General features: G+C 56.5%; 41 protein-coding genes (2 of these 41 cut by a window edge). 17 read left to right on the top strand and 24 right to left on the bottom strand.

The features are described from left to right. From Poly21_RS16350 to Poly21_RS16315, 8 genes are all read left to right on the top strand, one after another. Window positions 1-979: the 3' portion of a DUF1501 domain-containing protein gene (locus Poly21_RS16350; RefSeq protein ID WP_146407984.1), read on the top strand. The gene continues 470 nt to the left of window position 1, outside the view; only the last 979 of its 1449 coding nucleotides appear in the window; its start codon lies beyond the left edge, outside the window; its stop codon occupies window positions 977-979. 359 nt (window positions 980-1338) lie between these two features. After that, the gene (locus tag Poly21_RS16345; protein ID WP_146407983.1) at window positions 1339-1839 is read left to right on the top strand and encodes an outer membrane protein; all 501 of its coding nucleotides are present in this window, start codon (window positions 1339-1341) and stop codon (window positions 1837-1839) included. A 194-nt stretch (window positions 1840-2033) separates the two neighbouring features. Further along, on the top strand, window positions 2034-5216 hold the full coding sequence (locus Poly21_RS16340) for a PSD1 and planctomycete cytochrome C domain-containing protein (protein WP_146407982.1): 3183 nt from the start codon (window positions 2034-2036) through the stop codon (window positions 5214-5216). Continuing rightward, window positions 5209-6633 (top strand): DUF1501 domain-containing protein, encoded by a 1425-nt coding sequence (locus tag Poly21_RS16335; RefSeq protein ID WP_146407981.1) that lies wholly within the window; start codon window positions 5209-5211, stop codon window positions 6631-6633. The genes Poly21_RS16340 and Poly21_RS16335 overlap by 8 nt, the downstream gene beginning before the upstream one ends. Beyond that, the gene (locus Poly21_RS16330) at window positions 6630-7595 is read left to right on the top strand and encodes a hypothetical protein (protein WP_302119211.1); all 966 of its coding nucleotides are present in this window, start codon (window positions 6630-6632) and stop codon (window positions 7593-7595) included. The genes Poly21_RS16335 and Poly21_RS16330 overlap by 4 nt, the downstream gene beginning before the upstream one ends. A 239-nt stretch (window positions 7596-7834) precedes the next feature. Next, window positions 7835-9049, top strand: a complete 1215-nt coding sequence (locus tag Poly21_RS16325) for a purple acid phosphatase family protein (protein WP_302119210.1) — start codon at window positions 7835-7837, stop codon at window positions 9047-9049. Between the two features lie 279 nt (window positions 9050-9328). Further along, complete coding sequence (locus tag Poly21_RS16320) at window positions 9329-10624, top strand: diaminopimelate decarboxylase (RefSeq protein ID WP_146407980.1); 1296 nt, start codon at window positions 9329-9331, stop codon at window positions 10622-10624. 51 nt (window positions 10625-10675) lie between these two features. Continuing rightward, entirely contained in the window at window positions 10676-11038 is a 363-nt protein-coding gene (locus Poly21_RS16315; protein ID WP_146407979.1) for a 2Fe-2S iron-sulfur cluster-binding protein, read from the top strand. Between the two features lie 164 nt (window positions 11039-11202). Here the strand turns inward: Poly21_RS16315 and tnpA are convergent, their stop codons facing one another. The 7 genes from tnpA to trpB form a co-directional block, all read right to left on the bottom strand. Continuing rightward, a complete protein-coding gene (gene tnpA, locus Poly21_RS16310; protein WP_146407978.1) occupies window positions 11203-11655 on the bottom strand; it encodes an IS200/IS605 family transposase in 453 nt (150 codons plus the stop codon). Between the two features lie 314 nt (window positions 11656-11969). Further along, the gene (gene purN, locus Poly21_RS16305; RefSeq protein ID WP_146407977.1) at window positions 11970-12584 is read right to left on the bottom strand and encodes a phosphoribosylglycinamide formyltransferase; all 615 of its coding nucleotides are present in this window, start codon (window positions 12582-12584) and stop codon (window positions 11970-11972) included. After that, the gene (gene ileS, locus Poly21_RS16300; RefSeq protein ID WP_146407976.1) at window positions 12584-16159 is read right to left on the bottom strand and encodes an isoleucine--tRNA ligase; all 3576 of its coding nucleotides are present in this window, start codon (window positions 16157-16159) and stop codon (window positions 12584-12586) included. Before ileS ends, purN begins: the two co-directional genes overlap by 1 nt. A gap of 285 nt (window positions 16160-16444) precedes the next feature. Next, window positions 16445-16930, bottom strand: coding sequence for a pantetheine-phosphate adenylyltransferase (gene coaD / locus Poly21_RS16295; RefSeq protein WP_146408758.1), 486 nt, complete (start codon window positions 16928-16930; stop codon window positions 16445-16447). 81 nt (window positions 16931-17011) lie between these two features. After that, a complete protein-coding gene (locus tag Poly21_RS16290) occupies window positions 17012-18133 on the bottom strand; it encodes an aminotransferase class V-fold PLP-dependent enzyme (RefSeq protein ID WP_146408757.1) in 1122 nt (373 codons plus the stop codon). 68 nt (window positions 18134-18201) lie between these two features. Beyond that, window positions 18202-19278 carry a class I SAM-dependent methyltransferase gene (locus Poly21_RS16285; protein ID WP_146407975.1) on the bottom strand — a complete coding sequence of 359 codons (1077 nt, stop codon included), beginning with the start codon at window positions 19276-19278 and terminating at the stop codon, window positions 18202-18204. Between the two features lie 2 nt (window positions 19279-19280). Continuing rightward, on the bottom strand, window positions 19281-20507 hold the full coding sequence (gene trpB / locus Poly21_RS16280; RefSeq protein ID WP_146407974.1) for a tryptophan synthase subunit beta: 1227 nt from the start codon (window positions 20505-20507) through the stop codon (window positions 19281-19283). Window positions 20508-20810: 303 nt separating this feature from the next. Between trpB and Poly21_RS16275 the strand changes: the two genes are divergently transcribed. Further along, window positions 20811-21926 (top strand): hypothetical protein, encoded by a 1116-nt coding sequence (locus Poly21_RS16275; RefSeq protein WP_146407973.1) that lies wholly within the window; start codon window positions 20811-20813, stop codon window positions 21924-21926. A gap of 275 nt (window positions 21927-22201) precedes the next feature. After that, entirely contained in the window at window positions 22202-23005 is an 804-nt protein-coding gene (locus Poly21_RS16270; protein ID WP_302119205.1) for an exodeoxyribonuclease III, read from the top strand. A 42-nt stretch (window positions 23006-23047) separates the two neighbouring features. Here the strand turns inward: Poly21_RS16270 and Poly21_RS16265 are convergent, their stop codons facing one another. The 6 genes from Poly21_RS16265 to Poly21_RS16240 all read right to left on the bottom strand — a co-directional run bounded on the left by Poly21_RS16265 (window position 23048) and on the right by Poly21_RS16240 (window position 27842). After that, window positions 23048-24574 (bottom strand): Nramp family divalent metal transporter, encoded by a 1527-nt coding sequence (locus tag Poly21_RS16265; RefSeq protein ID WP_302119203.1) that lies wholly within the window; start codon window positions 24572-24574, stop codon window positions 23048-23050. Then, the gene (locus Poly21_RS16260; protein WP_146407970.1) at window positions 24567-24995 is read right to left on the bottom strand and encodes a hypothetical protein; all 429 of its coding nucleotides are present in this window, start codon (window positions 24993-24995) and stop codon (window positions 24567-24569) included. The genes Poly21_RS16265 and Poly21_RS16260 overlap by 8 nt, the downstream gene beginning before the upstream one ends. Window positions 24996-25033: 38 nt before the next feature. Beyond that, the gene (locus Poly21_RS16255; protein WP_146407969.1) at window positions 25034-25321 is read right to left on the bottom strand and encodes a hypothetical protein; all 288 of its coding nucleotides are present in this window, start codon (window positions 25319-25321) and stop codon (window positions 25034-25036) included. A gap of 323 nt (window positions 25322-25644) precedes the next feature. Further along, window positions 25645-26133: a hypothetical protein gene (locus Poly21_RS16250; RefSeq protein ID WP_146407968.1), complete on the bottom strand. Its 489-nt coding sequence runs from the start codon at window positions 26131-26133 to the stop codon at window positions 25645-25647. Window positions 26134-26188: 55 nt separating this feature from the next. Then, the gene (gene hemP / locus Poly21_RS16245; protein ID WP_302119199.1) at window positions 26189-26482 is read right to left on the bottom strand and encodes a hemin uptake protein HemP; all 294 of its coding nucleotides are present in this window, start codon (window positions 26480-26482) and stop codon (window positions 26189-26191) included. Window positions 26483-26717: 235 nt separating this feature from the next. Beyond that, a complete protein-coding gene (locus Poly21_RS16240) occupies window positions 26718-27842 on the bottom strand; it encodes a sulfotransferase family protein (protein ID WP_146407967.1) in 1125 nt (374 codons plus the stop codon). Window positions 27843-28221: 379 nt separating this feature from the next. Here Poly21_RS16240 and Poly21_RS16235 point away from each other — a divergent pair, with 379 nt between their 5' ends. The 7 genes from Poly21_RS16235 (at window position 28222) to Poly21_RS16205 (ending at window position 41910) form a co-directional block, all read left to right on the top strand. Further along, the gene (locus tag Poly21_RS16235; RefSeq protein WP_146408755.1) at window positions 28222-28542 is read left to right on the top strand and encodes a MazG nucleotide pyrophosphohydrolase domain-containing protein; all 321 of its coding nucleotides are present in this window, start codon (window positions 28222-28224) and stop codon (window positions 28540-28542) included. A gap of 77 nt (window positions 28543-28619) precedes the next feature. Continuing rightward, window positions 28620-30935 (top strand): hypothetical protein, encoded by a 2316-nt coding sequence (locus Poly21_RS16230; RefSeq protein ID WP_302119198.1) that lies wholly within the window; start codon window positions 28620-28622, stop codon window positions 30933-30935. A gap of 89 nt (window positions 30936-31024) precedes the next feature. Beyond that, window positions 31025-31963, top strand: coding sequence for an ABC transporter ATP-binding protein (locus Poly21_RS16225; RefSeq protein ID WP_146407966.1), 939 nt, complete (start codon window positions 31025-31027; stop codon window positions 31961-31963). Window positions 31964-32603: 640 nt separating this feature from the next. Continuing rightward, window positions 32604-34508 (top strand): di-heme-cytochrome C peroxidase, encoded by a 1905-nt coding sequence (locus Poly21_RS16220; protein ID WP_146407965.1) that lies wholly within the window; start codon window positions 32604-32606, stop codon window positions 34506-34508. Window positions 34509-34546: 38 nt separating this feature from the next. Further along, window positions 34547-36643 (top strand): trypsin-like peptidase domain-containing protein, encoded by a 2097-nt coding sequence (locus Poly21_RS16215; RefSeq protein ID WP_146407964.1) that lies wholly within the window; start codon window positions 34547-34549, stop codon window positions 36641-36643. Window positions 36644-36656: 13 nt separating this feature from the next. Further along, window positions 36657-38384 (top strand): trypsin-like peptidase domain-containing protein, encoded by a 1728-nt coding sequence (locus Poly21_RS16210; protein WP_146407963.1) that lies wholly within the window; start codon window positions 36657-36659, stop codon window positions 38382-38384. Between the two features lie 271 nt (window positions 38385-38655). Then, window positions 38656-41910, top strand: a complete 3255-nt coding sequence (locus Poly21_RS16205) for a sulfatase-like hydrolase/transferase (RefSeq protein ID WP_496109473.1) — start codon at window positions 38656-38658, stop codon at window positions 41908-41910. A 5-nt stretch (window positions 41911-41915) separates the two neighbouring features. On the opposite strand, the gene Poly21_RS16200 is transcribed toward Poly21_RS16205, so the two are convergent. The 11 genes from Poly21_RS16200 to Poly21_RS16155 all read right to left on the bottom strand — a co-directional run. Then, on the bottom strand, window positions 41916-42632 hold the full coding sequence (locus Poly21_RS16200) for a GntR family transcriptional regulator (RefSeq protein WP_146407962.1): 717 nt from the start codon (window positions 42630-42632) through the stop codon (window positions 41916-41918). Window positions 42633-42759: 127 nt separating this feature from the next. Continuing rightward, entirely contained in the window at window positions 42760-45717 is a 2958-nt protein-coding gene (locus Poly21_RS16195; protein WP_146407961.1) for an exo-alpha-sialidase, read from the bottom strand. A gap of 125 nt (window positions 45718-45842) precedes the next feature. Beyond that, window positions 45843-47057: a DUF1559 domain-containing protein gene (locus tag Poly21_RS16190; RefSeq protein ID WP_146407960.1), complete on the bottom strand. Its 1215-nt coding sequence runs from the start codon at window positions 47055-47057 to the stop codon at window positions 45843-45845. Between the two features lie 83 nt (window positions 47058-47140). Further along, window positions 47141-47302: a hypothetical protein gene (locus Poly21_RS27615; protein WP_302119192.1), complete on the bottom strand. Its 162-nt coding sequence runs from the start codon at window positions 47300-47302 to the stop codon at window positions 47141-47143. Between the two features lie 358 nt (window positions 47303-47660). Next, the gene (locus Poly21_RS16185) at window positions 47661-48914 is read right to left on the bottom strand and encodes a sialidase family protein (RefSeq protein WP_146407959.1); all 1254 of its coding nucleotides are present in this window, start codon (window positions 48912-48914) and stop codon (window positions 47661-47663) included. Between the two features lie 126 nt (window positions 48915-49040). After that, window positions 49041-50417, bottom strand: a complete 1377-nt coding sequence (locus Poly21_RS16180; protein ID WP_146407958.1) for a sulfatase family protein — start codon at window positions 50415-50417, stop codon at window positions 49041-49043. 43 nt (window positions 50418-50460) lie between these two features. Further along, complete coding sequence (locus Poly21_RS16175; protein ID WP_146408752.1) at window positions 50461-51888, bottom strand: sulfatase; 1428 nt, start codon at window positions 51886-51888, stop codon at window positions 50461-50463. Window positions 51889-51892: 4 nt separating this feature from the next. After that, window positions 51893-53275 (bottom strand): arylsulfatase, encoded by a 1383-nt coding sequence (locus Poly21_RS16170; RefSeq protein ID WP_146407957.1) that lies wholly within the window; start codon window positions 53273-53275, stop codon window positions 51893-51895. After that, on the bottom strand, window positions 53272-54804 hold the full coding sequence (locus Poly21_RS16165) for a sulfatase (protein ID WP_302119190.1): 1533 nt from the start codon (window positions 54802-54804) through the stop codon (window positions 53272-53274). The genes Poly21_RS16170 and Poly21_RS16165 overlap by 4 nt, the downstream gene beginning before the upstream one ends. 14 nt (window positions 54805-54818) lie before the next feature. Next, window positions 54819-56363 (bottom strand): sulfatase-like hydrolase/transferase, encoded by a 1545-nt coding sequence (locus Poly21_RS16160; protein WP_146407956.1) that lies wholly within the window; start codon window positions 56361-56363, stop codon window positions 54819-54821. A gap of 343 nt (window positions 56364-56706) precedes the next feature. Further along, window positions 56707-57671 carry the 3' portion of an arylsulfatase gene (locus tag Poly21_RS16155; RefSeq protein WP_146407955.1) on the bottom strand. Its footprint extends 502 nt past the window's final position, so the window shows 965 of its 1467 coding nt (coding positions 503-1467); its start codon lies beyond the right edge, outside the window; the stop codon is at window positions 56707-56709.

The raw sequence follows: 57671 nt of genomic DNA, 5'->3' as shown, positions 1-57671 counted from the left end.
ACTGTTTGTGCTCACGGGATCACCACGCTCGGGCCGCCCATCGATCGGATCGTGGGTGACCTACGGGCTGGGTAGCGAGAATGACAACCTACCCGGTTTCGTAGCGTTGATCTCGAGCGGCGTACAACCTAACGGTGGCAGTAATTCGTTTGGCAGTGGGTTTCTGCCGTCGGTGTACCAGGGTGTGCAATGCCGATCCAAGGGTGATCCCGTATTGTACTCGTCCGATCCACCTGGCATCCATCGCGACCTGCGACGCAAGAGCCTCGATGCGTTGCGGGACCTCAATCAAATGCAAGCCGCTGAGATGGGCCATCCCGAAACGCTGACACGGATCGCCCAGTACGAACTGGCATTTCGCATGCAGGCGGCAGTCCCCGAGGTAATGGACATCTCGCAAGAGTCGCAACAGACACTCGACGATTACGGAGCAACCCCCGGTGGATCTAGCTTGGCTAACAATTGTTTGCTGGCGCGGCGGTTGGTGGAATCGGGCGTGCGTTTTGTCCAGTTGTTCGATTGGGGTTGGGACTTTCACGGCACCAACCCCAACGAGGGCATTACCGATGGGCTGACGCGTAAGTGCGCGACGATGGACAAACCGATCGCCGCCCTGATTCGAGATTTGAAACAACGCGGACTACTTGATGAGACCTTGATCGTATGGGCGGGTGAATTCGGCCGGACACCGTTTCGCGAAGGTCGCACGGCGGGCAGCACTGTTCTCGGCCGCGACCACTATCCCGACGCCTTTACTATTTGGATGGCAGGCGGCGGCGTGAAGGCCGGGTACGAATATGGTGCGTCGGATGAACTGGGTTTTTCCGTCGCGGAGAAACCGATGCATGTCCATGATCTCCAAGCGACGATCCTCCATCAACTCGGCCTCGACCATGAACGATTGACCTATCGCTTCCAAGGCCGCGACTATCGGCTAACCGATGTCCACGGCGAGGTTGTGAAGGAGTTACTGAGTTAAGCAGGATCCGTAGCTCGGGACCCGCGTCCCGAGCGAGCCAACCTTTCTGCGACGGGACAACGATGCCCCCGCCCATGACAACTTTGGTAATTCGTGAGAGTTGTAGCGAACATCGCGTTCCGCGCACTCCGTGTCTGCGGATAGAAAGGGTGGCGTCGAGCGAGCGACTTTTTTTCCTACAGTATCGCGCACGTGAAACTGCTTCAAAAAACGATATCTTTCTTGTATTGCCAGGACACAACACCGCAGTGGTCACGTAGTTGGCGACCCTCGGAATCTGGCCCATAGAAGGATAGCAAAATTGAGAATACAAAAACTGCTCATGCCCCTGCTGCGATTGCTCTGCGGATCATTGCTCGATTGCAGTTCGGCCAACGTCTCATGTCCAACCTGAATCAGACGGCTTCGTAGGCGGTGGATACCTCGGCAAAAACTTTCAAATTTCGCGTTGGGTGTTTGGCGTCGAAAGCGACTTCTATCTAACCGACCTTTCACGCACCCTTCCCTGTAGCAACCGAGCATACAATTGCAACAGCCACTCCGACTGGAATGCGTCGTTTCGTGGTCGTCTTGGATATGCAGTTGACCGAACCCTGTTCTTCGCCACCGCGGGATACGCGGTCACTGAATTCAAAGGCTTCACACATCAGATTAATACTGGCCAAACATATGCAGGCGAAGAAGTTCTGGATGGTTTCGCCGTCGGTGGAGGCATCGAACGCGCATTGACCAACAGCCTGCTTGTTCGTGCTGAATATCGACATGAAGAATTTAGCGACGCGCAAATCCTGTATGACGTACCCTATGGCGTAAAACCGAGGATTGACATGGCTCTCTTCGGGATTACTTGGAAATTCTGAGATGAGCATATCGGCTCCCCGTCATGGCGGGATGCACGTTTGACGAGCTGATCTCGGGCCCTGGCTGTGTTACAATGGAAGCCCGGTTTTGCAACTGTGATGCCGATGAGCATTGCGATTTGCAAAAGTACCACAACGCGATTGGTAGAACTCGCATGCTCGCGTTACCAATCTTCTTCCCGCCACAGACTTGAATGCTCGATTTGTTTTATCGCTGGCGACAATATCTCTCCATGACAGCGGTGCGAACCGCGGTCCCGATGGGATTTTGGTTCTTGACGTCTTTTATCAATGGCACCGTGGCCCCTGCGGATGAGCCGATTGATTTCAATCGCGACGTCCGACCGATCTTGTCCGACAACTGCTTCGCCTGTCATGGGTTCGACGAGAGTTCACGCGAAGCTGGATTGCGGTTGGACGTGCGTGAGGGTGCTACCGAGGATCTTGGCGGCTATGCCGCGATTGTGCCTGGCGAGGCGGACGCCAGTGAGTTGATTGCCCGTGCGATTGAGAGTGACCCGGACATACGAATGCCGCCGGAGGACTCCCATAAGAAGCCACTTACGACTGCCCAAGTACAAACGCTGCGAGACTGGATTGATCAGGGCGCGACATGGGGCAAACACTGGTCGTTTGAACCGCCTGTACAAGCTCACGTCCCCGACGACGGGACGCTCCCCATCGATCACTTCGTTCGCTGGCGGATGGCTCAGCTCACCCAGTCGGGAGCCGTTCCTGAGGACCTGCAGCTCGATCTCGCGCCCCGAGCGTCGGTTCCCACACTCGCCAGGCGGCTATCATTCGATTTGACCGGCTTGCCCCCTTCCTCGGAACAAATCGCGGCGTTGGGTGACGCCCCCAGTGAAGCGGATTGGAATCAACTGATCGATCAGTCGCTGCTGTCGCCGCACTTTGGCGAACGGATGGCGATGTGGTGGCTCGACGGGGCTCGCTATGCCGATACCGATGGTTTCCAGCAGGATGCCACTCGCGCGAACTGGCCGTGGCGAGACTGGGTGATCGACGCGTTCAATCACAACATGCCATTTGATGAGTTCACGATCCAACAATTTGCGGGCGATCTACTGCCTGACGCGACTGATGAAACACGGTTGGCCACATGCTTTCATCGCAACCACATGCATAACGGAGAAGGCGGTCGCGATCCGGCAGAATCACGCGTGGACTATGTGTTAGACCGAACGAATACGGCCGGCACACTCTGGCTGGGACTCACGCTCGGTTGCACCCAGTGCCACGATCATAAGTTTGATCCTATTTCGCAGCATGACTACTACAGCATGACGGCGTACTTCGACAGCATCGACGAAGATGGTCAGGCGGGAGGCAATGCAGGGCCGTTCCTAGAATACCAGTCGGACAAGGCACAGTCAGCGGTCGAGGAAGCCGAGCGGTTAGTGAAGCAAACGTCGCAGTCGGTTGCCGATGTCGCAGCGGCAGCGGAAAACGAATTCCGAGACGAGCTGCAGAGCCTAATTGACCGGGCATCAGATGGATTTGTGCCCTGGCATCACGTCGAACCTGCGAAGTTATCATCGATCGAGGGCACTCCGCTCGAACTGGAATCAGATCAGATCATTCGCTCAGGCAACGAACCTCCTGTCCAAGACGATTTTCAAATCACAGTCGGTAAGACAACGCTCGACCGCGTGACCGGTGTGAAACTGGAAGTCTTTGCTGATGATACTCATACCGATGGAAAATACTCACATGCCGCCAGTGGTGAGTTTGTACTGACCAACGTTAAGCTGCAGGTCCGTAGTGGACAGACGACGGAGGTCATTGACGTACCTTTCGTGCGTGCTATCGCCAGTGTGGACGGGGTAGGAGAGGACTCCAAGTACGGCAAGGTTTCAGGCACGCTCGATGACGATCCACGCACAGGTTGGACGACACGAACGAAAGATGTCGTATCGACACATACGGCTGTGTTTGAACTCGCCGAGCCACTCACGCTCGCTGACGAACAGCGACTCGACATTGTTCTGATGCAGCGATCCTTGGCGCCGCATGAGTTGATCGGGCGGTTTCGATTGAGCCTGACCGACCAACGAGGCAGCGCGGTCCGGTCGATCAAAAAAATGCCCATGCAGCGTTTGGCCGACGCCATTTCCGGACACGCGGACGATCCCACCCAGCCATTCCTCCCGAGCGACATCGACGACGGATTGGTCGACGCTTTGCGGCAAGATTGGCTGGAGGATTATCCGCCGTACCAATCCGCCGTACAACGAGATCAATTTGCGCGGTCGCAACGAAAACAAGCCATATCGGCAGCTGGAAAACTGAAAGTCACGGTGCTGAAGCAACGAGAGGCTCCGAGGCAGACGCATGTGTTGCTGCGTGGTGTCTGGGATGCGCCCGGCGACCAAGTCTTCCCCGCTGTACTACCGGCGGTCTTGCCGCGACCAGCCGAACAGGTCCCCAGTCGCTTGGAACTCGCCCAATGGATCGTCGACCGCGACAACCCGCTGACGGCCCGCGTCATCGTCAATCAGATCTGGCAATTGTTATTCGGAGCGGGATTGGTGCGAACCCCGGCGGACTTTGGACTGCAGGGTGAATCGCCGACACATCCGCAATTATTGGACTTCTTGGCGGTCGAGTTCATGGAGAGCGGATGGGATGTCAAGCAACTGATCCGCCAAATCGTCAACAGTGAAACCTACCGACAGGACAGCCGCGTCAGCGACGAGTTGTTGCTGGCCGATCCCGACAATCGCTGGCTCGCTCGCGGTGCGAGATTCCGATTGCCGAGCTGGATGATTCGCGACTCGTTGTTGAAAACGAGCGGATTGCTCAATGACACTATCGGCGGACCGCCCGTGTTTCCTTATCAACCGCCGGGTGTGTGGAAGGATCAGTTTATGGGCCGATTTTCCTATCAACCGAGCATTGGGCCGGCCCAGTACCGGCGCACCGTGTACGCATTTTGGAGGCGAACGAGTGCACCAACGTTCCTATTCGACAACGCTATGCGGCGAACCTGCGAGGTCGACGTCCGACGCACCAACACCCCATTGCACGCGTTGACACTGATGAACGACTCGACATCGCTCGAGGCCGCTCGCGCGATCAGTGATTCTGCCGTGCGAGTGCGGCCGCGGAAAGCGAGACTAACGAGTTTGATGACAGCAATCCTGAGTCGACCGCCGAGCGAAAGCGAATTGACAGTGCTGCGCAATCAATATGAATCGGCGCGTCGATACTACGCAAAACATCCCCATCAAGCGATCTCGCTAACAACCGTTGGCCAGCAACCGACCGCTTCCCAGGAAGATGCAATCGACCTAGCGGCGACAATGATGGTCGCCAGTATGATTTTTAATTTAGATGAGAGCATGACACATGAATGAAACGACTCGTCGTTACTTTCTCGGTCAGGGTGCTGGCATCGGCTTGGGGGCGATGGCGTTGAATTGCCTCGATCAACAATCTGCTTCAGCGACGGCCATTTCACCGCCAGAGCTGCCGCATTTTGCGGCCCGTGCAAAACGCATTATTTTCTTAACACAGTCCGGCGGTCCGTCGCAGCTTGAACTGTTCGACGACAAGCCGGGGCTGCTCGACATGGCTGGCAAACCATTGCCGGAGAGTGTGCGAGGTGGTCAGCGGTTGACGGGGATGACGCGTGGCAAGCCACAATTGGTCATGCCCGCGCATTCCAAATTTCGACAACACGGTGAATCCGGTGCGACGGTCAGCAATTGGCTGCCACATACCGCCAAAGTCGCCGACGATCTCTGTTTCGTTAAATCGATGGTGACCGATCAGATCAACCATGCTCCCGCCATGACCAAGTTCTTGACGGGCCATCATTTGGCGGGGCGGCCCAGCATGGGGAGTTGGTTCAGCTATGGACTGGGCAGCGAGAACAAGGATCTGCCTGACTACATCGTGCTACTCTCAAAGATGAGCCGGGGCAGTGACCAGCCGTTGTACGACCATTACTGGGGCAGTGGCTTTCTGCCCTCGGTTTACCAGGGCGTAAAGCTGCGAAGTGCTGCCGAACCGGTGCTGTATCTGAACGATCCCCCTGGAATGCCGCGTGACCTACGTCGCTCGATGCTCGATGGTCTGCGGGAGATGAATGAGATTCGACACGCCGAGGTAAACGATCCGGAAGTGGAGACACGAATCAAGCAGTACGAGATGGCGTTTCGGATGCAAACCAGTGTCCCGGAACTCACCGATGTAAGTGACGAACCCGAGTCGACGTTCAAGCTCTATGGCCCCGACTCACGCCGCGGTGGTAGTTACGCAGCGAACTGCGTCTTGGCGCGACGGTTGGCCGAGCGAGGTGTGCGGTTCATCCAGTTGTTCCACCCTGACTGGGATCATCATAGTCGTCTGAAGAGTTGGTGCACGGCGAGATGCCGTGATACCGATCAAGCCAGTGCCGCATTGGTGACCGACTTGAAGCAACGGGGCCTTCTCGAGGACACGTTGGTCATCTGGGGTGGCGAGTTCGGTCGCAGTGTCGCTGGGCAAGGGCAGTGGGACAGCCCCGAGGGTGGGCGAGATCACCATCCACGTTGCTTCACAATGTGGATGGCAGGTGGTGGCGTGCGGGCGGGGACGACCTTCGGCAGCACTGATGAATTCAGCTATAATGTCGCCGAAAATCCCGTCCATGTTCGTGACATGCACGCCACGGTGATGCATCAGATGGGCATCGATCACGAGCGATTCACGTACCCCTCCCAGGGCCTCGACTTTCGCTTGACAGGCGTCGAAGAGGCACGAGTCATGAACGAATTGGTCACCGGATGACACTGAAAGGAAACCGTCAATTATTGTCCTCAGCGTGGCTCGATGGTTGCCTGAGAATCGTGATCGCCATCCAGAGCATTGGGCTCAGCGGGCGATACCTGTTTTCAAAAAACGAATGGGAGAGCCATGTTTTTGAGTGGCTCCTGTTCGACTGGGGTTGGCCCGAGCCACTCGCTCAAACGATGGACAACGCAGGAACGTGGTTGACGCTTGTCGCTGGTGGTCTGCTATGTCTGATCGGTTGGCTCAAGCACCGCAGGTTCGGTGACACAGGGCTGCCGACCGCATTGACATGGCTTGACCGCATCGCGGCAGGATGGATTGCCTGTTGGTTGTTGGTGATGGCAGTCGCCCACATGATGCGAGCAACCCTGTGGGCAGAACTCACATTGGCGGAGGACGCCGTTCGCTACATCGCACCCGTGACACTGATTATTTTATCTGGTCGCCCGGCCGCTTCCCCATTGGTCAAAGGCGGACGCTCCGGAGGAACACCGTTGGCGGTTCTGCTATTGATGATCGCGGCGTCGGCGACGTTTGCGGCCCATGGCTACAAAGCGGTCGAACGGTATGGTCCGTTCACTGATTTAATACTGCTTTCAGATCTTCAGTGGACTCATATGAGCATGAGTCAGACGACGGCCGAGACAATCCTTGTGGTCGTCGGTGTGATTGACCTTGTTGTCGCGTTGCTATTGATCCCCACTCGCTGGCGCTCGGTGGCACTTTACATGGCGGTGTGGGGGATCATCGCAGCTGTGAGTAGAATGACTGCCTACGGCTTCGGCGCTTGGCCCGAAACGTTGCTTCGGGCGGCCAACGGTGGCGTACCTCTAGCGATTTTTGGGTACTGGACGATATCCCGAGCGTCACGCTTACAATTGCCAAGAGAAACCTCGGAATCCGAAACACACACACTCGATGAAACACGAAACAAGATCCAAATAGCCATTCGTCGATAGCTGTCATGACAACCGTAGCTAGTCAGTTCGTCGCTCTCGCTGTTCACATGCGCATTTACTAACCCGATGCGCTAGCGAGAGGCGAGGTGGACTGGCTCGCTGGGGATCGTAAATCAACTGGCCCCTTACGCCAAAAACGGGCCATTTTATCGACAGTTGTCAAACAACCAAAAACATCGCGACACCCCAGAAAATCAATCACAATGACCCTGCTTCCAACTATCACTGCTCCGGCCACCATGATGCGTACTATCCCGCTCGCGGCACTGCTGTTCTGTTCATTCGCTTCAGTCGCTCCAGCGGACGCCCCGCTCGAGGGTACGAAGCCTGCCCAGTGGCGCGTCGTTTGGATGGACGATCCATCCACGAAGGCAACCATCTTGTGGAGCACCGCCAAACAGGGGCAGTATCATTCGGTTCAGTATCACGTCAAAGGTGATGATCAAGAACCGGCAGAACAGCTTGCCCGGACTGGACAATACACCGGTGGCAAAACCGAGCTTTTTTACCACCAGGTTCAGTTGACGGATCTGGAACCAGCCACGGCGTATGAAATCAAGTTAATCAGCGACAAGAACGAATCAGCCGCCTTCTATTTTGTGACCGCCCCTGTGCTTGATCGCGAGTTCAGCATTCTCCATGGCGGGGATTCAAGATCGGATCGCGAGACGCGGCGCGAGGTGAACGCGATGATTGCTAAGATGTTCGCGGAGTCATACGAAAACGACGACCCCGCCGATGATATTCTGGCATTCGCCCACGGAGGCGACTATATCGTCGATGGCAAGAAGATGGACCTGTGGTCGGCATGGCTGTCGGATCACGAGCTTACCACCGCTCCCGACGGTCGCCTGTTGCCGATCATTCCTGCCCGTGGAAATCACGACCACGGCAAGCCATTTAATGAAGTCTTTGGGTTTCCCGAAAGTGATCTCAATTACTACGGCATCAACATCGGCCCCGAAGTTCGCTTCGTCACGCTGAATTCTGAAATCAGCACGGCGGGGGACCAAGCGAATTGGCTTGCCCAAGAGCTCGAAAGGTCACGGCCGAACAATCGCTGGCTCCTCGTCCAGTACCATCGCCCCGTCTATCCCGCCGTCAAGGGACCGGGAGCTGGACTGAAAAGTTGGGTTCCTCTGTTCGAGGAATACAACATCGACCTGGCATGCGAAGCCGACGGACACAACATCAAACGCACCGTGCCGATTCGTGGTGGTAAAATTGATGAAAGTGGCGTCGTGTACATTGGCGAAGGTGGCCTGGGAGTTCCTCAGCGAACTCCCAAAACCGATCGCTGGTTCCTGGAGTCGCCTGGCATGGCCGACAAGGGAAATCACATCTTCGTGCTCACCTTCGAAAAAGAAAAACTCGATGGCAAATGTGTCCTGCTGGGCGGCGAGGTACGAGACGAGTTCTCGCGTCCCATTCGTGCGACGGTAGCCGCACCGTAACGCGTTGTCCCCGCGATGGCTCGGATCTTCACAACTGAGTAGCCGAGCCTCTCCGAGGCTCGCAAGCGATTTCTTCGGAGACGTCTAGTCTGATACTGATGTGTTGAGAAAATGGGGACTCGTGTCTCGGAGAGACACGGCTACTCGGCTACTCGGCTACTCGGTGAGGTTTTCCAAATCGACGGGGGCGACTATCCTGATTGACGCGCACTGGGCAGTCGTTGTTGTCAAATCCCCGGTGCTGACGTCAGAAATGCTTCTTTTCCGGCTTGGACCCTCATGGCTAATACTTCGCCCACCCAATCGCTGCCTTTCGACCGCTCGTTCATCGAGCGGGTCATCGCTGACCATCCCACTCCGTTCGTGCTGTATTACGAAGACGGCATCCGCCGCCGAGCCCAGGAGCTGTCCGAAGCGTTCGCGTGGAACGACGGGTTTCAGCAATATTTCGCGGTCAAAGCAACGCCGAACCCGCATATCGTGGCGATGATGGCCGAAGAGGGCAGCGGCGCTGATTGCAGCAGTGTTGCCGAGCTGATCACGTGCGAGCGACTGGGCATTACCGGCCACGATGTGATGTTTACCTCGAACAACACGACGGTCGAGGAATTCGCCGTTGCCACTCGACTTGGGGCGATCATCAATCTCGACACACCTCATCACATCGACCAGCTCACCCAACTCGACAGCCTGCCCGAGATGGTGTCATTCCGCTTCAACCCCGGCCCCGAGCGCCAGGGTAACGTGATCATCGGCGATCCCAAAGAAGCCAAATTTGGCTGCACCCGCGACCAGATATTCGAAGGCTACGCACGATGCGCCGAACTCGGGATCACCCGTTTCGGCCTGCACGCCATGGTGGTGTCGAACGAACTGAGCGTCGAAGCACTTTTGCAGACCGCAGAAATGCTATTCGAACTGGCAGTCCAAATTCACGAAAAAACCGGCGTGGCGGTCGAGTGCATTAACCTCGGCGGCGGCATCGGTGTCGCCTATCGTCCTGAGCAGCAGGGCATTGACCTACAAGAGTTCGGCCAAGGCGTGCGAGCCTTGTACGAGTCCAAGCTCGTTCCCGCCGGACTCGCCCCACTCCGCTTGATGATGGAAAATGGCCGGGCCATGACGGGGCCTTTCGGATTCCTGGTCACGCGAGTGATCAACCAGAAAACATCGTACAAGAACTACGTCGGCGTCGATGCCTGCATGAGCAATCTGATGCGCCCGGGCATGTATGGTGCTTACCACCATATCAGCGTGCTCGGCAAGGAGAACGTGCCTGCAGAGCAAACCGTCGATGTCGTTGGTTCGCTGTGCGAGAACAACGACAAGTTCGCAGTCGATCGCGAACTGCCGAAGACCGAGGTTGGTGACATCCTCGTCATCCACGATGCGGGCGCACACGCTCATTCGATGGGTTTCCAGTACAACGGACGACTGCGTTCGGCGGAGCTTCTCTACAACGATGCCGGCGAGGTCCGCGAGATTCGCCGCGCCGAAACGCTTGACGATTACTTCGCCACCGTCGATTTCGACTCCGTCAAAATTGCTTGTAAGCAGTCCACCGCTGGTGCCTGACTCACTCCACCAACTTTTACTCATCTCTCCCCAACCTTCAAAATTCAACTCATGCCAAAACTCACTGTAGAGAACGTCGGAACTTTTGATGTCGCCGATGGCAAGCGTCTCGTCTCAGCTCTCGTCCAAGACGCTGGCACCGACCAACTGCACGCCTGTGGTGGTGCCGCGCGGTGCACGACTTGCCGCGTGGAATTCATCGACGGTGAACCGGAGAAGATCACCGCAGCGGAGAAGGAGCTTTTGAAGGTACGCGAGATCACCGAGCCCGGCGTACGACTGAGTTGCCAGATCGCTTGCGATCAGGACATGAGCGTGCGGTTGATCAGCCGGCTCGAAGGCAGCGGCCGTAAAGATCAAGGTGGCCCCGTCGCCGACGAGATCGAGCCCTCGCCAGTGTGGACAACGAAGTAAACGGACACCGCGCCGTCTGCCGTCCCTTCGGGACTGGTTAATATTAGGTTAGCAGACCGACCGGTGGCTCGTGCCACCGGCATGGGGTTGTCGTCCCTGCCGGGACTGTTTCGGATCATTGCATTGACCGCCAGCTTTCAGTCCCGGTAGGGACGACAGCCCGATCAATCCCATAGATACTTTGGGTCATATTCGATCTCGCAGAGCTGCAACATCCGAACATATTCCTCCTGGAATGTTTCCTTGGAATGGTGTTGCTCTTGCTTCTCAATGTAGCGAGTCACGCTATCCAATTGGGATCGACCGACGGTAAACGCACCGTATCCATCTTGCCACCCAAACTTGTGTTGCTTTCCTGATTCTTCGTTGAATTTTCGGGACGTGCATGCCTTGAGCTCTCTCATAAAATCACTTAAGCAATGAGTGGTTTTTAACTTCACCAACAAGTGGACATGATCGACCCAACCGCCAACAATCATCGGTACACCATCCAACCCTTTTACCGTGCCGCCTAGATACTCGAACATCGTCTCGCGAGTCTGCGATTGCAGGTAAGGCTTGCGGTGCTTCGTGCTAAAAACCAAGTGATAGAGCAACTGGTGGTGCGTACCAGACATTGCAAAGATCCCCTGAGTATGCCTGAGGCTGTCGTCCCTTCGGGACTATTTAAATCTAGGTTAGCAGACCAACCGGTGGCTCGCGCCACCGGCATGGGGTTGTCGTCCCTGCCAGGACTGTTTCGGCCGTGCGCGGGCTTGCGCCACCTGCAGGCGCAGTCGTCCCTGCTGGGACTGTTTCGGATCACTACTGTATTGACCGCCAGCTTTCAGTCCCGGTAGGGACGGCAACCCCTTGCCGGCGGCACAAGCCGCCGGTCGCTAATATGCGACAATCTTGGGTAGTCCCGACAGGGACGACAGCTCGCGACTTATTAAACCGAATTTCTCAAATCGCCCGCCAGCATTCGGATCGCTTCGGGTAACGCCAGGCATTCTTGTTCGAACACTCTCGCGGCCAAGGTATCCGGCGTGTCGTCAGCAAGTACCGGACAGGCTCGCTGATGCAGGATCGGTCCGTTGTCATACTCGTTGTCAACGAAGTGCACTGTGCATCCGGTGATCTTCACGCCCCGCTCGATCGCAGCGGCATGGACGTGATGGCCGTACATGCCCTGGCCGCCGAACCCGGGAAGCAATGACGGGTGAATGTTCAACACCCGGTTTTCAAATGCGTCTGGAATCAAAACGTGTCTGAGGAACCCTGCCATGACAACATATTCGATTTTCCGTTCACCCAGCGGTGCGAACATCGCGGCGCTATAGCCGTTGGCGTCTGGATAGTCACGCTGGCGAACGACCAGCGTTTCAATCCCAGCTTCTCTGGCGATCTGCACGCCACGCACGTCGCTGCGGCTGCTGATCACCAATCGAATATCGATTGGCAGATCATGCCGGTCCCGATGCTCGATCAAGTTCGCAAGGGTGCGTCCACTACCGCTGAGAAAAACAGCGATGGGAAGTTTGTCAGAACCGTTGGAGTCGGACATCAATCACTCACCCGCGTTACAAACAGTTCGCCATTTTCGATCTCAACCGCATTCACGTTCGGTAGCGTCTCGATCACCAGCCGCCTGGCCAACGTTTCTTGGCAGATCATCTCGCGATGACTTTCGATCGCCAGCAGCGTGTCGGCATCCGGCGTTACCACGCCGACTTCGATTCGATCGGTGTAGTCACACTCGATCTCCTTCCGCTGGCTTTGAATCGCACGAATCAAATCTTTCGCGATGCCTTCACGCCGCAAATCTTCGGTAACCTCAGTATTGAGCACCACAACGCAGGATGGCCCCTGCGCAGCGGCCCAACCCTCGCGTGCTTGCAACCGCACCTCGATATCCTCGTTATCGAGCTCCAACGTACTGCCGTCGGGTAGCGATAACGAAACCACCCCAGTCGATTGCAACTGGCTGAGTAGTGCATTCCCGTCAGCGTCTCCGAGCAGCTTTTTGACAACAGGAATCTGCTTGCCTACTTTGGGTCCGAGCCGTTTGAAATTCGGCACGACGCTGTACTGCACGTAGTCGCCACCATCGGTCGTGTAGGCGACCGACTTGACGTTAAGTTCTTCCCGCACGAGCGAATCGTGTGACTGCAGCCAAGCGATCTGAGTGTCTTCGCTCAGCACTACCTCGACCGCCGCGAGCGGCAAGCGAACCTTTAACTTGGCATCGGCGCGAGCCGCCCGGCCTAGCGAAGCGATCTCACGGAGCACCTTCATGGATGTCGATAACTCCGTATCGATACGCTCGGTGTTGGCCTGCGGATAGTCGCACAGGTGAACGCTGGCTAGGACCCGATCGCCGAACGGTCGGGTAAGCTCTTGCCACAAGCGATCGGCTAAGAACGGTACGAATGGAGCGATCAATTTCGTGAGTTGGACGAGCACCTCGTACAGCGTCCAGTACGCATCATGCTTGTCAGCGGACTGCGAGTCCTTGGCCCAGTAGCGATCGCGACTGCGGCGGACATACCAATTGCTCAGCCCATCGAGCAGCGACGTGATCGCGCCGCAAGCGTTGTAGTTATCCAAGCGATCCATACGATCGGTGATGGTGCTGATTGCGACATTCAGTTCCGAGAGGATCCAGCGATCGATTTCACTTCGCTGCGAAACCGGACGATACGTCGGTGCGGATGCGAGGCTTTCCGGTGTCAATTGATCGTCGGCGGCAGTGGCAGTCGTGGGATCAAAACCATCGATCTCCGCGTAGATCGTGAAGAAGCTGAAAGTATTCCATAACCGCAGCAGAAACTCAGGAATCGAATCACGGATCGCACTATCGGAATAGATGATCGAATTCCACGGAGCCTGGTTGGCGAAAAAGTACCAACGCATCGCGTCAGCGCCATAGCGATCAAAGATCTCCGAGGGACTGCGGTAGTTTCGCAATTGCTTGGACATTTTGCCCGTCTTCTTCGTGAAGGACAGGCCCGGATGCTCGGCTGTTTCTTCTGGCGTCAGTGCGACGACCTTCGCGCCAGCTTCATTGGTCGCCTCGAACCACTGCGAGAGCATCAATCCCAGTACGATGCAGTTGCGGTAGGGATGCGGGTAGGCCTGTTCGGCGCGGCGACTGGCCAATTGCGTCGACGTATCGTCCACACTCGTTGCAGGCGCATCGCTGACATCGACCGATGCTCCCTCGCCGAAGAGCATCGTGCTAATCGCCAATTGGCTGTAGAACCAACCACGGGTTTGATCGATTGCTTCGCTGATAAAATCCGCTGGGAATTGTTCGGCAAAGCGATCCGCGTTCTGGTGCGGCCAACCCCACTGCGCAAAGGGCATCGCACCGCTGTCATACCAACAATCGATCACTTCCGTGACACGTTTCATCCGCGCATCTTTGGCAAACGGCGACGCGTACGTCACCGCGTCGATGTACGGCTTGTGGACGCGTAGATCGTCGGCTAACTCCGGATTGGCTTGTTTGGCCTCCGCCCAGACTTCCGTACCCTGCACGTCGGGTTTGGCGAGCAGTTCATCATAGCTGCAGACCGCTTCCATTTTCCCAGTCGCTTGGCAAACCCAGATCGGTAGCGGCGTGCCCCAATAGCGTTCCCGTGAGAGCGCCCAGTCCACGTTGCTGTCAAGAAAGTTACCGAACCGACCGTCGCGAATGTGCTCGGGCTGCCACCCGATCTGTGAGTTGTTCTTGAGCATCAAATCGCGGAACTGAGTCGTGCGAATGAACCAGCTCTCACGCGGGTACTGGATCAACGGATCCTCGTCCGCCCGCCAACAAAATGGGTAGTCGTGCAGGTATTGTTCTTGGTGCAGCAACCGGCCACCATCGCGAAGTTGCCGCGTGAGTGCCTTGTCGGTCGACTTGACCCACTCACCTTTCATCGCGGGGAACTCATCAGTGAATTTGCCGTCTGGGCCAACGGCGCAGAGCAGGTCCGGCCCCTCGCCCTCAGCAAATCGTGATCGCTGTTCACTGAAGACCTCGTAATCGACTTCGCCGAACGCCGGCGCCAGATGCACCAGTCCACTACCTGAATCCGTTGTGACGAAGTCCGCGGCGACGACGCGCCAGTACCGATGCTCACGCTCGCTGGTCTTGAGCGTACCCTGAGGATCGCCCAATCGCTCGCGATAGTCCGCGAAGGGCGGTTCATAGCGATGTCCCACCAAGGATGCACCGGAGATGGTCTCGACAATTTTCAGTTCGCGTTTGATCTTGGCCGCGAGTGTTTCGACGAGAGCGGCGGCCAGCACGAGTTGTTCGCCCGTCTCGGTATCCTCGACCACGGCGTAGTCCAAATCCGCCTTCACGGCGGCGTACATGTTGCTGGGAAGAGTCCACGGCGTCGTCGTCCACACAACGAGTGACCGTTTGGGGGCTTCAGCCGAGGCGGCGACCAATGGAAACAGAACATAGACACTCGGGTCGGCCACCTCGCGGTAGCCCTGGCCGACCTCGCCCGCGGACAAGGCGGTGCCGCCCTGCGCCCACCACCACACGATTTTGTGACCTTGATAGAGCAACCCACGATCAAACAGATTTTTGAGGCTCCACCAGACACTCTCGACATACGATTGGTGATAGGTGACGTAGGCCTCGCCGAGATCGACCCAAAAGCCTAGCCGGCGGGTGAGTGTTTCCCACTCCCGCATGTAGCGCCACACACTCTGCTGACATTTCTGAATAAATGGTTCGACACCGTAGGCCTCGATTTCCTCTTTGGAGTGGATCCCGAGTTCTTTGCCGACTTCCACTTCGACGGGCAATCCGTGCGTATCCCAGCCGGCTTTGCGTTCACAGCGGTACCCTCGCATTGTCTTGTAGCGGGGAAAAACGTCCTTGATCGCCCGGGTCAGACAGTGGCCAGGGTGCGGCATCCCATTGGCTGTGGGGGGACCTTCGAAGAATACGAAGGTCGGCGCGTCCGCCCGCCGGGCGAGCGATTTCTCGTAAATCTGCTGTTCATCCCAAAACGCCAGCACCTCTTCTTCGAGGGCGGGAAACGAGGGGCTGGCCGCGGCGGCGCGAAACGCCTTGGTAGGGGCCGAGGAAGGAACAGTCGACGAGGCAGCGGGGCCGGGTTTCGCGGACATCGAAAACCAAACGTAGGGGAACTTCAGGACAAAAACAGAGTCAGACGGACTCCAAACCCACACTTTAGGTTCTCAACGACTTTTTCCCCAGCCCCGGTTCTTTTTAGCGGTATCGTGGCGAACGAAACGACGCTGCCCGATGTGTGGTCGCAAGCGTTGATCTTGGGGATTCGCTCGCGGTGTTGGTCTGTAACGCGAGTCGGCCGCTCGTAAATCGATACCTGACGAGTCTTAACTGTTTATCCATTTTGGACGGGACAATGGTCCCACCCTACGATCACTTCGCTAAGTCGCACTCTTTCGTAGTTGTTTACGGATCGCGGCGACGACCTGACGCGGTACAAATTTGGCCAGATGGTCGTCATCGTCGCTGATCATGGCGATCTGTTTGAGCAGTGAGCTGCTGACGTGCGCGAACCGTTCATCCGCCATCAGGAAGACCGTTTCAATCGCCGGATCGAGCTGGCGGTTGGCCATCAACATGGTGAACTCGCCGGCGATATCCGTCAGCGGGCGGATGCCGCGGACCATGACCCCTGAGCCGAGCGAGCGGACAAAATCGACTGCCAGCGTATCGAACGTTTCCACTCGCACGTTCGGTAAATCACACGTTACCTCGGAGACCAACTCCACTCGCTCGCCAATGTCAAAGAGCGGTCGCTTGTCGGCATTGATGCCGATACCCACGATGAGTGTTTCGAAAATCTTGGACGCGCGTTCGATGATGTGCAGATGCCCCGAGGTGACCGGGTCAAACGATCCCGTATACACCGCGACGCGATGAGAGAGTTGGCCATCGCTGTGATGATTGGCGGCGGTGGTAGAAACTGGCAAGAGAAGGCATCCCTAGCGTTACGGGGAGTTGGAGATCAGATCGGCCAAGCGGAGCAAATCGGCGTCGTCATTGTAAACATGAACGCTGGCCCGCACGCCCCCACCTCGACAACTGACCACGACCCCGTTTTCAATCGCGCGAGAACGAAAATCGGCGGGTGATTCACCATCGACGGAAAATGTCACGATGCCGCTGCCATGGATTTCGAACGGCGTGTTCTCAAAGAGCAACTTTCCACCACGCTCAACGATCAACCGGCGCAGCAGCGAGGCCCGCTCAAGCACACGTCGGCTGATAGCGTCGTCACCATGTTGACGGGCCACCGCGACAAACAATTCAAGCGAGGCGGCAAATGCCATCAATCCAGGCATGTTTGCTGAGCCCGTTTCATACCTCGCTGCATCGTCCCGAAGCTCCAGTTCGCCCGCAGCAAATAGGTGGGCATTGCGGACACTGGCCCAGCCCACATTTTCGCACCGTAGCAGCGGCAGATGTCGGCGGCGAATCATCGCCACACCGGCGCCCTCGGGACCGAGCATCCACTTATGTCCATCGGCCGATAGGAAGTCGACATCGCAGGTGCGGAGGTCGAGCGGATGCATCCCCATGCCTTGAATCGCGTCAACGAAGACCAGCACACCGCGAGCGTGAGCCTGGTCGACCAGTCGCGGCAGATCGATCCGAAATCCGCTAGCGTAGCCCACCCAACTGACCGAAATGATTTTCGTTCGGCCGTCGATTGCGGCAATCAAATCATCGACATCCACACGGCCCTCGCGGCGGGGCACGACTTTAACGTCGACGCCGCGTGATGCCAGGTTCAGCCACGGATAATGATTGCTCGGGAACTCACCCTCCGGCAAAACAACATTGTCGCCGCTCTGCCAGGGATAACCACCGGCGACAAAATTGATTCCTGCGGTGGTATTGGGCACGAGTGCGACTTCATCTTTTTCGCAGTGAATCAGCTCGGCTGTTAAACCGCGTAGCGACTCCACCTTCGCGGACCACTCCAGCCATTTGACATCGCCACAGCTGGCCGCGACATCGGTATAGTCTCGCAGCGCGTCGGCGGCCGGTGCGCTCAACGGGGCGACAGCAGCATGGTCGAAGTAGGCCCACTGGCGTGTCACGGGCATCTGATCTCGCCACCACAACCAGACCTCGTCGAGCTGGCTCGGGCAGGGCCCCCCTGACAGCGAATCGCTCACGGTTTGCTCCCGATCATCATCCCCAACCCAACCCGACTGGCGGCGATATAGGTGAACTGCACGCTCTCATATCCCGCGTCGCGGAAACGCTGTTCGGCGGATTTCAACTCGGGAACGGCACCCTCACCCGTCTGCACCTGCAAACGCAAGGCTTCGAGTGATTCTGAAAGCGTTGGCCGGTGCGGACCGCGAAACAAGTCGATCACGACGATCCGGCCGCCCGACTTCAGACTCGCGAGGCATGACTTAAGAATCTGCTCGACCTGCTCCATCGAATAGGCATGCAGTCGCTGGGCGATGAGAATCATGTCATAGCTGTCCGCTGGCAACGATGCGTCGAGCACGTCCCCCACCTTCGCCTCAAAACGATCATTCAATTCGATAGAGTCGGCCATCGATTGCGCCGCCACCAAGGCCGCTTCGCTATCAATGGCTGTCACGTGAATAGCGGGCTCGCGAAACGCCATCGCGCAACTCCAGACCGCTGATCCACAGCCCAGATCGAGTAACTCGATGGGTTCGGTCGCCACCGGGCCGGCGACCGCCTGGGAAGCAGCGGGCGCCACGGAATCGTTCGATTCGGAGCTGGCGTCAGGGGTTTCCTCACTCGGCCCAAAGCCCAGAATCTCAGCCGCTTGCATCGCTGCGGGAGTATGCACCCACTGGGTGGCGGCGACGGCATCGGCGCGCGTTCGCAACCGAGCGGCGAACTCAGCGGAACGGGTTTCTTTCTCCGGCTCATCGAGAGGCGATTCTCGCAGAGCATTGGCAAGTTTCTCCCATGTCGCGTCACCGAGATCGGCATCGTACTGGCACAGCAATCTCGCGGTGGCCGAGAGGGCGTAATCCTCTTGGTATTGCTCGATGATGCCGACGGATATCAGCGACTGCAGGAGTAAGAGTAGCCGGTCGGCGGGGATCCCGAGGTTTTCAGCCAGAGCTGGTAGCGTTTGCTGTCCGGTAGCGAGTTGATCAAAAAGACCGACCGTCCGCGCCGTTCGCAGTAGATGCGAAGTCGCATTGATGGTCATCAGTTCTTGATAATGGTCGAGCGTGCGATCCTGATTTGACATGCTTACCACTGCTCCCCACGCAGCCGGGCGATTTCCATGGCGTCTTTATCGCCGCGACCTGACAGACAGACGACAAGATGCTGCTTGGGTGACATTTCCGCCGCGATGTCAATCGCCTTGGCAACCGCGTGCGCCGTCTCGAGTGCGCATAGAATGCCCTCACTCTGAGCGAGCCGTTCAAACGCCTTCATAGCTTGGTCATCGCGGCAGCCGACGTACTCCGCCCGCTGAGTGTCCTTCCAATAACTGTGCTCAGGGCCGACACCGGGGTAGTCCAAACCGGCACTCATGGAGTGTACGTTGCAGGTTTGGCCGTCGTCGTCCTGCATCACGTAGCTGTAGCTACCGTGCAAGACCCCGGGGTTGCCATAGGACAGCGGTGAAGCGTGGTCGCCGGGGGACTCTGATCGCCCGCCCGCTTCAACGCCCACCATCCGCACCGATTCGTCTTCGACAAACGGGTAGAACATTCCCGCCGCATTGGACCCACCACCGACACAGGCGACCAAGCAATCGGGCAAACGTTCGAACGTGTCCCGACATTGCTCGCGAGTTTCGCGGCCAATGACCGCTTGAAAGTCGCGAACCATCATCGGGAACGGGTGCGGCCCGATCACGCTACCGATGATGTAATGAGTGTCTTCGACGGAGGACATCCAATCCCGCATGGCCTCGTTAACTGCGTCACGCAGAGTTTTCGAGCCACTTTCGACCGGCGACACCTTTGCCCCCAGCAGCTGCATGCTAAACACGTTGGGCTTCTGACGACGGATATCTTCGGAGCCCATGTAGACCGTGCACGGCAATCCGAAATGGGCACAGGCGGTCGCGCTGGCGACTCCATGCTGGCCCGCTCCCGTCTCGGCGATGACGCGAGTTTTTCCCATTCGCAACGTCAGCAGTGCCTGACCGATCGTGTTATTGATCTTGTGAGCGCCGGTGTGATTGAGATCTTCCCGTTTAAGCCAAATCTGAGCCCCACCGACGCTCTCGGACAATCGCCGAGCGTGGTAGAGCGGGCTAGGCCGACCCACGAAAGTTTTCAACAGTCCACTGAGCTCGCGTTGAAACTCAGGATCGCGTTTGGCTTGATCGTACTGCTCAGCGAGCTGATCGAGCGCACAGGTGAGGGTTTCCGGAACGAAACGTCCGCCAAAATCGCCAAATCGGCCCTGCGGGTCGGGAACCTGGGCGGACGCGGCAGCAATCTTCGAAGCAGCAGTACTCATGGGATCTCAATGGGTGATATCGGCGGTCGAACGCTTCGATTGTCACGCCAAATGAAAATGGGGTCAACGCGACCGACGGGGCGATCAGCGATTTCCGCAGGAAAGAATTTTAGCAGGCGGGGCTGCGGAAAACGGTACAATCACAGGCAGCAGCGTACGACAGTTCGGTAGAAAAACGCCTCGAATCCAAAGTAGCTGTGCTCGTCAGAACGCGAATTTCATCGGCTGGCGAGCGAGCCCACGCGTTTTCGTCATGCGTTATTGCTCCCCGCTTAAATCCATGTTTTGATCATGAGTCCTACGATGTCACGCAAGAAATTGAGAACATTCCCATCCTCTCGCGGCTTCGCAATTGTCGGCCTGATCGCGTGCCTCCTCGGCGGAGCACCGCTCCTCGCCGCTGACCTCGAAATGGTTGACGGATACGGGAATATCACCGGTGTGATCGACGCCAGTCGGCGGGGCTTGTTGGTGATTGAGAATTCGGGCGACCAATTTTTCTATCAGCGTGCCCGCGAGTACGACTTGCCCGATGGACGGTACCTGGGCTTTTACAACCACACTCTCAACCGGATCATTCGTTTTCCACGCAGTGGCCGCGGGCCGATCGAGCGTGCTGATCTCGATACCATCTACCCCCAGTTCCGTCCTGCGAGCGTCTCGGTACGCCCCATCGGCAGCGGCCCCGGCTTTGGCCCCTATCTGCAGGGCTGGCTGGGACCGCCCAACCTCAGCCCATCACCTGGATATAGCTTTTACAGCGGCACGTGGTATGGCGGGCGACCCTACGGTGCCCCGTGGCGTGGCGGACCTGGTTATGGTGGCCCTGGTTTCGGTCGGCCTGGCTTTGGCGGCTGGCCCTATTTCGGCGGCTACTACCACAGCGGCGTTTCGATTTCAGTAGCGACACCACCCATTTTCAACGGTGCCACCGCTGCGCCACTGTACCCCGACCAACCTCAATCAACGCTGATCGAATCTCGCGTGATCGATGACGGCAAGCTGCCACCGGTCGAGATGGAATTCATCAACACACAGAACGAGACGCTGCTCGTCACGCTGAGCGACGCACAACACCCTGGCAAGCAACCGCAATACAAAATTGCTCCCGGCGGCAGCCAGCGCGTGAAGCTGCCCCGCAGTGCAGGTCAAACGCGGATCAATCGCTATCAAACTTGGGACGCGGCAGGAAATCCGACTGAGCGTGAGGTGCGGGTTCCGATCGATCCACAAGTGCGATACGAAGTGACCGTCGATCGGCTGCGGATTCAGTCGATCGCAATCGACCGCACGGGTACGAGCCCCAATGAAATCGAAGACATCAACATGCAGAGCGTGCGTGTCGGTGGATTCAGCTTGCCGCCCGACGATCAACTCCTCTCCGACACCATCGACGTGTTTGCCGCGGCACAACGGTAGGCGATTTTTTCACCCTGCCGAGGCAAGGGCCACGGCGGGAGCCCATCGCCTTGCCAGGATATCCGAGCCGTTCTCCTCGAGTGGCTTCACCGCCATGTCGTTCAGGTCTCTGAGCTGATAGCGTACGGTCATTAGCTGGCCGGGCGAACCGTCATTTGAATTGCGGCCTGGGACGATTGCCCTGAGCGAGCAAGTTGGCCACGATGAACCCTCGAGAGATCTCAGACGGGCCGCAATCCCATCTCACTTTGTCACCTCACACAACGAAGATACCTTTGACCGATTCTGCTCCTGCCCCGCTACGTCTTGTTTCTTGGAACGTCAATGGGATTCGCGCAGCGATGAACAAGGGGCTGCGTGACTACCTTGAAACAGAATTGCCTGACATCGTCTGCTTGCAGGAGACCAAAGCGCGTGCAGATCAAGTCGACACCCTGTGGGCGGAATCGCTTGGATACGAATTCGTGTGGAATTCAGCGGACAAGGCGGGCTACAGCGGCACGTCGGTGTGGACGCGCCAGCCGATGCTAAAGCACACCCTGGGCATCGGCGCCGATGAACACGATCGGGAGGGGCGAGTGATCACCACCACGTGGAACGATTTTCACTTGGTAAACGTCTACACGCCGAATTCGCAGAGAGGTTTAACGCGATTGGATTATCGCTGCCAATGGGACGCTGCCTTCCTCACCTATGTCGAGCAGCTCAATCGCCACAAGCCGGTGCTGATCTGCGGTGATCTGAACTGCGCTCACCAAGAAATTGACCTGGCCAATCCCAAAGCGAATCGCAAAAACGCAGGCTTCACCGACCAGGAACGTAGCGGGCTGACCTCGATGGCGGATGCTGGGTTCATCGATTCATTTCGACACTTCGACGACTCTCCCGCCAAATACACATGGTGGACCTATCGCAGCGACGCCCGGGCGCGAAACATCGGCTGGCGTTTAGATTATTTTTGGGTCAGCAACCGATTCATGCCCTGCGTCGTCGATGCCCGCATCCGCAATGAGATCCTCGGCTCAGATCACTGCCCGGTGGAGATCGACGTGCAACTGAATCCTGCCGCACTGGCATAGCTGCACCTCCATCGCCGGCAAGGCCGCTGCTCGAACGAATCGTCAAAACTGTGACACGATGGTCCAGATCCCCGTAATCAGCATCGCGGCCGCGGAGAGCCACAGCATGGCATCCCACAGGCGACTAGGACGCAGCGGTTCGCTGACAAACTGATAGCGGAAATAGAGCGCTGCGCCGGCCAACATGGGCAGCATCACGCCTTGCGTGACGCCACTGATCAAGACCAATTGAGCTGGAGCGGGGAAGGCGACATAGATCACCCAGCACAAGATTGGAAAGCCCCCGCCCAGCCAACGAATCCATTTCTCGCGGGTGGCTTCGTCGTTGTCGATCAAACCCACAATCCGCATGGCGTCGGAAAACACCCGAGCATGGGCCGCCAGTGCCACAAAAAAAGTACTGTAGAGCACCGCGAACGCACCGATGAGAAAGATCATGGCCGCTGCCGTTCCAAATACCGGCTGATACATCACTGAGAGTGTCCGAACCAGGGTGTCTTTTTCTGGGTTCAACCCGATGCGATGCAACACGCCCACGCCGAGCAAGTAAAACGCAACGGTTGCAAATGTGTAGAGAACCATCGCGCCCCAAGAATCCAGATGCATCACGCGCATCCAGCCCGCCGCCCGAGCATTCCAGGCTGGCGTCCCGTCGTTGGGGCCTGTGAAGCGGGCGTAACCCTTTTCCAAGCACCAGTAGGGATAAACCACCAACTCCCCCGCCCCGACGCCAATGATGCCAAAGGCAGCCAGGGCCGTGGCGATGGGACGGGCGGTGGATGCCGCGTCACTGGAGGCCACCTCCGGTAACTGAGGCCACAACCCGGCAGCGACCTCTGACCAGGGGATGCCCCAGAACGGATCGCTCTGCAGCCAAACGGTATTGAGGACAGTGAGGATCGTGAACAGAATCACCAGCGCGGTCGACAGCGACTGGATCAATCCATACCTGCCCACGATCAACATTACACTCGTAACGATCGCCATCACAGCGGCCCACAAGACAGCGTCATACGATTTCGGCGGCGCTGCGATCGGCTTGGGCACGACTGACGCCTCCAGAGCCGCGTCGGCTTCCTCGGCCAAGACCGTTCGGGTGGCAGCTTCAAATACCTGCCGCTGCTGGCGGTCAGCGTGAGCATTATAGAGTCGCCCCGAGGAGGTCAGCGGAACACTAATTGCCAAGGCTTGGCCAACGCCTCCGACGATCCCACCCAACTGGCTAATACTGGCAACCCACATCACAATCCAAAACCACACCAACCAATTGCCCCTCCCGGCAACGCGAGGCCCGGGGACCAAGTCCAATGCCGCGAGCGTCGTCTTGCCGCTGATCAAGGTGTACCGACCCAGCTCGATTTGTGTGAAGACCTTGATCACGCAGCCCAGCAGAATCAGCCAGAGCAGTGATATCCCAGCCTCGGCACCCGCCTTCGTCGTCGCAATCAACTCGCCACTACCGACAATCGAGCCAGCCACAATCAAACCGGGCCCGACACAGCGAATCATCTTGATCAGCCGCTCCGGTGGATCGACTGCGGTCTCGGTCGAATTGGAGACTTCACTCATCGCGCGATCCGAGGCATTGGTGATATCGAGTTAATCGGCGAACGGAAATGAATGCGGGTATGCCGAGTATGGGAAGGAACAGTGCGCCCGCAATGATACCGATCCAGCGTGCCTGCTGGTAACGCTGTGGGAATTTCTCGGGAGCCGTGTACCCGATGCGGATCATGGCTGCAAAAAGCCAGGTGAGAAATAAACACCAGATCAGTGGCCCAACAGCATCCCTGAGGCGAAACGATCCGTAGTGAAGCTGGTCAACGATCGCGACAATCACGGCGATGACAAGGTAGGACAACATGCCAAAACCCATCCAGCGATAGTATTTCTGGACGCGAGATAAATACCATGAGGCTGGCCGTTGCACGACTTCCGACGTGAGTGCCCCACTCGGCGGAGCGTAGGGGTTCTCATTGGAAGGCGTCACGTCCTCAAGTTCCTGTCATGGTGGGTTTGGTAATCGACTTATCCGTCGCTTCTCTCGCGTGGGCGCATGGTCGCGAAACCGAACCAGACAAAAACGAGAGACAGCATCAGTGTAACGACTCCGAGCGGGAGCCCCACGTAGGACAGGTGGGCGCGGTAGTCCGTCAAACCAAAAGTATAGATCCAAACAGATCCGAGAGACGCGCCGACGCCACCGAAAAACAGGAAGAACCAGGACAGGCATCCGGGAACTCCGGGACGTCTCGCCACCCCCGGATCACCCGCGTCACGCGTCGCCGCCGGTGGTGTGAATGGGTTCGGCGTCATGCGCTCAGAATCGCGAAACGGACAAAAACTCAACGCAGTACTCCCGCGTCGACCCGCCATTTATACACGCGGCCCTGCAAGCGAGTGGACAAGAACGCGATAAATCCCCACCGTCCCACCTGAGACGGCAGGGGACACCAGCAATGGCGTGTCACGTCACATTGATGTCGTCTCTCGGGGGCGACACAATGAAACCATTGTTCGCGCGAGATGCCGGACCACTTGGTGCGAGGCTCCTGCCTTGGAACCCACTGCTGTGGAGGCTCCGCCTCTCCATCCTGCTCAGCAGGCGGAGCCTGCGGCGCAGCGATCCGCCAGACTGTTTAAGCCGGAACTGCTTGGTCGGCATGCAGAGGGAGGGCGATCAGCTCGCCATCGATGGACAGAATCCGCGACCGCGAGTCACGAGCGGTAGCAGGCAACCGGCGTGGCTTGCGTGGCGCTGTCGCACTCGCGACGCTGGTCACGCTGGCCGGAACGAGCGTTGTCCGCATCACATTCCACTGATCCAGCGTCAATTCCATCTCGCTTTGGGTGAACCATCCGACTGCCGGGCTGAAGGACTCCTGACGCAACACGATAGGCCGTTCCCGGATCGCTTGAAGCTGCTCACAGAACGGCCTCGATACGTGGCGCACCGGATCAGAGCAACGCGTGTCACGTGTGCTCTCACAAGTTTCTTCGGGATGGTGCAAGCGTACAGGGCCCACACGCAGTGCATCTCGCGTCTCAAGCGAGCGATGCACAATCACCAATCGCTGCAATTCAGTTGCACCGGCGACGATCGACAGAATCTTTTCGTTGTGAGTCACGTTAAACTGGAGACCTTGTTTACGGGGTGCGTCAACAAATCAATTGGGCGGCAGGCTATTTCGTGAGAATGAGTTTGCCTTGGCGTGTTTTACGCAAGCGGTACAACTGCCCATCGTTCTCGATCCAGATCTCTTCACCGCAGCGGGCGAGGCTCTCGAAGCGAACCACCTTCAGGGTGTGCCCCGCGCCGCAGCCACAATCGACTGGGTTATCGCCCGGTAGCGAGCCCATCACTCGCGTCTCAATCACAGCGGACTCGGTGGCCGAGGTGACGCTACCAGCATCGGCTGGGGCGTTGGTGGCCATGGCCGCGTCGGTCGATTGGGAGGTCGGCGGCGTCGAATCCATCGGAATGTCGCTGATCTTGCACGCGGAATCGGTGGGAGGCCCCCGAGCATCTGCTCGCTGGGCGTGAGGTTGCCTCCCAATCTAAGTGGTGCGCGTCAGGCAAACAAGCCTTATTGCGAATCATTAGCAATAAAAAACGCGGCGTTACTCCATGGCTTCGCTGGACGGTCTCGAGAGGGATGACTGGATGCGTTGTCGAGGTGCCGACGTGCGTGTCTCGGAGAGACACGCCTACTCAGTAGTTGTAGCGGGAGAAATAGTCGCCCCAATGCTCCTGGAGCCGCTGTTCGTCTGCCACGGACAATTGATGCTTGTTGGGCTGATAGGAGCGGTGCTCGTTGTCAGTCCAGGTCTGAATTTCCTCGCGGACGGTCTCGAAATCCGCTAATCGCAAGGAATCGTAAATATTCTCGAGCGTGGCGACAGGGTCAGCAATCAAGTCCTCGTACCGGATTTCAATCAGATGATGGTCGTCAATTTTGTGACGTTGTTCATTGAAAGCGGCGTACATCCGCGTGAAACAATCGAGCACGTATTCTTCGATACCATCGTCGGAGGTCGCCGCGGACGGCGCCTGCAGTGATTGGACATCGTCGAGACTTCGCCACAGCCTGCACGTACTCGGGAACAGATCACGTGGGTCGCGGGTAATGTGGATAAACCGGGCGTTGGGGAACGCGTCGGCGAGATACCCAATCCGCCCTGTATGCGTCGGGCTCTTAATCACCAATGGCCGTGTCGTCGCGGCGCTGACGCGATGCAAAAATGACTTTAGCGTCGCCAGCCACTGCTGACGCGATTGTTCGTCGACCCCCTCAAAATCTAAATAGTCCATGTCCACGGGACCGCGGCGGGGGAATGCTATCCTCCGGTAGGGCGATGGCGCGCCAAGATTGACCAACGCAAATTCGTCTTCTTGAGGGCGATCCCACCCCGTGGCCATGTTGTCCATGGGACGCTTGCCCGGCAGCAACCAGGCCGCAAAGGTACGAAAAAACCACTGGGTCAACAAAAAGTGCGAGGGCGCAAAACACTGGTAGGTCGACGGACTGCTCCAGCGTTCGTCACGGACCATCAACTCGTGCAGCAACGTGGTGCCGCTGCGCCAGTGGCCGATGATGAAAACCGGGGGTCCATGCAACTCAGCAGCGCGAAGCCGGCGACGAAATACCAGGTTCTGGAGCCCCAGCAGCAGCGTATTGAACGGGGTCGCGAGACTCACCGACACCGCTAAACCCATTCGCGATGGGCTAATCGAAAAGTCGCCCTGCCGCAGCAAGCGAAACCAAGTCAAGGGTCGCATCCCATGCCAAAATCGCGGACTGTAGAACGGATAGCGATTCACGGATGATTGGGACATAAAGTGCAAGGGGCCTGCGGAATGAATGATATTGCGAGATCGGGCCGTCGATCCGCGGGAAGCAATGCTCAGAATCTGGCTAAAAACACGGCATGCTGGAGACAATGCTTGAACCATCGACGGGGTTCGGCCGTGGTTCTCAGGTGGCGAACATATTAAACCTTGGCCTACGCCTGGAGACTGACCGGGAATTTGACGCAGCCTCCCCCCGCAAGCGGCGACCTTAGATTAGGCTCTTAGAGAAAAAGGTTAAAGCGTTCGTTTTCTGACGCCTAACCCTGATCGCACCAACGGCACGGATTTTATAGATTTTCTAACAGCACAGGGTTCCTGCTGGTCCCAAAACGCTGTTTTTATCGACTTTGCATTAATTATTATGATGGGCAACCCCCCGAACGATCTCTCTGTCGCGGATTTACAGCAACACATCCGCCGCATGTACTACGACAAAGATGTCGCCCGAGGCGTCGACGGCACGTTCATGTGGCTGATGGAGGAGGTCGGCGAACTGGCGTCGGCATTGCGTGGAGACGACCGCCAGAATCTTCAAGAGGAGTTCGCCGACGTGATCGCATGGCTGTTCACCATCGCCAATGTCGCCGACGTCGATCTAGCCGCAGCGCTGTCCGCCAAATACGGCCAGGGATGCCCCGGATGCCGGCACCTCGTGTGCCAATGCAGTCTGGATGAAAAACCATGAAGGGAGCTGCATTGAGAGCCAGGGAATGTATCCGCCCGCTGACATCATGCTGCTTCGGCGTGATGATGGCAGTGGGTATGTCCGCACTGACCAGCTCGACAGCGCAGGAATCCGGACTGCTGACGGATGCGGGACGTGAATTGATGGGCATCGATGGGCATTATCGGGCTGGGCACTGGACCGCGGTGCGACTGCCACCTCATGTCGGTAACTCCGTTGAGCTGCAGACCACCGACGGTGATGGGGTCGCCGTGGTGTATGAGCAGAAGTTCATCGCGGAACCCTCGGACAACGGCGATGAGCCGGTCTTCGCCTACTGCATACCGGGAACGGAAGCAGCGCCTTTAATCATTCGCAGCGATTCACAGCCCCCAGATGCGGTCGTACGTGATCCAGCGAGCGTGGCCGATGGCCTTCAGGTGATGCTGAAGACTCGCTTCCCCGAGGTCGGCGTGCCGGCGGAGGGACCGTCCATGATCTCCGTTGACATGCCTTGGGTGGTGGTCTTGGGCGACCCGTTAGACATCGACACGATTGGTGTTAATGAACTGCTCGGCCGCCCTGCGTCGGTTGCCGTCACTCGGCTCGACAATGCCGATGCGGCCCCTGATCATGAACTGGGCTATTCCGGTGTCGACTTGATCGTTGTTACGGGGGGAGCAGTTGACGTGCTACAGCAACTTTCACCTGCCCAGGGCGAGGCCATCGGGAGTTGGGTGCGTGGGGGCGGTCGTCTACTTGTTACGTTGGGGGCAAGTGCGAAAAGCCTGCTGCCCGCGGCACCATGGTTGTCTGAGTTACTACCCGACGAAATTGTCAGTTCGTCTGTCGTGACAATGGATCCCTCTGGATTCGAAACGTTCACGAACAGCCAGACCCGCTTGCAGGAGTTTGAAGCCTGGCAGTTCCCCAAAGTCATCGGCGCCGGTGGAGCGACTCTGTCTCGCGTCGGTGAGGTGTTAATTGCCGGTCGAACGTCGCGGCGGATTGGGCTACCGCTGGCGATCCGCTACACCGCTGGGATGGGAAAAATCACCCTGGTCGCTGCGGACCTCGACGCGGCCCCATTTGACCAATGGCCAGAGCGTCTGGACTTGGTCACGAAGCTCACTGGCGAGCTCCTGAGTGAGAAACGCAGCGAGGTCGGCAGCAGTTTTCGCATCAGCGGCTACTCGGACCTGTCTGGCCAAGTACGGCGAGCCCTGGACCATTTTCCAATCAAACGCAGCATTGGCTTTTCGATCATTGCCCTGATCATTGCAGCATTGATTGCTCTGGTCGCCCCGCTGGACTACCTGCTGGTCAGACGCGTATTGGGCAACCCGCTATTGGGATGGGTGACGTTTCCCGTCGTTGCGATTTTATTGTCGGTCGCGTTAGTGATGGCAGCGGCACCGCGCAGCAGTGATCCCGAGCCCCCGGGCCAATCCACCGCAGACGACAGCGATTCGTTGCGGCCAACAGGTGGGGATTCCTTGCTACGAACACGCGGGATCGAGTTTCTCGACATTGATAGCTCCACGCGCACTTCGCGCCTGTTTCGATGGTCGTACTTGTATTCACATCCAGCTCAAGTTGTCGGCGTTCGGGCAGAACCCAATAGTTCACTTGCCGCGATCACCGCAAGCACGACCTATCAAGTCCTGCGTCCCTTCGGCGCTCCCGGCCGCGAGATGGGAGGCATCCAAATTGATGCTTGGAACATCCCCATCCATGTCCCGATCACACGGCTCGATACACATGCGACCGCTCCACGGGATCAGCCGGAGCAAAGTCTTACCAGCCGCATCGGCTCACTCGAACTGGCACCACGCAGCAGCAAGTCGCTGGCACTGCAGATGCAGTTGCGCACCAATATCGAGGCGTCTCCGGTGCAACGACGACGCGGATCCGAACTTCTCCAAGGCGAGTTGACGAATCCTTTTGACGTCGACCTACTCGACGCGATGCTGATTTATCAGAACTGGGTGTATCTGCTGCCAACACGTTTTCCCGCCTCGGTTACCGTGCCGGACGTCGATCGACTGCGACAGAAGAACTTCCGCTGGCAATTATCGCGGCAGCGGGCATTGGAAAGTTCTTCACAGACGGAGGCATGGGACGTCACCGAGACGAACCAACTCGATCGTCTGGCAGAGATGCTGATGTTTCACGATGTCGTGGGAGGAACTCGCTACACAGGGCTGCAGAACGAAATCCTGGGGCATCTCGACTGGACCGATCTGCTCAATGAAGATCGCTGCATCCTGATCGCGCGGTGCCGCGCCCCCTGGACGACACTGAGCGTCGAGACGGACGCTGGCACGATCATACCGGCTGGCGAAACCGATAGCTGGGTTCGCGTCGTCCTGCCGGTGGAGGAAGAACGTCGCCAGGCTGACCCAAACCAATAGCTCCAAATTTATGTGCAACGCAGGATCTTTTTTAAGATCCACGACCGTCCTGTTTTCAAATCATCTTCTCTCTGTCGGCTAGAATCGTCGTGATCAAAACCGTTGACTTAACCAAGAAATACGGCGATGCCTTCGCCATCCGGGCCATCGACTTGGACCTCGAAGCGGGCGACCTGTTTGGCTTTATCGGCCCCAACGGGGCAGGCAAAACCACGACGATGCGCATCATTGCCACCCTGCTTGAACCGAGTTGGGGGGAGGCCTACGTGTGCGGCCACAGCGTCCACACGCAGCCGAAAGAAATCCGCCGTCTGGTGGGCTACATGCCCGACTTCTTCGGCGTCTACGACGACATGACCGTCATTGAGTATCTCGAGTTTTTTGCCGCCGCGTATCGGATCAACGGGCTCGATCGCCGCAAACGCGTTAATGAGATGCTCGATATCGTCGACCTGGATTTTAAGCGAGATGCGTTCGCCAACACGCTCTCACGTGGACAAACCCAGCGGCTGGGCCTGGCACGGACGCTGCTGCACGATCCCCAAGTCTTACTGCTCGACGAACCCTTGTCCGGTCTCGATCCACGGGCCCGCATCGAGATGCGAAACCTGCTCAGACGACTCGGAGAAATGGGTAAAACTGTGATTGTCAGCAGCCACATCCTGCCGGAGCTCGCGGACGTCTGCAACAAAGTGGGCATCATCGACCGCGGCGAATTGAAACAAAATGCCAAGGTGACCGAGGTCATCCGCATGGTGCGTCAACATACCGTGTTGATTATCCAACCCAGTCAACGTGACCAGATGCAGCAGATTGCCGATCTGTTCGAAAACCATCCACTCGTCCAGTCCACCCAGCCCGGCGACGACGCCGTGCGGGTGATCTTGAACAGTGACACCGACGACTACAGCGAACTGCCTAAACTCCTGATCGACAACGGCATCGGCTTGCGGCGCTTCTCCGAAGAGGAACTCGACCTCGAATCCGCCTTCATGGCCCTCACTCAAGGCACGAGCACCCGGATGTGAGCGAAGATGCGCACTATATCGGCGTATCACCTCGAACCAAATCCAGCCGTTTGGGTCATTGCCCGAAGACGCGTCCCTAGGCATGATTATTTCGAATCAAGTTGAGGTCGCGTTCCCTCTCAATGCGCGATCCACCCGTCATTATCAAGTTCGCATCATTTGCGTGACCGTTCATCGCACGGAAACCAAGCGTTCCTCAGAACGCTGACCAACCCTGGCTCGGCACCGTTTCAATCGTCTGAAGCGTCTCGGAGGACTGATCCCACGAATGTAGCTGGGTATCGAACAGCGTGCACCTTCGCTCATTCCCTGAATTAGCGCCGTGGAGCTATTGTGCGAACCCAGCAGCGTTGCTGTGGTGAACCCTCTCTCAGAAATTCTGAAGCGATGTTCGACGGCTTGCTCACCCGTTGCGATCGTGATGCGCGGTGCAAGATACCCAGACGCCAGCAGCAAGAGGAACGAGGGACAGGAAGCCACCAAAGAAAAAACACACACTCCGCCGCAGAGGGGGTTGACCGTAGCACCGAAAGACTAGACACTAGTGGGTAGTTTAACATCCGCCTATCTGGTGGGGGTAGCACGGCGACTGGTTTTCTCAGTGGCCTGTCTCAGTTCTCTAGCCTGAGGAGTTGGAAGCATGTCTTTCCTCGATTTCCTGTCTGTTGGACCGACTGCCGCGCCACTGGGTTGGCGATCTCAACTCTTCTCTTCGAGACGAGTGCTGCTGGCGATTTTCTTAGCGTCTTCGGCGTCCGCGTTGGTTACCGCCGACGGACCTCCTCAAAAGTCGCCGCCGGATCCATCAAGGCCCACAGCGATGATCGTCGGGAAATCCGCGTTCGTGTCGATCGCACCTGCGGATCGATATACCCGGTCAGCCTTGCCCGTCAAATTCTTGGAGCAGAATTGGAGTGCTGACGAAGCGGTGGAGTTCTACTCGCTCCGCCAGGGCTCTCCGCTAATGCGCCGCGACTTCTTTAATATCTTAGAACAACCTGATGGTGTCGGTCTGTTTCGAGATTCTGACTATCTCGCGAGTTTTGGTTTTCTGCCACGCCGTCCCCACGAAGGCAACATCGAGGGTTACCCCGTAGGCTTCACTGGTGATCGAGCGATTGAGTTAACCTGCGCAGCCTGCCATACGTCAAAAATGACGTTCGAAGGAACCGAGTATTGGATCGACGGCAGTCAGGCGATGACTGACATGGAGTCGTTCCTCACAGCGTTGACAAAATCGCTGAAACTGACGTTTGATGATGCTCCCGACTTGTCCGGGTTTACATCGAACGTGACGATACGATTGGATCAGCAGACTCGCTTTGGTCGATTTGTTCGCCAGCTCACCGGCGGCGACACCCTGCGAGTCTCTCAGGCTCAGGTCATTTTCGATCTGTTGCAGAGCGACTACCAACGTCGCCAGCGATACAACGACTACAATGATTTTGGCCGCCTGTTCAGCGATGATACGCAGAGGCAATCGGCAGAAAAGCACCCCGCGTACGGTTTCGGACGCCTGGACGCACTGGGAGCCATTTTGAACCAGTCCGTCGCTGAAATCATCGACAAACCTGGGAATGCTGCGACCGCCAACGCACCGGTCAACTATCCGGAGATCTGGGACGCCCCGCAGCATCGTCACGTGCAATGGAACGGTTCGGTCGACAACTCATCACGATTCGGGCCTCTCAGTCGCAACGCGGGTCAAGTGGTGGGAGTCTTCGGGTTAGTGAAAACGGAGGGAACGACCGTCGGATATGATTCGTCGATTAACTTTGATGCGCTCGCCCGCGCCGAAGAACTGGTGACGAAGCTCTGGTCGCCACCGTGGCCTTCCGAGTTCGGTCTCGACAACGCGCTCGCCGCCGAGGGTGAAACTGTCTACAGAGCGAACTGTATCCAATGCCACGACATTATCGACCGAACCAGCCGGCATCGGCGTGCCAATGAGGTCCTCGTTCCTATCAACCTCGTTTTCGGTCCCAATGGAACATTGGGGACCGATCCCATGGCAGCTAAGAATTGGCGAGATCGTCAAGCAAAGGTGGGCATCTTGGCGGGGCGCAATCGTACGATACCGTTTGCCGGAAAATTCCCGAGTGATCCGCAAGCCACGGTCCCTGCTCGTGAAGTATTAACCCATCTTGTCTACGGCACAATCTTGCGTTCATTCGTTCCCTGGCGAGATGAACTGACCATCGACGACACGACCACCAAGTCGTTCATGTTGGCACCCATCGATTCAGGTCAAAGTTTGATGCAATACAAGGCTCGCCCACTCAATGGTGTCTGGAGCACGTCTCCATATTTACATAATGGATCGGTACTGAATATGGCCGAGTTACTCAAGCCTCCCGCCGCCCGCACGTCCACATTCAACGTTGGAACCACAGAGTTTGACCCCGTGACGCTGGGTTATCGCAACGCAGGGCCATTCGAGTTTCATACGTCGGAAAATGGCAACGCCAATAGTGGTCATGAATATGGAACATCACTCAATGAGCGTGAAAAAAGCGCACTGATTGAGTTTATCAAGACCCTCTAGTCACACGTCCGATTAACACATAACGGCAGGTTTAAACTATGCGATTCCTATTCTGGTGCAGTTTAGCTTTACTATTGAGTGCGAAACAAGCAGGGGGACAAGATGCAATCATGCTTGACAACTTGCCAACGGATGTTTTGGCAACAATGGAATCGCGAGATAAATTTTTTGCTTCGGGCGCAGTAGGCGGTTTTGGTGACCAGTTCTTCGTTTCTGATCTTCAGAAATGGGATCAAAATGCAATCGTGACCGTCGCTTTTCTCGGCGGCACAGCGGATCTACACGCTGACATCGCTGCAGCTACAAAACAAATATCAGACAACTGTAACCTGACGTTTGATTTTGGACTCGATTCATCCAGCGGAGAATTCAGAAAATGGGATCCATCTGACATCGAGTATACCGCTGACATTCGTGTGTCGTTCGACCAGCAAGGCTACTTCTCCCTGATTGGTCGCGACAGCATCACTCCATTCATTGGGCGTCCCAATGGCCTCGTTGGCGGGCGTGCCAACCAACGCTCGTTAAACCTGGGAGGGTTTCATATCCAGCGGCCTACGAATTGGCGGAGAACGGTCCGCCATGAGTTTCTGCATGCGATCGCATTCAAGCACGAACATCAAAGTCCCGTCGGTGGCTGTGACTCACAGTTCCGCTGGGACGATGATCCCGGATACGTCAACACCGAAGACCCGCGAGGTCAGTTCGTACGAGACAATCAGGGCAAGCGACCTGGCATCTACACGTATCTATCAGGCTGGCCAAATTATTGGAATCGGGAGATGGTAGATCATAATCTGCGACAACTGCCAGCATCGGCGGGCACGGTAGGGAACTTTGATCGCGAGTCGATCATGTTGTATCGATTTGAAGATTTGTTTTATGTCTCCACTGCCAGCCCCTGTACTCCAATCGGAAGTGGCGAAAACCTCTCCACTGGAGACATCGAGGGTCTACGGCACCTATACCCAATAGCAACGCCAACGCCAGCTGTCGCCAGCACAGCCCAGGGTGCCGAATCGCTCACCGTCAAGTCGACGGCGCCCCATCTCACACAGCAGCTCAAGAACTGGGAAGCTGAATACCCTCGCAACTCGAATCGGCGATACTTCCCCTCCCCTCGGCGAAGTGACGCGGTTGCACCGGCCGAGGCAAATCCTCGTTCAGGTCTGCCGGAAACGCCCACAAAGGCAGACCTGATCAACGATCAGCTGCGTGGCTATCGCGCAAAACTGTTCTACGAGGAGGGCTCATTGGTCGACAAAACGTCAGGACCCAAAATCGTCTATGGCCCTGATGATCGGATCGACATTCTTCGTTTGGACACTCAATCGATTGAACGTCGCTTGGCGGCGAGTACCTGCTTACTCACTTCGCGAACTCGCATCATGGAAGATGGCGAGGAACAACATTTGTTCTTGCAAGACTATCAGTATAGCGATCTTCCGCCATGCGGAAACGAGCGATTTTCCGAGCAGAAATTAGGCGGTTGGTGCAGCGGTTTCCTTGTTGGACCGGATGTCATTTGCACTGCCGGTCACTGCTGCCAGCCGACTGACGACGAGGCACAACAAATTGCATTTGTGTTTGGTTTCTACGCCACCGATAGCGGCACTATTTCTCAGGGCGACCCAGTCACCACCCCATCAAAATTGCATGCCAATCAGGTTTATTTCGGGAAGCGTGTGGTTTCGCATCGACTCGATAGCGGAGGTGATTACGCGATCATTCAACTCGATCGCCCTGTCACTTTCCCGGGTGCGGCACCATTGACGATATCAGAACTCGAACCACAAGAGGGACAAAACATCGGCATGATTGGTCATCCCTCCGGGCTACCCAGCAAGGCGGCTTTTGGCGCGACGACGAAAGTTGTTGGCATTGACCCGGTGTGGCTGAAGACCAACCTCGATGCATACGGAGGCAATTCCGGATCGGTGGTTGTCGACACGACTGGTAAAGTCGTGGGCATCTTGGTTCGTGGCAGCCAAGATTTTCGCATCCACGAGAACCGGTGTTTCTTCACCAATATGGTTGCTGACTCACAAGCCGGTGAAATGGTGACTCGAGCCTCCGTGTTCCGAGATAAAATCATAGTCCCGGTTCCAGATCCAAATACCGACCAAAGCGAATAGCGGAGCCAGAATTATGAAGACTTCATCCTCAACAGTGCTACGATTCCCACAACTGCGTGTTCTCGTAGTTCTCCTGCAAGTTGCATTGGCCAATGTAGTGTTTGGGCAAACTGACGCAGACGTCGAAGCGTTTATAGAGCGGTACGAAGCGTACAACCGATCAAGACCGATCCTGGCTTTTCCCAAGGACGCTCAAAACCACACCAGGCGAGTGACCGGCGCTTTTGGCTGGAGCGGGAAAACACTCGAATTTCGGGTCGATCATCCCGTTGCGGATACTTCTCCACCGATCCATGTGGCGCCGCATGGCGAGGCACGTTTTCACACCAACAAAACCTCCCAAACTCGCGGATTAGCCGAGGAATCGCAGCCAACGCTGTCGATCGATCCAGTGACCGTTGGCAGTCGCGGAGCACTTGGGATGACGCACACCGATGCCGCCAATGAACGATCTCGCTACATAAAGCGTGCAGAGATCATGGCGGATCTTCCCTTGACGGTCACCACGAGGAATCGAGGAGACACAACTGAGATCACAGGAATGACCCTAAAGGCGGTCGATCAGTGGAAGCAGCGTAGTCGAGAAATCGGCCCAACAATGGCGGTTGCTAATGTCGACCGTGCGATGGACCATGTCGAACAGGATTTCCAACGTTGGGTGCAACAACCCGAGAGCATTACCGCCGAACGGGAGCTACAGGCGAGCTTACACAGTGCTGAAGAAGCAATTGTCATGTCGTACCAAGAAGGTGTTGGAGCAGCTTCGGAACGGGAACTGTTATGTCAGCAACTTGGAGACATCCGGGAAGCTGGCTTGAAAGCCCGATTTGGAAGGATGGATAACTATCGCCCCGAAGTTTACGAGCTGATCTATCAGAACTCCCGTAGTTGTTGTGCGTTGGTTCGGGCGGGTGAAGACCGCCCGTTTGGTACAGGCGTTTTGATTGGTGAGGGATTGATCCTAACCTGCCTGCATAACTTTACTCTCATGGGGTTGGAGCCTTCGCAATGTGAGGCTTGGTTCAACTACGAGTCGACGCATGCTCATCCGACGCAAGCCCCAGATGTATTTCCGTTAGGGGATATGATTTGTGCGGGTCAACCAATCGGCCCACTGCACGTCCAGCTCGACTTTGCGCTCGTTGAATTGAGAGGGAAAGACGATGGGCCCCGGATCCACGAGCTTACCAATGGCGGGGAATTGAAATATCCTTTGCCGACCTTGGATGATCGCCAATTGCTTCGCGACGATGCGATCTATGTCGTCGGCCATCCGGCAGGTGCGATGCGATTGGTCCATGACAATGCGTTCGTACTTTTCCCGTTTCGGACCAACCAGTTTGGCTTCGACAAACTTCGGATGGAGATGTGTTATGAAACGAACAAGTCGCCAGACAGTGAAAATGAATGGCGACAGTTCATGGGCAGCTTCATCTCACGCTCCGCAACATCGCCCTTCGAGTCCAGCAAGCAATACGAGCAGTACTCGCTCCGTTGGGAGGGCATGCCCGTTTTCGCTGCTGACTGCGACACTTCAAGAGGAAACTCGGGTTCGCCGGTTTTCGATCGGCTTACCAATGGCCTGATTGGTTTACTGCATGCGGGCGAAGCTGATCTGAGCGAGAGCTATCAGTCCGGGTGGCGACGTCACGAAGCGATCCTTCCAATTGAATTGATAATCTCGCAAGCGACATCACAGTCACCCGACTGGCTAGCGAAATATCAGGTCAAGACGCGATAATCAAATTGGTTCAGCCAACTGTTCCTGAAACTGCTGTCGATTCTGATGCCCGGGGCGATTTTCAAACCCCGCTCGGGTCACCGCGTGGTGGCGGAACAGACGGCCGATCATCGCCAGCGAGGCGCAGACCACGTCACGAAAAGGTAGACTATGCGTTACCCGGTCACAGCCGCACCGCATGTTAAAACCGCTTCGGATTTTGTGACAAATCACTTTCAACGACCTCGCGAGCAAATCGACTCAGCTCCGTTTCGGAGGAGTTCAAGCTGACATGAAAATTCTCGCCTCCCATCGCACCGGCTCTTGGCTGGCAAATACTCACGCAATCGACACAGCTTGGCACACAGCGAGTTGGTTGATATTTGCTGCAGTCTTTCTCGCATTTTATTCGCCTAGCATGGCGGGAGAGCCCCCACTGACCTCCCGTCCCAACGTGCTGTTCATTGCGATGGACGATCTCAACGATTGGATTGGCTGTTTGGGGGGACATCCGCAAACGCTCACTCCGAACTTGGATCGGCTGGCCGCCAGCGGTGTGCTGTTCACGAATGCCCATTGTCCAGCGCCGGCGTGCAATCCCTGCCGATCGGCGATCTTTACCGGGCGCGCCCCCAATAAGTCTGGGTTGTACGACAATCGGCAGCAAATGCGGGAAATCATGCCCGCTGACACCATTATCCCGCAGTACTTTCGTGACCAGGGCTACTATGCGGCCGGTTCAGGCAAACTGCTGCACTACTTTATTGATGCCCAGTCCTGGGACGAGTATTTTCCCAAAGCAGAATCAGAGAATCCGTTTCCACAAACGTACTATCCCTCCGTGCGACCGGTCAGCTTGAAACGCGGCGGACCGTGGCAGTACGTCGAAACCGACTGGGCAGCCCTGGACGTGACCGACGAGGAGTTCGGAGGGGACTGGTCCGTCACCCAATGGATTGGCGAGCAACTCGGGCGTGAGCACGAAAAACCGTTCTTTCTGGGATGCGGAATCTACCGACCGCACGAGCCATGGTTCGTTCCCAAAAAATATTATGAGCCCTTCCCGCTCGATCGCATCCAGCTGCCCCCAGGGTATCGCGAGGACGACTTGGACGATGTCCCTGAGTCCGGAAAACAAGCTGCCCGCAACCGTTACTTTGCCCATATCCAAGACCAAGGACAATGGAAGCAGGGCATCCAAGGCTACCTCGCATCGATTCACTTTGCCGACGCGATGCTGGGTCGAGTGCTCGACGCATTGGACTCCGGCCCAAATGCGAACAACACGATTGTCGTCCTGTGGTCAGACCATGGCTGGCAACTCGGCGAAAAAGAGCACTGGCAAAAGTACACTCCTTGGCGCGCAGTCACGCGGGTGCCCCTGATGATCCGTGTCCCCAAGGCAACCAGCCAAACGCTTGCCGGCGGGACCACTGCAGGCGCCGTTTGCGACGCGCCCGTGAACCTGTTGAGCCTATACCCAACCCTCCTGGATTTATGCCAACTTCCTGCGAAGCAAGATAATGACGGCCCCAGTCTGCTGCCTCTGCTTCGCGATCCCAAGACAACAAGTTGGCATCACGACTCGGTAACATTTCTCGCTAAACCGCACGGCTATGCCATCAGCGGCCCGTCTCATCGCTACATTCACTACGCCGATGGCAGCGAAGAGTTGTATGACATCCAGACTGATCCGCACGAGTGGACCAACCTGGCGGCACAGCCCGCAATGCAAGATCGCTTGACTGTGTTTCGAAACGAAGCTCCCCGCGAGTTTGCGGAGCGCGTCGAACCCTCCGTTGCGTCACTCGCTAAGCTGGCGTGGCATCCCGCCACCGCGGAGGATGCCCCCGCCTCTAGGCCGGATGGGAATCCGTTTCCGGTGCACTTCATTAACAAACAACGTCACGCCGTTGAACTGTTCTGGATGGATCGCCAAGGCCAAGGGAAATCATACGGCAGGATCGATCCTGGCCAAACCAAGACTCAGCAATCACGCCCCGGTGCGGTGTGGTCAATCGGCAATCCCGCATCCGATGAGTTGCTAGGCCATTTTGTCATCGCTGACCGCACTGCGCTCGCTGTCGTGCCCGCAACCCAGCCAAATGTGATTGTTATCTTGACGGATGATCATGGTTGGGCCGACCTCGGATGCCAAAACGAAGTCGACGATGTACTGACACCTCACATCGATGCGTTAGCCGAGCGAGGTGTCCGCTGCACCGCAGGGTACGTGACGTCTCCTCAATGCAGTCCCTCGCGCGTCGGACTGATGACCGGGCGAAGCCAACAACGCTTCGGCATCGATACGATTCCAGACATGCCGCTGCCGAGCGAAGCGGTGACGATTGCCGAACGACTACAGCCGCTGGGATACCGCACCGGCTTCGTCGGCAAGTGGCACTTGGAACCCAATGTGACATGCGTTGACTGGTTAAGACGCGAGCTGCCAGCCATGGCTGGCAAACGTCGTCACGAAATTCGGATTCCGTGGGGGAAAATCCAGCCTTATTCGCCCGCAGCGCAGGGTTTTGACGAGTATTTCTGGGGCGAACTTCGCAACTACCGTGTCAACTATCTGCTGGATGCGGATGATCTCGCCGAGAGTCTGCCTGCGGCGGTCGCAGCAACGACAGGGACGGGCACCTCGACCGTGCTACCGAAAATGAAACAGATTCAGAATGGTGACTTCCGCATTGATGTGCAAACCGCCGCTGCCCTCAGCTTCATCAAACGCAATCAGGAATCGCCTTTTTATCTGCAATTGAATTACTACGGGCCGCACACACCGCTCGAAGCCACACAAAAATACCTCGACCGATTTCCCACCGACATGCCAACCCGTCGACGCTACGCATTGGCCATGATCTCAGCGATCGATGACGGCGTCGGCCAAGTCGTCGAGACGTTGGAGGATCAGGGGCTGCTCGAGAATACTCTGATCGTCCTGACGAGCGACAATGGTGCCCCGCTCAAGATGACTCGCCCTGACACCCCCATTGATCGAGACCCCGGCGGTTGGGACGGATCGCTGAATGATCCATGGGTAGGTGAAAAAGGCATGCTCAGCGAAGGCGGAATTCGCGTGCCGATGATCTGGAGCCTCCCCAGCCAATTGCCGAGCGGTACGACCTATGACTGGCCGCTGAGCACGCTCGACATTGCACCGAGCGTGCTAAAACTGGCAGGTGGCAACCTTGTCGAGGCGGGCCCTGAGCTGGACGGCGTCAACGTCATTCCACTGATGAACGACATTCAAAATCCGTCGACCCGTACACTGTATTTTCGGTTCTGGGACCAAGCCGCGATTCGTCGCGGCAAATGGAAATACATTTACGTGGGTGATGACAGAAGATTCCTATTCGATCTCGAGAGCGATCAACACGAGCATCGAAATCTCGTCGACGAACACACCGAGCTCGCTCACAAGCTATATGAGGAGCTGAAAAACTGGTGCGGCGAACTCAAACCCGCTGGCCTCCCGACCGGCAAGAAGCTGCGTGAACGCGCCTGGTATGACTTCTACTTCCAGGACACCACCCCATAGCCCGTTCACCGGCGGGGTCTTTGAAAACCCACCGCGTCATCGGCAAATGCGTCAAGTCTTTCCAAGGAAATACGTTGGCCCTTGCGGATATGGTCCACCGCGGCCTGTTTTGCGCCACTGGCGTCTTTTGAGCTGATGGCATCAAAGATCTGCTGATGATCAGTGCAGGTAATCGCCATCGAATCAGCATCGTACAGGTAGCGGCAGACACCGAACACTCGCGTCAGCACATGCGACTGAGATGCTGTGCGGATGAGCGATCGGTTCCCGGTCGATTCAAACACGCGAATGTGAAACGTGTAATCCGCCTTGTCGAATTGACCTGTCAGCACCTTGTCAGCGTATTGGGAGTCTGATTCACGCTGCTCAGCTGCCAATTCGAGCATCCGGTTCAGTTCTGATTCGATCGACGCGAGTTGCTCCGGGGTTGCTCTCTGGGCGGCCAGCGCCGCTGCACTGGGTTCGATAATCTCACGAACTTCATAGATCTCTCGCAATTCATCACGGTCGATGCGGCGCACAATCGCGCCCAATTGAGGCACCAGCTCGACGAGACCTTCATTGGCGAGCTGACCGGCGGCCTCTCGCACGGGTGTCGCACTGACACCGATCTCCTTCCCAATTGGTCCGTAAAGCAACCGCGTCCCCGGCTCAAAAGCTCCCGAAATCAGCTTGTTCCGAAGATGCTGATAGGCGCGGCTGGCATGGGTCTCGTGATTCATACGATTGATCTTTAGCGAATGACCTGAGTGATGACGGGTGCTTTCATTGTTGAATACCGAGCAGGATAGCCCACCGGCAATGATAGCATAGAGTCATTCGCTAGCATCGACTAGCGTTTTCAGAACCTTAGAGCTGACTCGGATCGACCACAACATGCTTGATTCGCTTGCGATTCCATGTATAGGTCACGTGAACTTTTCCGTCACCGCTTTGAATCATGGCGGGGTAACTGAATTCCGCACCCTCCGCTTTCTCGATCACGGCGACGGGTTTCCATGTCGAACCGTCTTCCGAAATGGCGAGATTCAATTCTCCTCGGCCCGATGAGATCGCGTTGTACACCAACAGATAACGCCCATCCGCAAGAGTCACGGCGTCGATGCCTGAATTCGGATTCGGCAGATCGGTGGCACGCAGCTTCGACCAGGTCTTCCCTTGATCAGTCGATTCACTCGTCGCGACGACGCCTTGTCGAGTTCGGCACAGCACCTGCAATCGACCATCCGGGTGCTCCAGAATAGTCGGCTGGATCGCACTGAAGGTTTTTCCGTCGTTAATGGGTTCCGTGCGACGCCAACGATCGTTGATCTCCCCGTCAGTCAGCTGAATCTCTTCAAAGTGAACTCGCCACCCATCATGCTCCGAAGAAGACCCGCAGAGCAACGTCTTGCCATCGGCGAGCAAGACAGGTTTGCAGCGGATGGGACCCGCAATGCCTTCTGGCAGTCGTTGCCGCTCGACAAAAGTTCGCCCACGATCGTAGCTCACCATCATCTCACCCCACCATTGCCGTGGATTCGGCCCGACCTTGTAGAACAACAGTGTCGGTGCATCCCCGGGCGGTTGATACAGGACGGGGTTCCAACACGGATAGCGCAGTCCGTCATGCTGGACTCCGTCGGCCGTGCGAATGGGTGATGACCAGTTCAATCCATCGTGATAGCTCGTCCAGATGCAAACATCCTCGTCGCCTTCCTTGGTTCCGCCAAACCAAGCGGCAACCAACCCGCGACTGGTTTCACAGATCGTGGATGCATGACATTGAGGAAAAGGTCCGGCTTTGTATATGAATTCGTCTTCCACCCAACCCGGAAAAGGTGTTTTCGCCTCGGCTTCCGCCGGCGTTGCCGCTATCTCTTCGGCACTGAACTCGACGCAGTCATCGTGAGCGATATGGTAGATCCGCCCATTTTCGCTGCCGACTAACAGATCGGGTTTGCCATCGCGGTCGAAATCGCAAACGGCCGGACTGGAGGTATGGCCGGCAACATTTCGCTTGGCCAAATTGCCCACCTTTTTAAGAACGACTTTTCCGTCTCGATCTTCGCAGTTGCGATACCATGTTGCATTCTCAGAATTGACCAACACGTCCAGTCGCGAATCCCCGTCCCAGTCCACCACTGATAACTTGACGCGTCCCGAGCGACCACAGGTGCCCGTATTCAATCGCAGCGGCTCATTATTCTCGTCGATAAAGATTCGCTCGGCCGCTCCGCCTGAGCGCCGCAGCGTCAGATATCCGGCCTGATCGAGCATGACCAAATCGAGCTCTTGGTCGTTGTCAAAATCGATGGCGACGGGCGTCGTGCGCCATTGCGTTAACGCAGAACTCGACTTGGTTTGCCACCAATACCAGGCCGGTGGCGACTCACTTAAACCGGTATCGAACTCCTGCTCAACCAGCGTCCCGGATTCGTTAATCAGCAACCCCAATCGGGAGAGGATGGAATTGTAAATAATGTCGCCATCACCATCACCGTCCCAGTCCGCCACGGACAAAGTCGTATAGCCCCATTTTGCTTCACAGGGGCCTTGAATTGAACCACTTTCACCGGCCATCACGCGAAACGGCTCAGTGGAACCGTCAGCGGTACTGACGTTCAGCAATTGCGGCTCGGCCCACTTGGGAAGTCCATCCGCGGTGTCGCCAAGGTTCTCGAAAACCGCAACCGACCCGGCCGTGTTTCCGCAAATGATGTCTTCATCGCCATCGTTGTCCCAGTCGTAGACGTAGGGCGTCGAGAGAGCGCCGAATTTCAACGTGTCGGCTTCCTGACGAAAGTACTGTGGGGCTGTGAAGACAGGGGTGCGACGACGAAGTTGTCCCGTGTTTTCAACGAAGGCAACACGACCATCCTCATCGCCGACGATCAAGTCGATGTCTCCATCGGAGTCCCAGTCCACGGCTGTGGGCGTGATCATTTGCAGATCCATGCGCAACGGATTCCCCAAATCGTCGGCGAGCTTTTGCCCCGCTGCATACTCAGGGACCGACCGCGAACCGATATTCTCAAAATACGTAAAGCCGTCGAGAAACTCACCGCAGATGAGATCCAAGTCGCCGTCACCGTCGAAATCTGCAAAGTTGGGGCAGGGCCAACCGTACACGTCAATCGCTCCGCCAGCAGCATGCAACCTCTCTTGGGTTTCCGAGTAACGCGGTTCCTGGTCACTGCCCTCGTTGGTAATGAGGTAGACGTACCCATGGAGCGGGCCGTTACGCCATGTACCGTTATTGTCGTAGGCATGGTCCCACCCCAGATCCGTCCAATCGCCAATGCCAATGATGATGTCGTGGTCGCCGTCACCGTCGTAATCGACATACCGCCACATGTTGCCGCGCGTGCGTCCCGCCGCGTCGAGTTCAGGCTTCTCGCGGGAGTAAATACGCTGCGGTTTGCCGAAGTCAAACTTTCCTGACTTCGGATCACGCCGAAATTCCTTCGCGGGCTGCATGATAATCGGCTCGCCATCGACATGACTGACCATCATGTAATGCGAGGCCTTACCGAGCTTCACGGCCGGCTTGAAGACCGGCATTTTGACGCTTGGATCCTGAGTGGGATTCTCGAAAAAGAAAACACCGTTGGACGGCTTGTCAGGGCAGCCCACCAGCAAGTCCAAGTCACCGTCGCCGTCATAGTCCATCGGCATCGGCCACGCCCACAGTCCAACGCCCAGATCGACCTGGAGACCGGGGTGGTTATAGGGCAGCGGCTTGAGTTTCCAGTCAGGCTCGGCGCCCCCGACGCTGAGGCTCGTATACAAACTGCACAGCACAACAAACGTAAAGGCTCGGATCATGAAGTTTCTCTTGAGGTCTGGTGAGTCGACGCGGCGCATAGGGAACACACATAGTCTATAGACAAAGCCCCCGCTGTCAAGCTGACAACAGGGGCAAGAACAACAACGAGGCAGGGACAGCGGCGTCAGAAGTCCTGATCGATTACTTCCGCAGCCGCACGGGTACCAAGGGCCCCCCACAGACCGTAATTGGTCATCGCACCGTTGGACGCCGGAGCCGCAGACGGGTTCCCCGCCTCAATACTGTCAGTGATGAACTTGACCGCGCCGTCACCCATCAAAACATGGCAACCGCCTTGGTGTCGACTTCCCGCGGTGGAGTATCCCTGATTGCTCTCGGAGTCACCCCACATGCAACTAATTTTATTTGGAGGACGGATCGTCATGAATGCGGAAAAGGTGATCCGCCCTTCCGCCCAACGATAACCTCGTGAGCAGTCACCACCGCCAACGCCCACAATCCGGGTGCCCGCAAGTAGAAATTGCGGGCGGGCGCTATCGATGAAACTGTCGCAATAGGCTGGGTTGGTCATCACCTCGGCAGTGGCGTCATAAGCCATGTCTGCATTAATCTCGCCAGCGCCGAGGCTGGTCGCGATTTCGCCCATTGCGATGGTGTTGGACAAACCATCAAGGACGTCCCGGAACCCCAGATCATGGCGAAACCAAAACATACCCCGGTTATTTGCGCGAGCCCTCGTCGCAGCACCCGTGTCATCATTATCCCCATAGCCCGTTGAATTCTCGCGGGCAGTCCCAGGCGCGTCGGCGTATACATTCTTGCGATTTCGACCGCCCGAATGCACCAGCAGCATGGCATCGCCAAGACAGAAGGTATAGTTCGTCCGCCCTTTCGCTGGCAATCCAAAGCCGGGATCACTGGGGCATCGCAGGGCCGGGATCTCACTAAGCCACGGACCGTAAGCACTGCTCCATGGCGGAGGCCCCATCGCGGGATACGGCACGCCGGTCTTCGGCGTCCCATTCGCGTTCACGTTGAGCGGATTGCTAATCTGGTTCCACATCGCCTGCTGTTCCATGAACGGCAGCAGCCCCACGGTCCCGCTTAAAAGTGCGTAAGCGTTATTGGACAAGGTCGAGCCGATCGGACGGGAGGTTCCCGTCCCATTCTTCGGCAATTGGTTGTAGGCCGCGTGATAATTGTGGATCGCCAAACCCAGCTGTTTGAAGTTATTGCTGCAACTCATTCGCCGAGCAGCCTCCCGAGCCGCCTGCACGGCGGGCAGCAACAATCCGACGAGCACGCCGATGATGGCAATCACGACGAGCAACTCCACCAAAGTGAAGCCGTTCTGCTTACGAGCCTTTGCTTGACACATTGGAAATCTTTCATAAATGGAGGGGAAATAATGGGGATTTCGGCATGACGCCGTGTTGCCATCGAACTAGAAGTTCTTGGGCTCTAGACGCCTTTCTCCAGCTCGACGCCATTTTCGTCGTACTGATCCTCGGGCACCGGAGGTTGCTCGATGATCGTTGGTTCCGACGACGAGCCGCAGCCCGGAGCAAACAGCATGAAGGCAGTGGCGGCCAAAAAAAGCATGTGCAGGGAAGTGCTTCGCATGGGTCATTCACAATCCACAAAAAGGAAGAAAAAACAGTCAACCCTAGGAGTCTATAGAGATATATAGACTCGTCAAGGGGAATTTCCCGGAAGCAATCGTTTTTTAGCGTAGCCCTGAGCACCGTAAGAAGTTCGCTGACATCCGGCGGCGAGCGATCAGCCGCCGCTCATTGCCGGCAGCGGGAACCACCTGCCAGTATTCGCTCCGGCGCAGATCGCAATCGCCGCGAGCATGCGGTGCGCATCAGATATTCCTCACAACCATCCTGCCGAGCGTGCTGCCAAGCAATCCTGCCCAGGTCGGCCAGACCAGCCGATGCGACGCCCCCGGCAAACAGTATTGAAAACGCGCCCCAACTCAGAGACCGCGAAAGTTCTCAATCCGATGGAAGGTCATGAAGTTCGCATTGTGATAGTTGTCTGCACCACCCGTTTCGCCGGGGAACGCCGTCCGCGAGACCGCGACGATATCATTACCATCCATGACGAAATCAGCGTACTGGAACCCAATCATGTTTGCATCCTCAGCGGCGATAATCGTTTTGATTACGTCCCAGTGCCGCAGGTCCTCCGAGGAAACCAGGGCCAGCCGATTGCGATAGCGGGCTGGATGGGGCTGCTGGTCGGCCTCAGGCACCCAATTGACGAGCGCCCAATATCGATTCGTTTCCTCGTCATAGCGGATCGAAAACTTTTTGGCGCCGCCGGGCATGAACACGACCTCTGGTTCGTCGCGAACCGGGTGACGAGATTGCGAATCAGCGAACGTCAATATCGCGGCACGCTCGGCCCCGAGGAATGTATGAACGCGAAGCATGTTGACCAATTCTCCCTGAGGACCGACCACCGCGTTGCCTTCGAGCCAACCTCGGAACTCGTTGCCGGGTAGCCAACTTCGATCATGGATCGACGGCTCGCTTTGAAACCAGTTTCCGGAATCAAGCAAATCGGCATCTTCATCCACCGATAGCAAGCAAGGCTTCAGTCCCGAGAAACCGCGTTCTTCACTCTTTTCAAAAGCTCGCACCAACCGCCCTTGGTGCACGACGACGGGCGTGGGAGCAGTGTGATAGACGCCCTCATCGGTGAGCCGTCCCGTCTTGCCATCGACAGGATCGGTCCATGTGACGCCTCCATCATCACTGCGACGAATAACGATATCGCCTGGAAACGTACCGAGCAAATACAGAGCACCGTGGTGCACAAACAGGTTGGACCAGTGCGCATTCGTAACGGTGGAAAGGTGCGTCCACGACTCCCCCCGATCGCTCGACCGATAAATCTGGACCACACCAAACTGCCCCTGCTTCTTTGCTGCTTCGCCAAACTGATCATGCGAGGCAACGTAGTCCCCGTTGGGCAGAATGGCGATACTCGGCGATCCGATAAACACGCCGGTAGACGCTGGACGATGGGCAATCACCGTGCCGGGAACCGGCTCGACCTTGGCCTCTGCAGCGAGCGTTTCTCCAGGGGGCGTCTCTGCTGCGACGATTCCTGGAATAACTAAGAGCATCCAGGTCGCCACAACTGGAATCAAAGAACTCAAATAAGTCTTGGCCAAGATCCCGTGAGGGTATGAAACCACGAGGGCGAAATTCACAGGGGTCATATGCATCATTCCGTTTGTCTGTGTAGCTACTGGAAGTCGTCTGTAAGCATCGACCATCGAGGCTCGTCGGAACCTTCCATCATCACCGGTCGCCAATCTCGCGATACAGGTGCGCGGTGTTGTCCGCTAGCGAAGGGAGGGAGGTTGCCAAGCGGTCGCTCCGCCCTGCTGGATGTGTCGACTGATGTCCATTTGCAATCTCCTGACGACTCCCTTCTTCTCACCGGCTAGATTCGTTTTCTCACCGGGATCATTCTCGAGATCATACAACTCGAGGGGAGAATAAGGATCATTCTGCAGCAGTTTCCATTTGCCTTTGACGATCGCATGATAGGCTTTGCCACCATACGCTGGGCCGCCCTCTCGCCGCACGAAGTACATCTCTCGCTCGGCTGCGACGTTCTCGCCAGCGATGGCATGTCGCATATCGACGGCATCAAAGTCTTCGGGAATTTCGAGTCCTGCATAGGCCATGAATGTGGCCGCAATATCAAAGGTCAGCACCGGAATGTCATGTTTGGTCCCAGCCTCGATTTCAGGCGGATACCGAACGAAACACGGCACTCGCAAACCACCGTCATAATGACTTTGCTTGCCGCCTCGCCAAGGATCGTTGTTCTGCGCATGTGGCAACGATCCACCGTTGTCTGATGTGAATGCGATCACCGTGTTCTCACGAAGGCCGAGCTTGTCGACGTGCTGCAAGAGCCTGCCAATTTGATCGTCGAGATGTTCTACAAAGGCCACATTCTTGATACGTGCATCAGTCAGGCCAGGAAACTGCTGGCGAATCTTGGCCTCCCACAACGCCGGCGGCTGAATTGGAAAGTGCGGTGCGTTGTAAGGCAGGTACAGAAAGAAGGGCTGCTCATGATGCTCCGATCGGCTAGACAAATACTCCATTGACCACTGAGTAAACAATTCTGTCGCGTGGCCTGGCGGATCAATCGTCTGTCGATCATGACGCATCAAATTGAGACCTCCTCGGCGATGGGTGTAGTAGTCATCCATCATGTCGCCGAGGAATCCGTGAAAGTGATCGAAGCCACGGTCGAGAGGCGTGTTAGGAGCCTCCAATCCCAAGTGCCATTTTCCGACAATCGCCGTGTGATAGCCAGCATCGGAAAGAGAATTGGCCAGTGTCGGTAGGTTAGGATCGAGGTATCCCCAAGACTGATCAGGATTGGTGCGGATAACACCGGGCACGCCCGCTCGATCGGCATACTTTCCTGTCAAAATTGCTGCTCGCGTGGGCGAGCAAACCGTGCAGTTCGCGCGCATGTGCGTCATCATGACCCCTTCGGAAGCCAGTCGATCCAGATGCGGCGTACTTACCTCGGTACTGCCGTGACACGACAAATCGCCATGACCAAGATCGTCAGCCAATATCAGAATCAGGTTGGGGCGTTCCACTGATCCTGCTTCAGCTTCCGCAACTGAAACCGAAAGGACGAGCAAGATGCTCACCGCAAGCGAAACTGTCGACCAAGAGTATTTTTTCATGAGGGTCCAATGGTTTGTCGGTAGACGAGCTCGAGAGCCCAGCCTATGGCTTCGGCACGGCGAGGCGAGCGTTCATCCGATCAAGAGTCGATCGTAGTTGAGTTGCGAGATCCTCGGCCAACTGCGGGTTGCGGCGACTCAGGTCATGCTGCTCAGAAATATCAGCGTCCAAATCATACAATTCCACTCGCTCGTCCTCATAGAACTGCAGCAATTTATAGTTACCGCGGCGGAGGGCAGCCTGCGGCCGTGTTTTACTAACAGCAAAATCGTTTATCCCAATCTCGTCCAAGGCTGCTGCATACCCCGTTTCCGGATGGTAGTAAGGAAACGACCACACCAACTGTCGAGGGAGTTCGGCACTCGGACTCGTCAATAGTGATGCGAAACTTTCCCCATCAACATCGTTGGTTTGACCACCCGCGATCTCAACAAACGTCGGCAGCAGGTCGTAGCCGATGACAGGTGTGTGACACTCCGACTCCGGGGTCACTTTGCCAGGCCATCGAGCGATCAATGGCACCCGAATCCCACCTTCATATAGATTCCATTTGGAACCACGCAGCGGCGCATTGGAACAAAATTCAGGGTGGCCACCATTATCGGACATGAAAACAACCAGCGTATCGTCAGCCTTACCCGAGGCGTCAATGGCGCTGAGTAGCGTGCCCACATGATGGTCGAGTGTCTCGACAAAAGCAGCATACTCGAGTCGTTGATCGCGATTGATAGCATCACGCGGGATACGATCATTGTATTGTTCGATCAACCACCGAGTCCGATTCTTGACGGGCGTATGAACATGATAGAGCGATACCATCGCGAAGAATGGCTGGGCATGGGGCTCGCCCAAAAAGTCAGCCGCTGAATCAATGAGCGAGTCCGTAGGGAACCTCCCCTCAGGTAGAGGGCCGGGTGTGCCCTGCTTGCCCCATGCATAGGGATGATCGCCAAAGTCTTCTACTGCAACCTCAAACCCTTGTTTCTGTGGCCCAAATTTTGGATCCCAAGCGAGGTAGCGCCCTTGAAAATGTTGATTGACGTGCCACTTCCCAAAAAATGCCGTCAGGTAATCTTCGTCCCTCAATCGCTCGGCAATCGTACGTTCGGCCAGGGGTAGATTCAGCGTGATCGGAGGCGACTGCAATGGCACCCTGGCGTCGATTTTTTGGAGCCCAGGTTTCGACTTCGTGACGAATTCGAAGTGTAGACGCGGGACCGCTTTTCCAGTCAGGATGCTTGCGCGTGCCGCAGAACAAATAGGCGCAGGCGAATAAGCATCTGTAAATCGTATGCCTTGGGATGCGAGTGCATCGATGTGAGGAGTACGGTGATAGGGGTGCCCATAACAGCCCAGATCAGACCATCCCAAATCATCCACTAAGATCAATACAATGCGAGGAGACGCTGCCTCCAGTTGCTGCGTCAGCACCGTCAACAGCAGGCAGGCCAACGTGATACGATAAATCATGGAACTATTTTTGGCTTTGCGGGCGGGTGCGGTCATTCTCAATATCGACAGTCCACGACTGTAACTGACCGGCCAGTCGACTGGTGACAGCAGGATGCCGGTGAGAGACGTCCTCGCTCTCGGTGGGATCGGTTTCTAAATCGTAGAGCGAGGGCGGCAATGTAGAATCAGAGATTTTGTCACTTCTCGTCACATAGGGACGAACCAACTTGAAACGCCCGTCACGAATTGCCGCGTTGTGCGTGTAGTTCGGGTTTCCTCGGTTCCACTGCCAGAATCGGATCGGCGCAAATGGGCTAGTCGAATCCTGAAGCACCGGTAAAAAACTCTCGCCATCGAGCGAGTTCTGATGCGTCAAATCGACATTACAGAGGCCAAGGATCGTCGGCAACAGATCGACAAAATGAATTCGCTGGGTTCGAGCCCCTGGCTGGAAATGGCCCTGCCATTGGACGAAGAGCGGAACCCGAATCCCGCCCTCGTAAACTTGATACTTGGTTCCTCGCATGCCGTGATTGAACCGCTGACCCGTCACGGGATCTGGGCCATTGTCACTAGTGAAAATCACGATGGTCCGGTTGGACAACTGCAACGAATCCAATTCATCGAGCAGTCGTCCAATACCACGGTCCATGACGTTGATCATGGCATAAATCGTCGCTGTTGAGTCGTTGTACCCCTGCGCGCGATACAACTCAATGAGATCTTCGGGAGCCTGCAGCGGGCGATGAGGTGCATAGTGGGCTAAATGCAAGAAGAAAGGCTGATCGCGATTTTCCCTGACAAACTCGATGGCTCGATCGGACAAGTCGTCGGTCAAATAGGTTCCGTCGTTGACCCGCTGCCTTTTTCCATTGATGTCGAGAACGTAATCAAAGTAGCTCATGTCGGACGAGCCACTGAAGTACTCGGAGACCTTAAAACCTCGTTCTCGCGGTTGAAACTCAGGCCCGTTTCCCAAGTGCCACTTACCAATCAAACCGGTTCGATAGCCCGCACCGGCCAACATGTCTGCGATCGTAACCTCGTCACGCCGCAACTGTGTCAGTTGCGGATATTTGTTCATATTGAGCGTAACGACGCCGGTTCGGTGGGGATACCGTCCCGTTAACAAAGCAGCCCGAGCGGGCGCACAGACACACGAACCGCTGTAGGCGTTCTCAAACCGAACACTCTGCGATGCCAACCGATCCAGTTGCGGCGTGCGCGATGCATGGCCGTCCATCGCACCCAAATCGCCGATCGCCAAATCATCGGCAAGAATCAGAATGACATTCGGCGGCGACTGAGACAGATCCGCAAACGCAATCGCCGGCAGTAGGATTTGTGTGGCAGCAAACGATACGAAGGCGTACATCAGTCGAAGAGGGGAACTGATATGATTCATTGACTGGCCTCACGAAAGGTATCGATGCGAGCGAGGCCTTCGAGCTTCTTGGCGAGTACACGCTCGATGGCCGCAACGTTGTCGCGACCGGACAAGTTAACGGTTTCCAGGGGATTCTGCCCGTGATCGTACAATTCCGTGGCGACGACATTTCCCGACGCAAGGTCCAGCCACTGCGTGTAGCGATATCCGGGCGTGCGGATGGAGTATCCCATTTCAGTGAAAGGGCGATTCTTTTGAGCGTAGGGGGGCCGTGGATGTTGAGTGAGCACCGCGTCGTGGATCGTCGCCCGTGGGTCGTCAAGGATGGGCTGCATACTCAAGCCTTCCAGATTATCGGGGGGCGTCAGACCACAGAGATCCGCAAGGGTTGGATAGACGTCGAGCAACTCGACCAAAGCGTCAGTCCGTTGTGCTTGGCTCGGGCTGCCAGGAACCGAGATCATCAGAGGAACGCGAGCATCGAGCTCGAAATTAGATGTCTTGCACCACAGATCATGCTCACCTAAGTGGAACCCATGATCAGACCAGAACACAACAATCGTGGATTCACGCAACCCGAGTCGATCCAGCTCGTCCAATACCTTGCCAATCTGCGCATCGACGTAACTGATCGCTGCGTAATAGCCATGGCGAAACAGGCGAACTTGATCGTCTGTCAATCCATCAGGGAAATTTCTCATCAACTCCTTGCCATCATGCATTGCCAAGGCGGGCACGTTCTCAGGTGGCAGCGGATTGACGGGCATACCGACTTGGTCGAAATCATATTGATCCCAATACTTGGCCGGCGCGTTGAACGGCAAGTGTGGCTTCCAAAACCCAACCCCCAGGAAGAACGGTTCGCCGCGTAGTTCACGAAGACGCTCGACAGCAAGGTCCGCAATCTGGCCGTCCCAGTAGGCATCATCAGGCACGTCACGTCGTTCGGCTCGAGCAACACCGGCCTGATCAGCAGGCAGTACACCTTCGACCTCAGCAGGATTCTTATTGTGATTCCCGTAGTGCAACTGCTGCTCCACACTCCACGAAGCTCGGTCACCTTGGAATTCGTCCTGCCGAAAGTTATGGAAAATCTTCCCAATGCCATGGGCTTGATAGTCGTTATTTTTAAATAGCTGCGGCAGCGTGACGATACTGGGATCCCGCTGTCGAAAATGCGTTTCCAAATCTCCAATCCCTAACGTGTCCAACCGCAGACCGGTGAGCATCGACGCTCGCGAAGGATTGCACACCGATTGCTGGCAGTAAGCACGATCGAAGACCAAACTCCGCTCGGCCAATCCATCCAAATGGGGTGATTGGACAATCGGTGATCCATAACAACCAAGTTCCACTCGCATGTCGTCGACTGCAATGAACAAGACGTTCATCTGGGAAGCCGTCGGCACGTCTTGGGCATTGGCACGATGGAGGCAAGCAGCGAAGAGGACACACCCGGCAGTCGCGAGCCCCCAGACGAAGAGGCTGTTATACAAAGACAAACGCACCACGGGGACGGTATGGTGAAGCCGATTTGATCGGAACATTGATTGAAACCCGATTAGTGTGCGAATTGGTCCAGAGCAGGATCTTTAATTTCTTCCATCCTCGCCAGTAGCTTCTCATGTAGCCGTGCGATGACGTGCTGAATTTGGGGGTCGGGATCATCTATAAGGTTATTCGATTCAGCAGGATCTGATTCCAGATCAAAGAACTCGTCACGCCCCGCATTGTGAAAGTCCCGAATTAATTTATAGCGTGGCGTGCGATAGCAACGCATCGTGGCGACGGCGTAGTGAATCATGCTGTACTGACCAAAGTAATCCTGGTCCCAATCGTTGACCGTCTTGCCAGACAACATCTCTGTCAAATCACGACCGCGAATAATAAGATCTTCAGGAGGCTGCACTCCGGCCATCGTCAAGAGTGTTGGATAAAGATCGAGACTGGTCACAGTATTGTCAGTGACACTGCCTGGAGAGGTGACTCCCGGCCAGCGGATGATTGCGGGCACCTTCAGCGAGAGATCATACATGTTTGGCCGATACTTATCCGAGATGACTCGCGTGCCATGATGAAACTCTCCAGGAGGCTTAGTACGCGTTGCCCAAATACCGTTGCCCTTATGAACAATTCCGTTGTGCCCCATGTTGTAGCCATGATCCGACGTGAAAATGACAATGGTGTCATCGGCGATATCCAACTCATCTAACTTATCAAGCACGCGACCAAGATTCCGATCCACTCCACTCGTGCTGGCCAAGTACTCCCGCATGTCGCGTTTGACCTTCTTGACATTCAAGTCCGGATAATCAGGGTTGGGGATCTCAGGATCCAGCTGCTCGTACGGTTCCCAGTCCTCGGGTGCCACCGGTAGCCAACGACCGTGGGGCGCTCGGGTGTGCAAACACAATAAAAACGGATCGCTTTGTTGCTGCGAGTCTTCAATAAATTGGATGGCGTGGTCAGTCAGAATATCAGTGGTCAAACCTGCAAACTTTTGCTCCTTCCCATCCTTTTCGAGGACCGGATCATCAGGGGTGGTGCCTCCGGAGTAGAGTCCCATGAAATAGTCAAAGCCCTGATTCGTAGGATGAAACTTTTCATTGCCCGCAAACGTCCAGTCACCAAGATGCCACTTACCTACCAAGCCGGTATAATATCCGGCGGATTGCAGTACCTCGGCGAACGTAGTCGAAGCGGCCGGGTCGAGCGCGACCTGGTGCCGAGCATCAAATAGAATGTGCCCCGGCATGGGGATAAAGTCGTCGATACCCCATTCGCTCGCGTATCGTCCTGTCGCCAAGGACGCCCGTGATGGACTGCAGACCGGCGTGGTGCAAAAGAAGTTGGTGAATGTCATCCCTTCACGAGCCAGCCGGTCCATGTTCGGCGTCACTGCGGGCGGAACCCCCACGTACTGCCCCTCCTTAACGGCCCATCCCATTGCCCACGGGGCTTGGTCGTCAGTGAGCACGAACACAATATTGGGTGACTTACCGAGACACGCTCCCGACGTCACCGGTACGATCGCTGTTAAGAGGAGAGCGATCCGTAAAGCTGGGTAGAAACAAGCTGGGTAGAAACCAAGACCGTTGAGCTGCATATTCGCGTCTTCGAGATGGTGGGATGCACGCGCACTCGCTGCGGTGCCAAGCGTGGGGAACTCGAGCGGCTAACGATGCCCGCTAAGCAGCGGAAAGCGGTACGGATCCTTTCACTTCCTGCAGGCGATCGATGCTCTATAGATTATAGCCACATGTGATCGAGATGCAAGGGGACGCATCGATGCTGCTGCGAGAGAGAGGCCCTGTTGGGCCTGTGGAGACAACGCTGTGTGGTCCGAGACGATCGCTGCAGAGGCTCAGTGATCACCTCCACGCTGACCAAGCCGATACATGCCGGCTTCGCCTCAATTACCTTGCAGTCACGAGTTCCGCATGCACCGCTCAGTCGATCGCACGCAATGGGAACTGGTCGCTGGGCGTGTGCTCGCGAGCAGCGATCGATTCGACTCTGGCGATCACCTCAGGATGCTCGGCGGCGACGTCGGTAGTTTCCCCAATATCACTATCGAGATTGTAGAGTTGCCAACTTGGGATCGGCTCGCCGCGTTTGGGCCGCTTTGACAATCCCTTGCGAATCGCCTTCCACTCTCCCAGGCGGACTGCTTGCTGGCCAGAGTAACCGGGCGATTCCCAGTACAGGAACTCATGCTCGGGTTGCTCCTGAGCATCACCCAATAGCGTGGGCAAGAAACTGACACCATCAATTGCCGCCGGTGGCGTTTGCCCAGCGACTTCGCAGAGCGTTGGCAAAAAGTCCCACCACGCACCGATCCAGTCGCTTTGCCGGGGTCCGGCGATGTGTCCCTGCCAACTTGCAACCAACGGGATCCGAATCCCACCCTCATCCATCTGGCCCTTCAATCCCTTGAGCGGTCCGGCTGATTGAAAGAAATCGCTGTCCGATCCTCCCAGCCGATCGTAGGTGGGTCCGTTATCGGAAGTGAATAGAAACAACGTATCACCGGTCAAACCAAGCGACTCGACTTGATCGATCACCTGTCCGATACCAGCGTCCATGTGGGTGACCATGGCGGCGTAGCCTGCTCGCGGATGGGGATGCTGCAGATACCCTTTGTGCACATAGTCCGCTTCCTCAATCGTTTCGAGATAGGGCTGAAGCGACTCCTCTGGAACCTGGATCGAGAGGTGGGGCACGACCATCGGCATGAAGACAAAAAACGGCCCGTCGGAATTGTTCTTGATAAAGGCGCACGCTTCACTGACAAACTGGTCCTGCGAATAGGTTTCTCCGGTCAGTGAACGCGTATTGCCCGGTTGCGGTTCTTTCACACGATTCCGCCACAGGAACGTCGGGTAGTGACTGTGCGCGTGGACTTGGCAGTTAT

It is taken from the genome of Allorhodopirellula heiligendammensis (assembly GCF_007860105.1).
Lineage (GTDB): Bacteria > Planctomycetota > Planctomycetia > Pirellulales > Pirellulaceae > Rhodopirellula > Rhodopirellula heiligendammensis.
This window is presented reverse-complemented; position numbering and strand designations above follow the sequence as displayed.

What these genes read in the sequence shown, in the direction of transcription:
- Poly21_RS16220 (WP_146407965.1), top strand. Translation starts at nt 32,604, where the DNA reads ATGTCTTTCCTCGATTTCCTGTCTGTTGGACCGACTGCCGCGCCACTG.
- Poly21_RS27615 (WP_302119192.1), bottom strand. Translation starts at nt 47,302, where the DNA reads ATGCGAAGCACTTCCCTGCACATGCTTTTTTTGGCCGCCACTGCCTTC.
- hemP (WP_302119199.1), bottom strand. Translation starts at nt 26,482, where the DNA reads ATGGATTCGACGCCGCCGACCTCCCAATCGACCGACGCGGCCATGGCC.
- Poly21_RS16185 (WP_146407959.1), bottom strand. Translation starts at nt 48,914, where the DNA reads ATGACCCCTGTGAATTTCGCCCTCGTGGTTTCATACCCTCACGGGATC.
- Poly21_RS16235 (WP_146408755.1), top strand. Translation starts at nt 28,222, where the DNA reads ATGGGCAACCCCCCGAACGATCTCTCTGTCGCGGATTTACAGCAACAC.
- Poly21_RS16325 (WP_302119210.1), top strand. Translation starts at nt 7,835, where the DNA reads ATGATGCGTACTATCCCGCTCGCGGCACTGCTGTTCTGTTCATTCGCT.
- Poly21_RS16340 (WP_146407982.1), top strand. Translation starts at nt 2,034, where the DNA reads ATGCTCGATTTGTTTTATCGCTGGCGACAATATCTCTCCATGACAGCG.
- Poly21_RS16165 (WP_302119190.1), bottom strand. Translation starts at nt 54,804, where the DNA reads ATGTTCCGATCAAATCGGCTTCACCATACCGTCCCCGTGGTGCGTTTG.
- Poly21_RS16320 (WP_146407980.1), top strand. Translation starts at nt 9,329, where the DNA reads ATGGCTAATACTTCGCCCACCCAATCGCTGCCTTTCGACCGCTCGTTC.
- Poly21_RS16175 (WP_146408752.1), bottom strand. Translation starts at nt 51,888, where the DNA reads ATGATTTATCGTATCACGTTGGCCTGCCTGCTGTTGACGGTGCTGACG.
- Poly21_RS16255 (WP_146407969.1), bottom strand. Translation starts at nt 25,321, where the DNA reads ATGACGCCGAACCCATTCACACCACCGGCGGCGACGCGTGACGCGGGT.
- Poly21_RS16180 (WP_146407958.1), bottom strand. Translation starts at nt 50,417, where the DNA reads ATGAAAAAATACTCTTGGTCGACAGTTTCGCTTGCGGTGAGCATCTTG.
- Poly21_RS16215 (WP_146407964.1), top strand. Translation starts at nt 34,547, where the DNA reads ATGCGATTCCTATTCTGGTGCAGTTTAGCTTTACTATTGAGTGCGAAA.
- Poly21_RS16290 (WP_146408757.1), bottom strand. Translation starts at nt 18,133, where the DNA reads ATGCCCGTGACACGCCAGTGGGCCTACTTCGACCATGCTGCTGTCGCC.
- Poly21_RS16240 (WP_146407967.1), bottom strand. Translation starts at nt 27,842, where the DNA reads ATGTCCCAATCATCCGTGAATCGCTATCCGTTCTACAGTCCGCGATTT.
- Poly21_RS16230 (WP_302119198.1), top strand. Translation starts at nt 28,620, where the DNA reads ATGTCCGCACTGACCAGCTCGACAGCGCAGGAATCCGGACTGCTGACG.
- tnpA (WP_146407978.1), bottom strand. Translation starts at nt 11,655, where the DNA reads ATGTCTGGTACGCACCACCAGTTGCTCTATCACTTGGTTTTTAGCACG.
- Poly21_RS16210 (WP_146407963.1), top strand. Translation starts at nt 36,657, where the DNA reads ATGAAGACTTCATCCTCAACAGTGCTACGATTCCCACAACTGCGTGTT.
- Poly21_RS16190 (WP_146407960.1), bottom strand. Translation starts at nt 47,057, where the DNA reads ATGTGTCAAGCAAAGGCTCGTAAGCAGAACGGCTTCACTTTGGTGGAG.
- Poly21_RS16205 (WP_496109473.1), top strand. Translation starts at nt 38,656, where the DNA reads ATGAAAATTCTCGCCTCCCATCGCACCGGCTCTTGGCTGGCAAATACT.
- ileS (WP_146407976.1), bottom strand. Translation starts at nt 16,159, where the DNA reads ATGTCCGCGAAACCCGGCCCCGCTGCCTCGTCGACTGTTCCTTCCTCG.
- Poly21_RS16315 (WP_146407979.1), top strand. Translation starts at nt 10,676, where the DNA reads ATGCCAAAACTCACTGTAGAGAACGTCGGAACTTTTGATGTCGCCGAT.
- Poly21_RS16200 (WP_146407962.1), bottom strand. Translation starts at nt 42,632, where the DNA reads ATGAATCACGAGACCCATGCCAGCCGCGCCTATCAGCATCTTCGGAAC.
- Poly21_RS16170 (WP_146407957.1), bottom strand. Translation starts at nt 53,275, where the DNA reads ATGAATCATATCAGTTCCCCTCTTCGACTGATGTACGCCTTCGTATCG.
- trpB (WP_146407974.1), bottom strand. Translation starts at nt 20,507, where the DNA reads ATGAGTACTGCTGCTTCGAAGATTGCTGCCGCGTCCGCCCAGGTTCCC.
- Poly21_RS16195 (WP_146407961.1), bottom strand. Translation starts at nt 45,717, where the DNA reads ATGATCCGAGCCTTTACGTTTGTTGTGCTGTGCAGTTTGTATACGAGC.
- Poly21_RS16275 (WP_146407973.1), top strand. Translation starts at nt 20,811, where the DNA reads ATGTCACGCAAGAAATTGAGAACATTCCCATCCTCTCGCGGCTTCGCA.
- Poly21_RS16285 (WP_146407975.1), bottom strand. Translation starts at nt 19,278, where the DNA reads ATGTCAAATCAGGATCGCACGCTCGACCATTATCAAGAACTGATGACC.
- Poly21_RS16330 (WP_302119211.1), top strand. Translation starts at nt 6,630, where the DNA reads ATGACACTGAAAGGAAACCGTCAATTATTGTCCTCAGCGTGGCTCGAT.
- Poly21_RS16335 (WP_146407981.1), top strand. Translation starts at nt 5,209, where the DNA reads ATGAATGAAACGACTCGTCGTTACTTTCTCGGTCAGGGTGCTGGCATC.
- purN (WP_146407977.1), bottom strand. Translation starts at nt 12,584, where the DNA reads ATGTCCGACTCCAACGGTTCTGACAAACTTCCCATCGCTGTTTTTCTC.
- Poly21_RS16160 (WP_146407956.1), bottom strand. Translation starts at nt 56,363, where the DNA reads ATGCAGCTCAACGGTCTTGGTTTCTACCCAGCTTGTTTCTACCCAGCT.
- Poly21_RS16265 (WP_302119203.1), bottom strand. Translation starts at nt 24,574, where the DNA reads ATGAGTGAAGTCTCCAATTCGACCGAGACCGCAGTCGATCCACCGGAG.